Annotated in this window: 41 protein-coding genes, 1 tRNA gene and 2 pseudogenes; 12 read left to right on the top strand and 32 right to left on the bottom strand. The window is 65.8% G+C overall.

The window, feature by feature from the left end:
• The 5 genes from VH499_RS00755 to VH499_RS00735 form a co-directional block, all read right to left on the bottom strand.
• The coding region (locus VH499_RS00755; RefSeq protein WP_332050760.1) for a TetR/AcrR family transcriptional regulator at positions 1-369 on the bottom strand (369 nt) is incomplete at its 3' end.
• Between the two features lie 77 nt (positions 370-446).
• Complete coding sequence (locus VH499_RS00750) at positions 447-1,619, bottom strand: isovaleryl-CoA dehydrogenase (protein ID WP_332050759.1); 1,173 nt, start codon at positions 1,617-1,619, stop codon at positions 447-449.
• A gap of 45 nt (positions 1,620-1,664) precedes the next feature.
• Positions 1,665-2,066 (bottom strand): hypothetical protein, encoded by a 402-nt coding sequence (locus VH499_RS00745; RefSeq protein ID WP_332050758.1) that lies wholly within the window; start codon positions 2,064-2,066, stop codon positions 1,665-1,667.
• A 64-nt stretch (positions 2,067-2,130) separates the two neighbouring features.
• Entirely contained in the window at positions 2,131-4,416 is a 2,286-nt protein-coding gene (locus tag VH499_RS00740; RefSeq protein ID WP_332050757.1) for an NADP-dependent malic enzyme, read from the bottom strand.
• Between the two features lie 84 nt (positions 4,417-4,500).
• Positions 4,501-4,585, bottom strand: a tRNA-Leu gene (locus tag VH499_RS00735).
• A gap of 99 nt (positions 4,586-4,684) precedes the next feature.
• On the opposite strand from VH499_RS00735, the gene lipB reads away from it, so the two are divergent.
• The gene (gene lipB / locus VH499_RS00730; protein ID WP_332050756.1) at positions 4,685-5,362 is read left to right on the top strand and encodes a lipoyl(octanoyl) transferase LipB; all 678 of its coding nucleotides are present in this window, start codon (positions 4,685-4,687) and stop codon (positions 5,360-5,362) included.
• Here lipB and VH499_RS00725 read toward each other — a convergent pair.
• From VH499_RS00725 to VH499_RS00690, 8 genes are all read right to left on the bottom strand, one after another.
• On the bottom strand, positions 5,340-5,627 hold the full coding sequence (locus tag VH499_RS00725) for an acylphosphatase (protein WP_332050755.1): 288 nt from the start codon (positions 5,625-5,627) through the stop codon (positions 5,340-5,342). The genes lipB and VH499_RS00725 overlap by 23 nt on opposite strands.
• Before the next feature lies 1 nt (position 5,628).
• Complete coding sequence (locus VH499_RS00720) at positions 5,629-7,581, bottom strand: acetyl/propionyl/methylcrotonyl-CoA carboxylase subunit alpha (protein WP_332050761.1); 1,953 nt, start codon at positions 7,579-7,581, stop codon at positions 5,629-5,631.
• Positions 7,582-7,661: 80 nt separating this feature from the next.
• Positions 7,662-7,856 (bottom strand): hypothetical protein, encoded by a 195-nt coding sequence (locus tag VH499_RS00715; protein WP_332050754.1) that lies wholly within the window; start codon positions 7,854-7,856, stop codon positions 7,662-7,664.
• 20 nt (positions 7,857-7,876) lie between these two features.
• A complete protein-coding gene (locus VH499_RS00710) occupies positions 7,877-9,409 on the bottom strand; it encodes an acyl-CoA carboxylase subunit beta (RefSeq protein ID WP_332050753.1) in 1,533 nt (510 codons plus the stop codon).
• A 61-nt stretch (positions 9,410-9,470) separates the two neighbouring features.
• Positions 9,471-10,343 (bottom strand): phosphonopyruvate hydrolase, encoded by an 873-nt coding sequence (locus tag VH499_RS00705; protein ID WP_332050752.1) that lies wholly within the window; start codon positions 10,341-10,343, stop codon positions 9,471-9,473.
• Positions 10,343-11,065 (bottom strand): ATP12 family chaperone protein, encoded by a 723-nt coding sequence (locus VH499_RS00700; RefSeq protein WP_332050751.1) that lies wholly within the window; start codon positions 11,063-11,065, stop codon positions 10,343-10,345. The genes VH499_RS00705 and VH499_RS00700 overlap by 1 nt, the downstream gene beginning before the upstream one ends.
• Positions 11,066-11,109: 44 nt before the next feature.
• Complete coding sequence (locus tag VH499_RS00695; RefSeq protein ID WP_332050750.1) at positions 11,110-13,137, bottom strand: AsmA family protein; 2,028 nt, start codon at positions 13,135-13,137, stop codon at positions 11,110-11,112.
• An 8-nt stretch (positions 13,138-13,145) separates the two neighbouring features.
• Complete coding sequence (locus tag VH499_RS00690) at positions 13,146-14,162, bottom strand: RluA family pseudouridine synthase (protein WP_332050749.1); 1,017 nt, start codon at positions 14,160-14,162, stop codon at positions 13,146-13,148.
• A gap of 35 nt (positions 14,163-14,197) precedes the next feature.
• Between VH499_RS00690 and VH499_RS00685 the strand changes: the two genes are divergently transcribed.
• Positions 14,198-15,127 (top strand): dienelactone hydrolase family protein, encoded by a 930-nt coding sequence (locus tag VH499_RS00685; protein ID WP_332050748.1) that lies wholly within the window; start codon positions 14,198-14,200, stop codon positions 15,125-15,127.
• Positions 15,124-16,620, top strand: coding sequence for a L,D-transpeptidase family protein (locus tag VH499_RS00680; RefSeq protein WP_332050747.1), 1,497 nt, complete (start codon positions 15,124-15,126; stop codon positions 16,618-16,620). Before VH499_RS00685 ends, VH499_RS00680 begins: the two co-directional genes overlap by 4 nt.
• Positions 16,621-16,625: 5 nt before the next feature.
• Here the strand turns inward: VH499_RS00680 and VH499_RS00675 are convergent, their stop codons facing one another.
• The 4 genes from VH499_RS00675 to VH499_RS00660 are packed head-to-tail and all read right to left on the bottom strand — an operon-like array spanning position 16,626 to position 22,549.
• Positions 16,626-17,936, bottom strand: coding sequence for a replication-associated recombination protein A (locus tag VH499_RS00675; protein ID WP_414709725.1), 1,311 nt, complete (start codon positions 17,934-17,936; stop codon positions 16,626-16,628).
• Between the two features lie 36 nt (positions 17,937-17,972).
• Positions 17,973-19,331: a Do family serine endopeptidase gene (locus tag VH499_RS00670; RefSeq protein WP_332050745.1), complete on the bottom strand. Its 1,359-nt coding sequence runs from the start codon at positions 19,329-19,331 to the stop codon at positions 17,973-17,975.
• Positions 19,332-19,374: 43 nt separating this feature from the next.
• Positions 19,375-21,690 (bottom strand): adenosylcobalamin-dependent ribonucleoside-diphosphate reductase, encoded by a 2,316-nt coding sequence (locus VH499_RS00665; protein ID WP_332050744.1) that lies wholly within the window; start codon positions 21,688-21,690, stop codon positions 19,375-19,377.
• A gap of 31 nt (positions 21,691-21,721) precedes the next feature.
• Positions 21,722-22,549 carry a lysophospholipid acyltransferase family protein gene (locus VH499_RS00660; RefSeq protein WP_332050743.1) on the bottom strand — a complete coding sequence of 276 codons (828 nt, stop codon included), beginning with the start codon at positions 22,547-22,549 and terminating at the stop codon, positions 21,722-21,724.
• On the opposite strand from VH499_RS00660, the pseudogene VH499_RS26100 reads away from it, so the two are divergent.
• The 3 genes and pseudogenes from VH499_RS26100 to hpt all read left to right on the top strand — a co-directional run.
• Positions 22,548-22,607, top strand: a pseudogene (locus tag VH499_RS26100) (MJ0042-type zinc finger domain-containing protein); the annotation flags it as partial. The gene VH499_RS00660 and the pseudogene VH499_RS26100 sit on opposite strands and share 2 nt — an antisense overlap.
• A gap of 66 nt (positions 22,608-22,673) precedes the next feature.
• Positions 22,674-23,318, top strand: coding sequence for a hypothetical protein (locus VH499_RS00655; protein ID WP_332050742.1), 645 nt, complete (start codon positions 22,674-22,676; stop codon positions 23,316-23,318).
• Between the two features lie 23 nt (positions 23,319-23,341).
• Positions 23,342-23,881: a hypoxanthine phosphoribosyltransferase gene (hpt, locus tag VH499_RS00650; protein WP_332050741.1), complete on the top strand. Its 540-nt coding sequence runs from the start codon at positions 23,342-23,344 to the stop codon at positions 23,879-23,881.
• A gap of 120 nt (positions 23,882-24,001) precedes the next feature.
• On the opposite strand, the gene VH499_RS00645 is transcribed toward hpt, so the two are convergent.
• The 3 genes from VH499_RS00645 to argH are packed head-to-tail and all read right to left on the bottom strand — an operon-like array spanning position 24,002 to position 29,264.
• Positions 24,002-26,557, bottom strand: a complete 2,556-nt coding sequence (locus tag VH499_RS00645; protein WP_332050740.1) for a TIGR02302 family protein — start codon at positions 26,555-26,557, stop codon at positions 24,002-24,004.
• 14 nt (positions 26,558-26,571) lie between these two features.
• The gene (lysA, locus tag VH499_RS00640; protein WP_332050739.1) at positions 26,572-27,837 is read right to left on the bottom strand and encodes a diaminopimelate decarboxylase; all 1,266 of its coding nucleotides are present in this window, start codon (positions 27,835-27,837) and stop codon (positions 26,572-26,574) included.
• Positions 27,834-29,264 carry an argininosuccinate lyase gene (gene argH / locus VH499_RS00635; protein ID WP_332050738.1) on the bottom strand — a complete coding sequence of 477 codons (1,431 nt, stop codon included), beginning with the start codon at positions 29,262-29,264 and terminating at the stop codon, positions 27,834-27,836. Before argH ends, lysA begins: the two co-directional genes overlap by 4 nt.
• Before the next feature lie 143 nt (positions 29,265-29,407).
• On the opposite strand from argH, the gene VH499_RS00630 reads away from it, so the two are divergent.
• Genes VH499_RS00630 through VH499_RS00620 form a run of 3 tightly spaced genes read left to right on the top strand, consistent with a single transcriptional unit; the run spans position 29,408 to position 32,416 of the window.
• On the top strand, positions 29,408-30,376 hold the full coding sequence (locus VH499_RS00630) for a glycosyltransferase family 2 protein (RefSeq protein ID WP_414709724.1): 969 nt from the start codon (positions 29,408-29,410) through the stop codon (positions 30,374-30,376).
• Complete coding sequence (locus tag VH499_RS00625) at positions 30,373-31,839, top strand: flippase (protein WP_332050736.1); 1,467 nt, start codon at positions 30,373-30,375, stop codon at positions 31,837-31,839. Before VH499_RS00630 ends, VH499_RS00625 begins: the two co-directional genes overlap by 4 nt.
• A 10-nt stretch (positions 31,840-31,849) precedes the next feature.
• Positions 31,850-32,416, top strand: a complete 567-nt coding sequence (locus VH499_RS00620) for a TlpA disulfide reductase family protein (protein ID WP_332050735.1) — start codon at positions 31,850-31,852, stop codon at positions 32,414-32,416.
• On the opposite strand, the gene VH499_RS00615 is transcribed toward VH499_RS00620, so the two are convergent.
• Together VH499_RS00615 and VH499_RS00610 are read right to left on the bottom strand one after the other, a co-directional pair.
• Complete coding sequence (locus tag VH499_RS00615) at positions 32,413-33,960, bottom strand: NAD(P)/FAD-dependent oxidoreductase (protein WP_332050734.1); 1,548 nt, start codon at positions 33,958-33,960, stop codon at positions 32,413-32,415. The genes VH499_RS00620 and VH499_RS00615 overlap by 4 nt on opposite strands.
• A 12-nt stretch (positions 33,961-33,972) precedes the next feature.
• Positions 33,973-35,457 (bottom strand): M81 family metallopeptidase, encoded by a 1,485-nt coding sequence (locus tag VH499_RS00610; protein ID WP_332050733.1) that lies wholly within the window; start codon positions 35,455-35,457, stop codon positions 33,973-33,975.
• Positions 35,458-35,559: 102 nt separating this feature from the next.
• Between VH499_RS00610 and VH499_RS00605 the strand changes: the two genes are divergently transcribed.
• Positions 35,560-36,666 (top strand): amidohydrolase family protein, encoded by a 1,107-nt coding sequence (locus tag VH499_RS00605; RefSeq protein ID WP_332050732.1) that lies wholly within the window; start codon positions 35,560-35,562, stop codon positions 36,664-36,666.
• Positions 36,667-36,672: 6 nt separating this feature from the next.
• Here the strand turns inward: VH499_RS00605 and VH499_RS00600 are convergent, their stop codons facing one another.
• The 9 genes from VH499_RS00600 to VH499_RS00560 form a co-directional block, all read right to left on the bottom strand.
• Positions 36,673-37,143 carry a hypothetical protein gene (locus VH499_RS00600; protein ID WP_332050731.1) on the bottom strand — a complete coding sequence of 157 codons (471 nt, stop codon included), beginning with the start codon at positions 37,141-37,143 and terminating at the stop codon, positions 36,673-36,675.
• Between the two features lie 44 nt (positions 37,144-37,187).
• Positions 37,188-38,060 (bottom strand): 3-hydroxybutyryl-CoA dehydrogenase, encoded by an 873-nt coding sequence (locus VH499_RS00595; RefSeq protein ID WP_332050730.1) that lies wholly within the window; start codon positions 38,058-38,060, stop codon positions 37,188-37,190.
• Between the two features lie 17 nt (positions 38,061-38,077).
• Positions 38,078-39,013: an electron transfer flavoprotein subunit alpha/FixB family protein gene (locus tag VH499_RS00590; protein ID WP_332050729.1), complete on the bottom strand. Its 936-nt coding sequence runs from the start codon at positions 39,011-39,013 to the stop codon at positions 38,078-38,080.
• A 2-nt stretch (positions 39,014-39,015) separates the two neighbouring features.
• Complete coding sequence (locus tag VH499_RS00585; protein WP_332050728.1) at positions 39,016-39,765, bottom strand: electron transfer flavoprotein subunit beta/FixA family protein; 750 nt, start codon at positions 39,763-39,765, stop codon at positions 39,016-39,018.
• Positions 39,766-39,988: 223 nt separating this feature from the next.
• Positions 39,989-40,576 carry a cob(I)yrinic acid a,c-diamide adenosyltransferase gene (locus VH499_RS00580; RefSeq protein ID WP_332050727.1) on the bottom strand — a complete coding sequence of 196 codons (588 nt, stop codon included), beginning with the start codon at positions 40,574-40,576 and terminating at the stop codon, positions 39,989-39,991.
• Positions 40,577-40,580: 4 nt separating this feature from the next.
• A complete protein-coding gene (locus tag VH499_RS00575) occupies positions 40,581-40,793 on the bottom strand; it encodes an HIG1 domain-containing protein (RefSeq protein WP_332050726.1) in 213 nt (70 codons plus the stop codon).
• Between the two features lie 50 nt (positions 40,794-40,843).
• Complete coding sequence (locus tag VH499_RS00570; protein ID WP_332050725.1) at positions 40,844-42,262, bottom strand: NAD(P)/FAD-dependent oxidoreductase; 1,419 nt, start codon at positions 42,260-42,262, stop codon at positions 40,844-40,846.
• Positions 42,259-42,900, bottom strand: coding sequence for an HAD family phosphatase (locus VH499_RS00565; protein WP_332050724.1), 642 nt, complete (start codon positions 42,898-42,900; stop codon positions 42,259-42,261). The genes VH499_RS00570 and VH499_RS00565 overlap by 4 nt, the downstream gene beginning before the upstream one ends.
• 69 nt (positions 42,901-42,969) lie before the next feature.
• A complete protein-coding gene (locus tag VH499_RS00560; RefSeq protein WP_332050723.1) occupies positions 42,970-43,851 on the bottom strand; it encodes a TauD/TfdA dioxygenase family protein in 882 nt (293 codons plus the stop codon).
• A 96-nt stretch (positions 43,852-43,947) separates the two neighbouring features.
• On the opposite strand from VH499_RS00560, the gene VH499_RS00555 reads away from it, so the two are divergent.
• Positions 43,948-44,679 carry a helix-turn-helix domain-containing protein gene (locus VH499_RS00555; protein WP_332050722.1) on the top strand — a complete coding sequence of 244 codons (732 nt, stop codon included), beginning with the start codon at positions 43,948-43,950 and terminating at the stop codon, positions 44,677-44,679.
• A 126-nt stretch (positions 44,680-44,805) separates the two neighbouring features.
• Here VH499_RS00555 and VH499_RS00550 read toward each other — a convergent pair.
• Positions 44,806-45,135, bottom strand: a pseudogene (locus tag VH499_RS00550) (zinc-binding dehydrogenase); the annotation flags it as partial.
• Between VH499_RS00550 and VH499_RS00545 the strand changes: the two are divergent.
• Positions 45,058-45,472, top strand: a 415-nt coding sequence (locus VH499_RS00545) for a hypothetical protein (RefSeq protein ID WP_332050721.1), incomplete at its 3' end; no start/stop codon positions are given. The pseudogene VH499_RS00550 and the gene VH499_RS00545 sit on opposite strands and share 78 nt — an antisense overlap.

Genomic DNA, 45,472 nt, shown 5'->3' with positions numbered 1-45,472 from the left:
TCCGAGCTCGGGATGCTTCTCGTCGACCGGCGCGTCGATCTCGAACATGATGCGATAGGCGTGCGGGTTCTTGAGCGCGAAGGCGAGATAGGCCTCGCCGACTGCACGGCCGCGCTCGGCCGGGTCGGCGTTCGCCACCTTCTCGAGCGCGTCGGCGAACCGGGTGAAGGCCTGCGCCCGCACGGTGGCCAGGATGTCGGCCTTGTCCTTGAAGTAGCGATAGGGGGTCTTGGGGCTGCAGCCCAGCGCCTCGGCAAGCTGGCGCATGGTGACGCCCTCGTAGCCGAAGCGGGCGAAACGTTCGGTCGCGACCTTGCACAGCTCGGCGCGGAAGTCGGCGATGTCCTGGTCGGTGAGATAACGAGGCATGGTTTGCGTACACAGTGTGTACGTAAAGTTGGCTTAGGTCAAACCCTCCTCCCCAAGCTTCGCTTCGGGAAGAAGACTCAAGCCGTTTCCGCGAACAGCTCGCGGCCGATCAGCATGCGGCGGATCTCGCTGGTGCCGGCGCCGATCTCGTAGAGCTTGGCGTCGCGCAGCAGGCGGCCGGTCGGATAGTCGTTGATGTAGCCGTTGCCGCCCAGCAGCTGGATGGCGTCGAGCGCCACCAGCGTCGCCTTCTCGGCGGCGTAGAGGATGGCGCCGGCGGAATCCTTGCGCGTGGTCTGGCCGCGGTCGCAGGCCTTGGCGACGGCGTACACATAGGCCTTGCAGGCGTTCATGGTGGTGTACATGTCGGCGAGCTTGCCCTGCACCAGCTGGAACTCGCCGATCGCCTGCCCGAACTGCTTGCGCTCGTGGACATAGGGCACGACGACGTCCATCGCCGCCTGCATGATGCCGAGCGGCCCCGCCGCCAGCACGGCGCGCTCGTAGTCGAGCCCGCTCATCAGCACGTTCACGCCCTTGCCGACCTGGCCCAGCACGTTCTCGGCCGGAATCTCGCAATCCTCGAACACCAGCTCGCCGGTCGAGGAGCCGCGCATGCCCATCTTGTCGAGCTTCTGGGCGACCTTGAAGCCTTTGCGGTCGGTCTCGACGATGAAGGCTGTGATGCCGCGCGGGCCGGCCGCGGGATCGGTCTTGGCATAGACCACGATTACCTGCGCATCGGGGCTGTTGGTGATCCACATTTTCGTGCCGTTCAGCACATAGCGGTCGCCCTTCCTGTCGGCACGCAACTTCATCGAGACCACATCGGAGCCCGCTCCGGACTCGCTCATGGCGAGGCTCCCGACATGCTCGCCCGAGACCAGCTTGGGCAGAAAGCGCCTCTTCTGCTCGCCATTGCCGTTGCGGCGGATCTGGTTGACGCAGAGATTGGAGTGCGCACCGTAACTGAGGCCCACCGCCGCCGAGGCGCGGCTCAATTCCTCGACCGCGACCACGTGCTCGAGATAGCCGAGCCCGGCCCCGCCATATTCCTCCTCGACCGTGATGCCGTGCAGGCCGAGTTCGCCCATCCGGGGCCACAGTTCGCGCGGGAAGCGGTCGGTCTTGTCGATCTCCGCCGCGATCGGCGCCACCTCTTCCGCGGCAAAGCGCTGGACCTGGTCGCGCAGCGCGTCTGCAGTCTCGCCCAGGCCGAAATCGAACGGCGGCATGGCATTGGGGATCATGTTGTGGTTCCTACGATGGATTGTCGGTCTTGACGTTGATGCTGATCAGCTTCCGTCGGACGGGATGAATTCCAGCGCAAAGATCACACGCAATGGCTCGGTCGGGAAGTAACCGTTCACTACCAGCTTGCCGTCGCCGTCGACGGCCGGTGCGGGATCGTAGGTCGGCCTCATTGCCGCGACGACAGCGATATCGATGTCCTTGTCGGCAAACTTCTTGAAGATCTGCTTCAGCCGGTCGGGCGGGAACTGCTCGCGAAAGGGCTTGGACAGCTTGGCGTGGAAGACGGTGTAGTTGCCGGTCACGTTGGCATCGTTCCAGCTGAGCAGCGTCGCCTTCACCAGCGCCTCGAGCGAACGCTCGCCCGGGACCTTGTTCTGTGCGTGCACGCCGGACGCGGCGAGCAGCATCCCGAGGACTCCGACGACTGCGGCCATGGCGCGCATGGACGTTCCTCCCGTCGGAGACGATAGCGCGCCCTCCCCGCGAAGCGAAGGCGCGGTTGCAGGCTCAGTCGTGCGCCTCGGCGATGCGCTGCGCCTCGACCACGGACAGCGCGGTCATGTTGAGGATGCCGCGGGCTGTGACCGATGGCGTGAGCACATGCGCCGGCTGCGCCGTGCCGAGCAGCATCGGCCCGATATGCAGCCCGTCGGCCGCGGTCTTGAGCAGGTTGAACGCGATGTTCGCTGCATCCAGGGTGGGGCAGATCACCAGGTTCGCCGCGTCCTTCAGGCGCGAATTGGGAAAGACGTTGTGCCGGATATCGGGATCGAGCGCCGCATCGCCGTGCATCTCGCCGTCGACCTCGAGCGAGGGCACGCGCCGGTGCAGGATCTGCACCGCCTCCGCCATCTTGCGCGCCGACGGATGGTCGGAACTTCCGAACAGCGAGTGGGAGAGCAGCGCCACCTTGGGTTGGACGCCGAAGCGCAGCACCTCGTCGGCGGCCAGGAGCGTGATGTCGGCCAGGGTTTCGGGATCGGGATCGTCGTTCACGTAAGTGTCGGCAATGAACAGCGAGCGCGTCGGCATCACCAGCAGGCTGAGGCCGGCCATGTGGCGCACGCCCTCCCGGGTGCCAATCACCTGTCGCACGTGATTGAAGTGCGTGCGGAAGCGGCCGTAGGCACCCGCGATCATGGCATCGGCGTCGCCCAGACGCACCGCCAGAGCGGCGATCAGGGTCGGGCTCGACCGCACGAGGTTGCGCGCCGTGGGCTCGGTGACGCCCCGCCGTTGCATCAAAGCGTGATAGGCGCTCCAGTAGCGGTCGTAGCGCGGGTCGCTCGCGGGATCGATGAGCTCGACGTCGGTGCCGGGCTTGAAGCGCAAACCAAGCCGCTCGGCGCGACGATGAACAACCTCGGGCCGGCCGATCAGGACCGGCACCGCGATCCGTTCGTCGAGCATGATCTGCGTCGCCCGCAGGACGCGATCGTCCTCGCCGGCGCTGAAGATCACACGCTTGGGCGCGCTCCTCGCCTGCTCGAAGACGGGGCGCATGGCAAGGCCCGACTTGAAGACGAACTGGCTGAGCTGCTGGCGATAGACATCGAAATCGGCGATCGGCCGCGTGGCCACGCCCGACTCCATCGCGGCGCGCGCGACGGCGGGCGCCAGCTCCACGATCAGGCGCGGATCGAACGGTTTGGGAATGATCTGGTTCGGACCGAAGCCGCCGCCGCCCGCGTCGCCGAAGGCGCGCGCCACGACCTCCGACGGCTCCTTGCGCGCGAGCTCGGCCAGCGCGCGGACGCAGGCGATCTTCATCTCGTCGTTGACAGTCGTCGCACCGGCATCGAGCGCACCGCGGAAGATGTAGGGAAAGCAGAGGACGTTGTTGACCTGGTTCGGATAGTCGCTGCGGCCGGTCGCCATGATGGCATCGTCGCGTACTGCCGCCACCGCCTCGGGCCTGATCTCGGGGTTGGGATTGGCGAGCGCCAGGATCAGGGGCGCGGATGCCATGCGCGCCACCATCTCGCCCTTCAGCACGTTCGCCGCCGAGAGACCGAGGAAGATATCCGCACCTCCGATCACTTCGCCCAGCGTTCGCGCCTCCGTGTCGCGGGCATAGCGCTCCTTCCAGGGGTCCATCAGCTCGTTACGGCCCTTCCAGACAACGCCGGCGATGTCGGTCACCCACATGTTCTCGCGCGGCAGGCCGAGCTTCTCGAGGATGGCGAGGCAGGAGAGCGCGGCCGCGCCCGCGCCGGAGACGACGAGCTTCACCCTGGAGATGTCCTTGCCGACCAATGACAGCCCGTTCAGCACCGCGGCGCCGACGATGATCGCCGTACCGTGCTGGTCGTCGTGGAAGACCGGGATGGCCATGCGCTCACGCAGCTTCTGCTCGACGTAGAAGCATTCCGGCGCCTTGATGTCCTCGAGATTGATGCCGCCGAAGGTGGGTTCCAGCGCCGCAACGATATCGACCAGCTTTTCCTGGTCGAGCTCGGCGAGCTCGATGTCGAAGACGTCGATGCCGGCGAACTTCTTGAACAGCACGCCCTTGCCTTCCATGACCGGCTTGGCGGCAAGCGGCCCGATGGCTCCCAGACCGAGTACGGCGGTGCCGTTGGTGACGACCGCCACGAGGTTGCTGCGGGCCGTGAGCTCGGCGACGGTCGCAGGATCGCGCACGATCTCGTTGCAGGCGGCGGCGACGCCGGGCGAATAGGCCAACGACAGGTCGCGCTGGGTGGCCAGCGGCTTGGTCGGGACGACTTCGATTTTGCCCGGTCGGGGAAGGCGATGGTAACGGAGCGCGCCGTCGCTGAGTTCGTCCGCCAAGCTCGTCCCCTGCTCCCGCGCAACAAAAAGGGCCGCCGGAAGGCGGCGGCTCAAGAGCTACCTTTTCGATCGAACCGGCGAGTTTGGTGCGGCCAAGAAGACTCGAACTTCCACGCCTTTCGGCACTAGCACCTCAAGCTAGCGCGTCTACCAATTCCGCCATGGCCGCGCCGGGTCGATGCGGCGGGGGGATACCAAATAGCCCCCGCAGTGGCAAGACAGGTGCTGGCGGCTTGCATCGAGCGGCGTGAATGCCGATTCTTCCACAATGAACCAGCCCGAATGGCGCATATCGGACGGCCCCGTCGCCTACGCGGAGGCATTGGCTGCCATGGAGGCCCGCGTTGCCGACATTCGGGCCGGGCAGGCGCGCGAACTCTTGTGGCTGTTGGAGCACCCGCCCCTCTACACGGCCGGTACCAGCGCCAAGGCCGCCGACCTGCTCGAGCCGGGGCGTTTTCCGGTGCATGTCGCCGGCCGTGGCGGTCAGTACACCTATCACGGTCCCGGCCAGCGCGTCGTCTATACGATCCTCGATCTCAGGGCGCGACGGCAGGACGTGCGGCGGTTCGTATTCGGTCTCGAAGAATGGACCATTCGCAGCCTTGCCCGTTTCGGCGTCACGGCCGAACGGCGCGCCGGACGGGTCGGCGTCTGGGTCGTGCGGTCCGACAAGCCGCCCCTTCCCGACGGCAGCCTGCGCGAGGACAAGATCGCGGCGATTGGCATTCGCATCCGCCACTGGATCTCGTTCCACGGCCTCTCGATCAATGTCGAGCCGGACCTGTCGCACTACACCGGCATCGTGCCCTGCGGCATCGCGGGGCATGGTGTCACCTCACTGGTCGACCTCGGCCTGCCGGTAACGATGGCCGATCTCGATCTCGCCCTGGCCGAGACGTTCCACGAGGTCTTTGATACGGTCAGGTCGTCGGCCGCTGCGTGAAGCCTTCGGGCAGAATGTCGAGATCGACCGGGTCGATGTCGATCGCGTCCACACGTGCAAGCGGCGGACCATGCCGGCAGGCATCGATCATGACACCGACGGCGGTTTCCTCGCCCACGATCAGGGCCTCGACCGAGCCGTCGCCGCGATTGCGCACCCATCCGGTGAGGCCAAGCCGCCGGCCGGTGGCCACCACCCAGTCGCGATAGCCTACGCCCTGCACCCTTCCCGTGATGGTGAGCCGCGCCTGCAGCGCCATCGTCATCTCAAGCGAACTCGACGATCTTCTGGTCGACCTTCAGGCTGTCGCCAGGTTTGGCGTGCAGAGTCTTGACCATGCCGTCCTGTGCGGCGCGAAGCACATTCTCCATCTTCATGGCCTCGACGACTGCCAGCGCCTCGCCGGCCTTCACTTCCTGCCCTTCGGCAACGGCGACCGAGGCCAACAATCCGGGCATGGGCGAAAGCAGGAACTTCGAAGTGTCGGGCGCGGCCTTGAGCGGCATCAGAGCATAGAGTTCGGCCTGCCGCGGCGTGAGCACCAGGGCCTCTGCCTGGCCGCCGGCGTGGATCAACCGCCAGCCCGATCCCGCCGTATCGACCTGAACGACGACGGTCTGGCGATCGACGGTCGCGCGCAACAGCGGCTCGCCGGGAGACCACTGGGTCTCGACTTCGAGTCGCCGCTTGCCGGTCTCGACCACGAACTGTGGAACGTTGCCGGTGATCGCGACGTCCGTCGGTGCGCGATTGAGCATGACGACGCACTTGTCCTGTACGGAACCCGTGCGATGTGCCTGGATCCGGTCCGCAACTGCCGCCACGGCGGCGAGGATCACCGGGTCGCGCGGCGGCAGATGCGCCGTCGAAAAACCGCCCCTGAACTCCTCGGCGATGAAATTGGTGGTGAGCTTGCCAGCCGCAAAACGCGGATGCGCCATCAACGCCGCCAGAAACGGCACGTTGTGGGAGACTCCCCGGACATAGAATTCGTCGAGTGCCCGGCGCATGCGTTCGATCGCCTTGTCGCGCGTTTTGCCATAGGAGCAGAGCTTGGCAATCATCGGATCGTAGAACATCGAGATCTCGCCGCCCTCGTAGACACCGGTATCGACGCGTACGTCGGCGCCGGGCTGGGGCTCGCGATACTTCACCAGGCGGCCGGTCGAAGGCAGGAAGTTGCGGAACGGATCCTCGGCGTAAAGGCGCGCCTCCATGGCCCAGCCGTCGAGCTTCACGTCTTTCTGCTGCAAAGGCAGTTTCTCGCCTGCCGCGACCCGGATCATGAGCTCTACGAGATCGAGGCCCGTGATCAGCTCCGTCACCGGATGCTCGACCTGCAGGCGGGTGTTCATCTCGAGAAAATAGAAATTGCGGTTCTTGTCGACGATGAACTCGACCGTGCCGGCGCTCTTGTATTTCACCGCCTTGGCGAGTGCCACCGCCTGCTCGCCCATCGCCTTGCGCGTCCTGGTGTCGAGGAACGGGCTCGGCGCCTCCTCGATCACCTTCTGGTGGCGGCGCTGGATCGAACATTCGCGCTCCCACAAATAGAGACAGTTGCCGTGACCGTCGGCGATGAGCTGGATCTCGATGTGGCGCGGCTCCTCGACGTACTTTTCGACGAACACGCGATCGTCGGCGAACGACGACTTGGCTTCGTTGGTGGCCGAAACGAACCCTTCCTTGGCCTCGCCGTCGTTGTAGGCGATGCGCATGCCCTTGCCGCCGCCGCCAGCCGAAGCCTTGATCATCACCGGATAGCCGATCTTCCGGGCGATCTTCACCGCCTCGTCGGCGTTGGGGATCGCCGCGAGGTGGCCCGGCACAGTGCTGACACCCGCCGCCTGCGCCAGCTTCTTGGATTCGATCTTGTCGCCCATGGCGTAGATCGCATGCGCATCCGGACCGATGAAGGTGATGCCCGCTGTGACGAGCGCCTTCTGGAAGGCCTCTTTCTCCGACAGGAAGCCGTAGCCCGGATGCACGGCATCGGCGCCGGTCTGCTTGCAGGCTTCGACGATCCTGTCGATCAAAAGATAGGATTGCGTGGCCGGCGGCGGGCCGATGAAGACCTTTTCATCCGCCTCGCGCACATGCAGCGCGTCGGCGTCCGCCTCCGAATAGACGGCGACGGTCTTGATGCCGAGCCGCCGACAGGTGCGGATGACACGGCAGGCGATCTCGCCCCGGTTGGCGATCAGGATCTTGTCGAACAGCTTGCCCGCCGAGCGTGTGTCCGCAGCCGCCTTCCCCTCGCGCATCGGCTTCTTCGTCGCCCTCTTCCTGGCAGCCATGCTCACTTTCCTTCGCTATTTCGGTCGAACAGGCCCATGGCCCAGGCGGTGTGCCCGGCGATCAGCGGCATCCAGGCCATGAGGACCCACAGCCACCAAGGATAGCGGCTGCTGAAGAGCGCGTTGAGCGCGATCAGCACCAGGAGACCCAGCAGCGCGGCGATCACATGCAGCCGCACCGATCGCGTCCGCCGCATTCGTTCTTCCGGCGGCAGGCTCACAGCGGCGGGTTTCCGTGCTTGCGCCAGGGATTCTCCAGCATCTTGTGCTCGAGCGTGGCGAGCGCCCGGCAAATCCGCCGGCGCGTGCCGTGCGGCATGATCACGTCATCGATGAAGCCGCGATTCGCGGCGACGAACGGATTGGCGAACTTCTCGCGATACTCCTCGGTGCGGGCCGCAATCTTGTCGGCATCGCCGATATCGGAGCGGAAGATGATCTCGACCGCGCCTTTGGCCCCCATCACGGCGATCTCGGCGCCGGGCCAGGCGTAGTTGAGGTCGCCGCGCAGGTGCTTGGAGGCCATGACGTCATAGGCGCCGCCATAGGCTTTGCGGGTGATCACCGTGACCTTGGGCACCGTCGCCTCTGCATAGGCATAGAGCAGCTTGGCGCCGTGCTTGATGATGCCGCCGAACTCCTGCGTCGTACCCGGCAGGAAGCCCGGCACGTCGACGAAGGTCACGATCGGGATATTAAACGCGTCGCAGAAACGTACGAAGCGCGCGCCCTTGCGCGAGGAGTCGATGTCGAGGCAGCCGGCCAGAACCATCGGCTGGTTGGCGACGAAGCCCACCGTCCGCCCCGCCATGCGGCCGAAACCGACGACGAGATTGCCGGCCCATTCAGGAGAGAGCTCGAAGAAGTCGCCTTCGTCGGCCACCTTCAGGATCAGTTCCTTGATGTCGTAAGGCTTGTTGGGATTGTCCGGCACTAGCGTGTCGAGCGAGAAATCGTCACGATCGGACGGATCCTTCGTCGGCCTGATCGGTGGCTTCGCGCGATTGCTGGCTGGCAGGAAATCGACGAAGCGGCGCAACTGCAGCAGCGCCTCGACGTCGTTCTCGAAGGCGAGATCCGATACCCCTGACTTCTGTGTATGGGTGAGCGCCCCGCCCAGCTCCTCCTGGGTCACCGCCTCGTGGGTCACGGTCTTCACCACGTCAGGCCCGGTGACGAACATGTAGGAGCTGTCCTTCACCATGAAGATGAAGTCGGTCATCGCCGGCGAATAGACCGCGCCGCCGGCGCAGGGCCCCATCACCATCGAGATTTGCGGAATCACGCCCGAGGCGAGCACGTTCCGCTGAAACACGTCGGCATAGCCCGCGAGCGAATCGACACCCTCCTGGATGCGCGCGCCACCCGAGTCGTTGAGGCCGAGCACCGGCGCGCCGACCTTCATGGCCATATCCATGATCTTGCAGATCTTGGCGGCATGCATGCCCGACAACGCGCCGCCGAAAACCGTGAAGTCCTGGCTGAAGACGTACACCAGCCGGCCATTGATCGTGCCATGACCGGTGACCACGCCATCGCCCGGAATCTTCTGATCTTCCATGCCGAAGTCGATGGAGCGGTGCTCGACGAACATGTCGTATTCCTCGAACGAGCCGGGATCGAGCAGCACGTCGATGCGCTCGCGCGCGGTCAGCTTCCCTTTGGCATGCTGCGCCTCGACGCGCCGTTTCCCTCCGCCCAGCCGCGCCGCCGTCCGGCGCCGTTCGAGTTCTTCCAACATCTTCTGCATTCAGAAACTCCGGCCTTCTATGGCCCTCGTCGTTTCTTTTCGGCCAAAAAGACAGGCAGGTCTAGCGCAGGAATCGCTTCTCGTTGTCCTTCACCTTGCCCATGCCCTGCAATTCGAACACGTCCTCGACAGTGGCGATCTCCGCTTCCACGCCGTGGATGCCGCCATCTCGGCGGATCCGGGCGAAGGTCCGGCGCATCGCGCCGACAGAAGCGCGCACCGCATGGTTGCCCCAGATCAGTAGACCGATCTTTTTCAGCTCGCGCACGCGCGCCACCGTCATCTGTGGATAGGCGGTCGGCACGAGCGCGATCGGCGCCTTGCCGTCCCAGGCCTGCACGAAGGCCTCGATCTCGTCGGGTGTCTTCTGCTTGGAGTGGACGAGGATCATGTCGGCGCCGGCGGCCTCGTAGGCGCGCGCCCGCTTCAGTGCCTCATCCTGGCCCAGTCCTGCAATCAGCGATTCGGTGCGGGCCACGATCACGAAATCCCTGTCGCGCCGTGCCCCACGAGCGGCGTCGATCTTGCCCTGGAACTCCTCGATGCGGACCAGATCCTGACGGCCGTCCGCTATCAGACTCGTGACCTTGGGGAAGCTCTTGTCCTCCATCACGATCGCTGCCGCGCCAGCGCGCTCGTATTGCTCGACGGCATGGAGCACGTTGATGGCATTTCCGAAACCCGTGTCGATGTCGGCGACGACCGGAATGCCCGCGCGATCCGCCATGGCGCGGGTCATATCGAGATGCTGGGTCATCGACACGATGCTGACGTCGGGCACGCCGTACATCGCCGAGAGCTCGAAGCCCGACGCCCAGATGGCATCGAAGCCGGCCTCGGCCGCCAGCATCGCCGACAGCGGACTGTGCGCCGCCATGGCTTCGACCAACCCTTTGTCTGCCAGAACCTGGCGGAACGTCGTGCCAGCGCCCATCATCCTTCTCCTCCCAGACGTGTGTCTTCCAGCAGCGCCAGGAAGCGCGCCGCCGCGTCGATATCCTTCCTGATGCCGTTGAGGCGTTGGGTGGCGATCGGATCCTCGCCCCACCGCTCGATCTGGTAGAGCTCGTCCAGTTGGGCGGCCTCGAACGCCTGCCCGGCCGACAGATGTCGCTCAGCCACTGCCAGCGCAATGACGATCGAACCCGCGATGTGGGTGAGATTGTACAGCGCCGACAATGCCATATCGCTGTGCGCCGCGACCGCGGCCCGCAAGGCTGCCACGGCGTCGGCCGGCTGGGTCACGAAACTCGTGCCGGAACCCACGACGAGCCGGGCGCCGTAACGTCCGGCCGCCCAGTCGAGCAGAGGCTGCCAGGTATCGCGCTGGCGCTTGACCAGGGTCGCCGGATCGGTCGCTCGGTAGCAGAGGAGATCGGACTGCGCGTACTTGGCTGTGTCTTCTATCACGCGCGCGCGCTGGTTCGCGACGCGGTCAATGCCGGTGGCAGCGAGCCGCGTCAGCGGCAAGTGGGTGACGTTGATGTCGGCCTTCTCGGGCACCTCGCCCCATTCCTTTGCGATCGCCTCGGCGAGCACGCGCGTCGGCACCAGCAGGCCCATCTTCGCCGGCGTACGCATCGGCCGCCCATCCAGAAGGATGTGCCAGCCGTCTTCAGCCGGCTCGACGCCGGTCCGTTCGTAGAACCGCTTCATCGCGACGGGCTTATACGCAGCACGGGCCGGACGACAAGCGCTGCTCAGTGATGGCTTCGCCCGCGGTTGGCGGTCGGATGCGGCTTGCGATTGGCCCGTTCGCGCTGCTCGACCGTTGGCGTCGGCAGCTGCGCCCGGAGCCCGGGCCGCATGCCGTCGATGCGCGGAGCCATCAGCGCGCAGGCATTGACGTTCGGTTGCCGCGCGATCTGGGCGAGCGTACCGGAGAGGCTCGGCACGGGGCCGGCACCGATCAGCAACTTGGCAAGACCGGGCTCGAGTGCGCCCGTCGTCTCACGCGCCGTACCGCCCTTGATCCTGAGCGGCGAGGCGAGGCTCGCGCCGTGGGCATCGCGCGCCTCGGGCGCAAGAATGAATTCCCAACCCTCGTTGCGGAACGAGACGTAACCGCCGCCGATCATGATGGCGCGCGGCGTGTCGACCACGAGGCGACGGAGGTTGGCGACACCGGCTTTGACTTCGAAGCTGCCGGCCAGGCAATTGAAGGATACGCCACTGTCATTGGCACCGAGCAGGCGCTGCGTCTCGGGCGGCCAACCAGCCAGCGACTCGCGCGGCCAGCTTCCCTTGCCTGCCGAGATCTCGATCGTGCCGCTGGCGGCGTTCAACGCGTCGTGCGCCGCGCGCCCCGGGGCACGCAGCCGCAAGTCGATGTCGCCCACCATGTCCTTGAGGCCGAGATCGAGCCCCAGCAATGCCGCGAGATCGCCGAACGCCACGTGGCTGGCTGTTCCCGTGAGGGTTGTCAAACCGAGCCGCCCTGCCGGATCGTAGACCAGGTCGAACCCCGCGGAGCCGTTGCCGATCGAAGCCGCACCACGGAAGGTGAAGCGCTTCTCGCCGGAGCTGAGGGTGAGGGAGCCATTCTGGACCTTGCTGGAAAGCCCGGTGACCTCGCCGACCCGAGCGGCCACTGTCAACTGCGATCGGCCGAGCCAGCGTGCCGAGAACGCTCCGGTCGGGAAAAATTTGCGGCCGTGCGATGCCTGCCCCTCCGCCTGCGAGGCCTCCGGGGGCGGTGCATGCAGTCCGGCGAGGTCGATCTTGTTCGCGTCGACGTCGACCGTCAGATAGGGCGTCCCGCTGCGGGATACCCTGAACATGGCCTCGCCCGTCAGTTCGCTGTTGCCGATCTTCAGCGATGGAACCTCGACCTTGAAACTGCTGCGGAGTCTGAAGGTCTTGGCGGTGAAGGCATAGGGGCCGCCGCTCGGCAACGGCAGGCGAAGGTATGGCCCGAGGACGGCAAAATCATTGCCTTCTCCGGCGATCTCGAGGTTCGTGCCCTTCTGCGCGCCGACAGTTCCTTTGACGGCAATACGGCCGTCGCCGAGGCCGCCTTGCACGTCGATGTTGCCGGGCACGCCACGCATCCAGCCGTCGAACGTGCCGATCGTCCCGGAGATATCGAATGCGGCAGCTTGCGGCGCTCCAATCCGGGCCTGCATCTGCAGCGCCTGTCCCGGGCCCGAGGCCTTGAAGGTCGCGTCCGCGACGTTCAGAACCAGCGGCGAGCGCCCCGGGCTTTCGACGATGGTCAGCACCGAATCGCGCACCTCGATGGTTGCGATCCAGGGAAAGGCCGGATTCTGCTTGAGCTGCAACGAACGATTGTCATAGGGCCTCGGCCCCGACCCATCGGGAGGCGGCAGCATTTCGAGATTGGTGTCACCCACCTCGTTGTGCTCGACCAGAATATCCGCCCCCTCGAGCAGCACGCGCCCCACTCTGACCTCGCCCAGGAAGAGGGCGAAGGGATCGAGGTACATCGTTATCTTGCGGACCTGTGCGAGATCGGGTCGTGATCCCCACGGTGCGTTGCTGAGGGTCACTCCTTCGGCCACCAATGCCGGCTCCCGACCGATCCGGATCGAGAGCGGCGCCTTGGTCTTGATCTCGCGGCCGGTGACCCTGTGAATGCGCTCGGCCAGCCGCCCTTCATAGCGCGACAAGTCGCGCGTGCTGCCCCAAACGACAGCACCGAGGGCAGCAAGCGGCACGCTGATGATCGTAATCCAGGCGATCCGTCGCCAGGGAATGCGTATTGCCAAGTTCCCGCTCAATCGCCCGAGGTCGAGGACCCGGTCGAGAACCCAATTGCCTCGACGGTACGGCGGAAGTGAGGCGGCGGTTCGGCCTCGAGGACGAGCTCTCCCTTGCCGGAAGGATGCGGCAGGGTGATGCGCCGCGCATGCAGATGGAGGCGGCGCGAGTCGGCAACGGCGGACAACAGGGCTTCCTCGCCGCCGTACTTGCGATCGCCCAGGATGGGGCAGCCGATCGCCGCGCAATGAACCCGCAGCTGGTGAGTGCGGCCGGTGCGCGGCCAGAGCGCCAGCAGCGCCGCCCGTCTGCCGGCCCGATCGAGCACGCGGAACCGTGTCAAGGCCCTTTGCCCCTGGTCGTGGTCGACCTGCACCGTCTCGCGATCGCGCGCGCCGGGGCGCTTGGCGAGCGGCAGATCGATCGTCCCTTCGGCGCGCGGCGGAACGCCCACGACCACCGCCCAATAAAGCTTCTCCGCCCGGCGATCGCGAAAGGACTCGGCCAACCGCTTTGCCGCCTGCGCAGTACGCGCCACCAGCAGCAGGCCGGACGTATCCTTGTCCAGCCGATGGACCAGTCGCGGCCGCTCGTCATTGTCGAAACGCAAGGCATCAAGCATGCCATCCACATGCCGCCCGGTGCCGCTGCCGCCCTGAACAGCGAGGCCCGGTGGCTTATCGAGCGCGATCACGTCGGCATCGCGATGGATCACCATTCGCCGGACCTCCGCCGCGTCGCGTTCCGACATCTTGGGCGGTTCCTTGGGGGCAGTCGGCGAGGCGCTGACACCGGGCGGCAGGCGCACGGTCTGGCCGGGCTCGATCCGATCCTTCGCCTCGGCACGCTTGCCGTCGACCCGCACCTGGCCCGTGCGCAGCAGCTTCTGCAGGGCGCCGTGACCCAAGTCGGGAAAATGCCGCTGAAACCAGCGGTCCAGCCGCAAACCGGCCTCGTCAAGCGAGACGGCGCGCATCTGAACCTGGCGGTGCGGACTGGCCCAGGCTGCGCTGCGAGCAGGACTGTCGGTCATGGCGCGCAACCTACGGGACAAGCTAAACATGGTCCATGGAATCGATGGCCTTTGAGACGCTGACCTTCGACCATCCGACGGCCTGCCGGCCGGCCAGCGTGACGGCGACGCTCCATCTGCCGCCGAGCGGCGCAAGGCCCTTCCCCTGCATGGTCATTTTGACCAGCAGTGCGGGCGTTCAACGCCATCGCGAGCACCACTATGCCCAGGCCCTGAACGAGGCGGGCACTGCTGCCTTGATCATCGACAGCTTCACCGGCCGCGGCGTGCGCCGGACAGTCGCCGATCAAACGCTGGTGTCGGCGGCGCAGATGGAGGGCGACGCGCTGGCCGCGCTCGCCCTGCTGCGCTCCGACTCCCGGATCGATCCTGATCGGATTGGCGTGATGGGCGTCTCGAAGGGCGGCGGGGCTACGCTCAACACCGCGATCGCGGTACGTCAACGCTGGCGCAACGGTTTTGCCCATCTGTTCAACCTTCATATCGCCATTTGTCCCGGTGCCACCGCCCAGCATCGCGATCCGACGACCCATGGCCGGCCGATGTACCTCATGTTGGCCGGCCGCGATGATTATACGCCCGCGCCGCTCGCGATCGAATACGCCGAGCGCATGCGCGCAGCGGGCAATCGCCGCATCAAGGTAAAGGTCTATGGTGGTGCCCATCACGGCTGGGAGTCGGTTGGCGAGGTATTCGACATCAAGGATGCCGAGAACTGGTCGTGCTGCCGCAACTTCATCGAGGACGATGGGCGTCATTTCGTGCCGGCCGTCGGTCGCACCTTCAGCGAGCCGGAATATCAGGCCTGGGCGCGCCGTCACTGCGTCACGCGCGGCGCTCGGGCCGGCGGTGGCAGTGTTGCATTGAAGCAACGCGCAACCGCGGATTTGCTCGACTTTCTCGCGGCCGAAGGCTTTGCGCCTCAATGGACGACTCCGCGCGTCAAAGCTATAAATGGGTTGTGAGACGCGCTTTCGTTGTCATCGGTCTGCTGGCTCTTCTCGCCCCCCTTACGGCGGCGGCCAGCTTCGCCAGCGACCGCTTGTGGACGGGATCGCACGCCGCCGAAGCTCGCGCGCAGGCACTGCTCACGGCCATCCGCGCCGCCGGGGATCATGGGCTGAAGCCGGAATGGTACCGGATCGCCGATCTGGAAAAGGCACTCGAACCGGGTGCCGACAGGGACCGGGCCGAACAGCTTCTGAGCGATGCGTTCGTCACCTACGCCAGCGACATTTCCACAGGCCGTGTGCGCGCCAACAGTATCGACAGGGATATCGACATCCAGCAGCGCAGGATCGACCGCGCCGGGCTCCTGAAGGAAGCGGCGGATGCCGGCGATTTCCCGACGTGGCTCGCCTCGCTGCCGCCCAAGGGCGACTATCCGGCCCTCCAGAAGACGCTGGCGACGCTCCGCCAGAAGCGGGCCACCGCCGCCACCTTTACCTCGCTGCCGTACGGCGACGCGCTGAAACCGGGCATGATCGACCCCCGTGTGCCGATGCTGCGCCAACGCCTGGCCGAGCTTGAAATGACGGTGCCGGCGCCGAGTGCGGTCGCCGAGCTCTACGACGATGCGCTCGCCGTCGTCGTCAAGGACTATCAGGCGGCCAAGGGCTTGACGGTCGATGGCGTCATCGGCGCCAAGACGACGCGATCGCTCAACACGAGCCTCGATGACCGCATCGATCAGGTGGTCGCCAATCTGGAGCGCCGCCGCTGGCTGCCGGCGGATCTCGGCAACCGCTATGTATTGGTGAATGCCGCCGACTATTCCATGGTGTTCGTCGATGGCGGCCAGCCCGTGTTCCGCAGCCTGGTGATCGTCGGCACGCCCAAGAATCCCACACCCGAGATCGCGTCGACCATGTACGGTTTCCAGACCAACCCCTACTGGACGGTACCACAGTCGATCTCGGGCGAGGAATACCTGCCGATATTGCGCCGCGACCCGCACGCCCTCGCTGCTGGCGGCTTCAGGATCTTCGAAAGCTGGAGCGACGACGACAGCGAGATCGATCCGGACACGGTCGACTGGAACGCGGTCGATCCCAAAGCCTTCCCGTACCGCATCCGCCAGGACCCCGGCGTCGGCAACGCGCTGGGCTACATCTTCTTCCCGTTCTCGAACAGGTACGGGATCTACATGCACGACACCGCGACGCGCGCGCTGTTCGCGGAGGGCAGCCGCAACTTCAGCCACGGTTGTATCCGTCTGCAGAATCCGCTCGAGTTCGTCGAAAAGGTATTCGGCGGCCGGGGCGGCTTCGACAAGGAAAGGGTGCGAGCGGCCATCGATGGCGGCCAGCAGGTGAGCTACACCTTCCCCGAGCCGGTCAGGCTCTACGTCACCTATCGGACTGTGACCGCCAATGCCGATGGTGAGGTCACTTTCCGTGACGACATCTACGGTCGCGACCGGCGCGTCGTGCAGGCCATGGGCCAGCCGCGGAGCTGAAGCGGTCAGCGCTTCTTCTCGCGCAGCTTCTTCCAGTATTCGAGACGCTTCAGGATCTCGCGCTCGAAGCCGCGTTCGACCGGCTGATAGAACTCCTCGCGCGCCATGCCGTCGGGGAAATAGTTCTGGCCGGAGAAGCCGTCCTCGACATTGTGGTCGTACTCGTAACCTTTCCCGTACCCGATCTCCTTCATGAGACGCGTCGGGGCGTTGAGGATGTGCATCGGCGGTGTGAGCGAGCCATGTTCCTTGGCAGCCCGCTTGGCGGCGCCGAACGCGATGTAGCCGGAATTCGATTTGGGCGCCGTGCCGAGGTAGATCACCGCCTGGGCGATCGCGAGCTCGCCTTCGGGTGATCCGAGGCGATCATAGGTATCCCAGGCGGCGAGGGTGTGGGTGAGCGCATTGGGATCGGCCATGCCGACATCCTCGACCGCGAAGCGCACCAGCCGGCGGGCAATGTATTTCGGGTCCTCGCCGCCGTCGAGCATGCGCGCGAACCAATAGAGGGCGGCGTCGACATCCGAGCCACGCAACGACTTGTGGAGCGCGCTGATCAGGTTGTAGTGCGCCTCCTGCGCCTTGTCGTAGAGGGGCGCGCGCTTTTGCAGGAGCACCGCGAGCCGCTGCGCCGGAACGGGTCCCTCTTCCTCGAGGTCGCCGAGCTGTTCGGCGAGGGTAATCAGGTAGCGGCCATCGCCATCGGCCATCGCGAACAGCGCCTCCCGTCCCCTCTCGTCGATCGGCAGCTTGCGGCCGAGGGCGGTTTCCGTGCGCCCAAGCAGGACCGAAAGCGCCGTGTCGTCGAGACGGCGCAGCACCAGGACCTGGCAACGCGAGAGCAGCGCCGCATTGAGCTCAAAGGACGGATTCTCGGTCGTGGCGCCGACCAGCGTCACGGTGCCGTCCTCGACATAGGGAAGGAATCCATCCTGCTGGGCGCGATTGAAGCGATGGATCTCGTCGACGAACAGCAGCGTCCCCTTGCCATCGCGGCGCCGCTGTCGCGCCGCCTCGAAGACCTTGCGCAGGTCGGCGACGCCGGAGAAGACCGCCGACAGCGGCTCGAAGTGCAGATCGGTCGCCTCGGCGAGCAGCCGCGCGACGGTGGTCTTGCCGCAGCCCGGCGGCCCCCACAGGATCAGCGACGCGAGCTTGCGCGCCGCCAGCATGCGGCCGAGCGGTCCTTCGGGACCCAGCAGATGATCCTGGCCCAGGATGTCGCCAAGCTTCTTCGGCCGCAGGCGTTCCGCGAGCGGCGTCGGGGCGAGAGACGCGAACAGTTCGGGCATAGGTTTGGCGGGCATCTTGCCCATATGGGCATCGGCAGCGCCACTGCCGAGGTACCGGCGCTAACGGAACTGGATAGTCGAAACCATACCTTCACGGCCGAGACTGAGGCTCGCCACGCCGCTCGCGATCCGCCCCTTGAGCTCGGCGACGCTGTGCACTTCCTTGCCGTTGACCGCAATCACCATGTCGCCGGGCTTGATGAAGCGGGCGGCATAGGAGCCCTGCTGGACCTCTGTCACGGCAACGCCCGGCCGCCACTCGATCAAACCCATCTCCTCCGCGACGGCGGGCGACAGGTTGACAACGGTCGCTCCGCTCAGGGGCTGGCGACCGTCCAGCACGGAACGGTCGCGCGGCGGGTCCTCCGGCGGGGCCATCAACGGCACCTGCAGCGTCATCTCCTTGCCGCCGCGAATGATGTGCAGGGGCACAGTCTCACCGACGCTCAGCGTGGCGAGGCGGAACCGCAGGCTCGCCTCGTCGTCGATCGTCTGGTCACGCAAGCCGACGATGACGTCGTTGCGCTTGAGGCCGGCACGCTCGCCGGGTCCCTTGGGGAACACGTCCTTGACCACCAGACCCGCCGGCCTGGGCAGGTTGAGGCCGGCCGCGAGATCGGGCGTTACCCGCTGCATCGAAATGCCGAGCCAGGGGCGCACGATCCGCCCGCCTTTCTCGCCCGTCGCGATCACGCGCGCGACGATGTTCGAGGGCGTCGCAAAGCCGATGCCGACCGAGCCGCCGCTCTGCGAGTAGATCGCCGTATTGATGCCGATCAACCGCCCGTCGAGACTGACCAGCGCGCCGCCAGAGTTGCCGGGATTGATCGCGGCATCGGTCTGCAGGAAGAAGCTCGAATCGTTGACACCGCCCGCCGAGCGTGCCACGGCCGAGACGATGCCGCTGGTCACGGTCTGGTTGAGGCCGAACGGATTGCCGATTGCCAGCACGATATCGCCCACCTCGATCGAGTCGGAATCGCGCAGCTCAAGGAACGGGAACTTTTCGCCCTCGCCATGGATGCGAAGCAGGGCAAGATCATAGCGATCGTCCTGGGTCATCAGCTTCGCCTCGAACTCGCGCCGGTCTGCGAGAACCACCCGGATCTGGTCGGCGCCGCGCACCACATGGGCATTCGTGACGATCAGGCCGTCCGGCTTGACCAGCACGCCCGACCCCAGGGAATTCTGCACCCGCGAACCGTCCTGTGACATGCCGGGAAACGGAAACGGGAGGCGACGCTGCACGCGCATCGTCGTCGCGGTGTAGATGTTCACCACCGCCGGAGAGACGCGCTTCACGAGCGGCGCATAGGAAAATTCCAGGTCGCTTCGGCTGCCTGGCAGAGGCTGCGCCTCCGCAAACCCCGTCAAACATACGGCCACGCCCACCGCCGCCACCATCGTCCGCCGAAACATCCACCTTACCTCTTCACTTCACCTGCCGGGCATTCACCCGGACTTAGCCGCAGCGCGAATAGCCGCAATTGAGGCAGATGTCACAGCCTTCCTGATGGGTCAGTGCGGCCGCCCCGCAATTGGGGCACTGGCCCAGTCCTGGCGGCGCGCCTGCCGACCCTTCGCCCGGCTCGCGGACGCCGACAGCCAATGCCAGCCGAGGCTCCTCCGCCTGCGCCAGGCGCGGGGCGTCCGCTGCGCTCAGGAAGCCGATTTCGATCAGATGACGCTCGATCACCCCGCCGATGGCCGCCAGCAGGGACGGCACGTAGCGACCCTCCATCCATTGGCCGCCCCGCGGGTCGAACACGGCCTTCAGCTCCTCGACCACGAACGAGACATCGCCGCCGCGGCGGAACACGGCCGAGATCATGCGCGTCAGCGCGACCGTCCAGGCATAATGCTCCATGTTCTTGGAGTTGATGAAGATCTCGAACGGCCGGCGGCGGCCGTCCTGCATCACGTCGTTGATGGTGATGTAGATGGCGTGATCGCTGCCCGGCCATTTGATCTTGTAGGTTCTACCGGGCAGGTCCGCTGGCCGGTCGAGCGGCTGGGCAATATAGACCACCTCGCCCTCGCGCGCCGCCACCGCCGCCGGCGTAATCACGCCGCGCACCAGCTCGGCAACCGGCTTCACCTCGAGCACCGCGCCCGTAACGTCGTTGGGCCGGTAGGTCGTGCAGCCCTTGCAGCCTTGGGCATAGGCTTCCTCGTAGACGTGCTTGAAGGCCTCGAAGGAGATGTCGCGCGGCAGATTGATGGTCTTGGAGATCGAGCTGTCGACGAAGTCCTGTGCCGCCGCCTGCATCGCGAGATGATCGGCCGGCGACAGCGTCTGGGCATCGACGAAAATGTCGGCTGGCGGCTCGACTGCGCCCTTCAACGCGCGCCAGCGGCGATAGGCGTGATCCTCGACGCCCTCCTCGCGCCGGGATCCATCCGGCTGCAGCACATGGCGGACATGGCGGAACGCAAATACCGGCTCGATGCCGGAGGAAACATTGTCCGCCAAAAGCGAGATCGTGCCCGTCGGCGCGATCGAGTTCAGAAGCGCATTGCGAATGCCGTAGCGCCCGATTGCCGAGCGCACGTCCTCCGGCAGAGCCTTGGTCGTCTCTCCGCCGAGGTAGCGTGCACGGTCGAACAGCGGGAAGCTCCCCTTCTCCGCCGCAAGGTCGGCCGAAGCGAGGTAGGAGAGACGCTGCACCGCCGCCAGCCATTCGCGGCTCAGCTCGATCGCGCGCTTCGATCCGTAACGCACGCCACAGAAAATCAGCGCATCGGCCAGACCGGTGACGCCGAGGCCGATGCGCCGCTTGGCCTTGGCTTCGTTTTCCTGCTGGGGCAGCGGGAAGCGCGAGACGTCGATTACGTTGTCCAGCATGCGCACGGCAAGCGGAACCAGTTGTTCCAGCGCCTCGATGTCGAGCCGTGCGCCCGAGGCGAACGGGTCCTTCACCAGTGCGGCAAGATTGATCGAGCCCAGCAGGCAGGCACCGTAGGGCGGCAGCGGCTGCTCGCCGCAGGGATTGGTGGCCTGGATGGTTTCGCAATAGTGCAGGTTGTTGCGGCGATTGACGCGGTCGATGAAGATCACGCCCGGCTCGGCGCAGTCGTAGGTGGCGCGCATGATGCGCTCCCACAGCCCGCGCGCCTTGACCGTCCTGTAGACCTTGCCGCCGAAAACGAGATCCCAGTCGGCATCGTCTTTCACGGCCTTCATGAAGGCGTCGGTGACCAGCACCGAGACGTTGAACATCCGCAGCCGCGCCGGATCGCGCTTGGCATCGACGAAGGCTTCGACGTCCGGATGATCGCAGCGCAGCGTGGCCATCATGGCGCCGCGACGCGACCCTGCGCTCATGATGGTGCGGCACATCGCATCCCATACATCCATGAAGGACAGGGGACCCGAGGCGTCCGCGCCGACCCCCTTCACGGGCGCTCCCAAGGGGCGCAGGGTCGAGAAATCATGCCCGATGCCACCGCCCTGCTGCATCGTGAGGGCGGCCTCGCGAACGTTTTCGAAGATGCCCGACATGTCGTCGGGAATCGCGCCCATCACGAAGCAATTGAACAGCGTTACCGTGCGGCCCGTCCCGGCGCCCGCGATCACCCGTCCCGCCGGGAGGAACTTGAAGCCCGAGAGCGCTTCCTCGAAGCGGGCCGCCCATAGCTGCGATTCGCGCTCGGGTGCCGCCAAAGCTCGTGCTACGCGCCGCCAGGTTGCCTCCAGATCCGCGTCGGCCGCCCCCGAAGGATCGCGAAATCGATATTTCATGTCCCAGATGCGCTGGGAGACCGGAGCCCAATCCATTGTTGAAACGTAAGCGCCGCAAATGGCGATATCAATGTTCTTTTTTCGTTCCCGTCTTCTCGGCGTTATCCACCAGTCGTGCCGTTGCCGTCTCGATGTGCTCGCGCAGCAAGGCCATGAATGGCCCGCGACCGAGACCAGGCGGGATCGGCGGAAGCACCTCCATCGTAATGACGCCCGGCCGCTTGACGAACTCCCGCCGGCCCCAGAACACGCCGGAATCGAGCGCAACCGGCACCACCGGTAGACCGAGCTGCCGATAGAGCGCGGCGGTGCCTGCCTGGTACGGTTTCTGGCCGCCGGGAGCGACGCGCGTGCCTTCGGGAAAGATCACGATCGACCGGCCATCGGCGACGACGGCCTTGGCCTGGCGAACCAGTCGGCGCAGCGCGCTCGCGCCTTCACCGCGTGAGACGGCTATGTTTCCGGCGCGCGCCATCGCCCAGCCGATCACCGGAATGAACAGCAGTTCGCGTTTCAGCACGATTGCAATGTCGGAAAACAGCAGCGTGAAGGCGAGCGTCTCCCACGTGGATTGATGCTTGCAGGCGATGATGACCGGCCCCTCGGGCAAGTTTTCGCGTCCGAGGACCCGATGACTGAGCCGGCAGGTGACGCGCAGCCACCACAGGATGAAAGTAATCCACACCTGCGCCCAAACGACGACAGCGCGGCGCGGCAGAAGCAGGATCGGAGCACCGCCCAGCGCGATCAACACGCTGCCGGCATACCAGCCGACGTTGAAACAGAGCGAGCGTAACCAGAGAGCGGGGCCGGACATGCTTGTAAGGGCACTTTTAGTGGCATAGTGTCTGCTCGCAAGCACATCTTCTGGTGCGGAAAAGCCGCTCTCGTCCATGATCGTCACCTGTTCAAATTGCAGAGCGCGGTACGCCGTCGACCCCTTGGCGATCGGATCGACCGGCCGGACCGTCCAATGTGCGCGATGCAGCCATCGTTGGTTCCAGCGTGTCGAGGGGCCCATGCCGGCGCCCGACATGGTGATCCGGCCCCAAGCGACGACGGCCAGCCCGGCGGCCCTTCCCGTACCCGTCCCGACCCGGGCCGACCCGGGCTGGGGCCGCCGCCTTGCAGTCGCGGCCCTTGTCGTTCTGGTGGTTGCCGCCGCGGGGATTGCGACCTACCTGCACCGCGACCTGCTGTTGGGATATGCCGACAGGATCGCCGCCCGCTTGCCCAGCGAGCTTCGGTTCTCCGAATGGCGCATCGCCCGCGGCTCTGGCGCGGCGGACCAGGTCCCGAGCGCAAAATCGACCGATCCAGCTGTCCCGGGTACCGACGAGGCGTCCGCTTCGCCATCTCCAAAGGCCATCCCCAAGCTGGAGGCGCCCGTGGCACCGGCGCAGCTCAAAGTGGATCTTGCCATGAGCAAGATCGAGCTCGTCGATGGCCGGTACGTCGTGCGCGGGGAGATTGCAAACACCGGCGGCCGTGCTGGGTCCATCACCAAGCTGATTGTCACTTACAAGAAGGGCGACGAGGTACTGGGCACCCACACCTATCCGCTGGTGCTGGGGCCCATCGCGGCCGGTGATCGGCTGAGCTTCAGCCAGACGCTGGACAACCCGCCGGCCGGCGCAACCGACATCGTGCCGTCGGTTGAATAGTGCGGTCAGCCACCGAGCGCGGCATGGTTGATCGCCCACCGGTCAGCATCCGTTTCTCCGCAGCCGAGATTGCGGCCCGCGTCGAGACCATGGCGGCCGATCTGGCGCACAAGCTGCCGCCCGACACGCTCGTCGTTTCGGTGCTCAGGGGCAGTTTCGTCTTCGCCGCCGATCTCATCCGGGCGCTGAGCCATGCCGGGGCGGACTGGGCCATGGATTTCCTCACCCTGTCGAGCTACGGCAGCGGCACCGAGACGAGCGGCAAGGTGCGGGTCGTGCGTGACATCGTCGACGACGTGCGTGGACGCGACGTGCTCCTGATCGACGACATCCTGGAATCGGGCCTGACGCTGAGCTTTGCCCGCAACCTCCTGAAGGAGCGCGGTGCGCATCGTGTCTGGATCTGCACGCTGCTCGACAAGCCGCACAAGCGCCGCGCCGACCTCAATGCCGACTTTGTCGGCTTTGAAGCAGGCGACGAGTTCCTCGTCGGCTATGGCCTCGACTGGGCCCATCGCTTTCGCGGCCTTCCCTATATCGGCGTCGTGGAGAAGCCCAGATAGCGCCCCGGCGCGAGCGATCGACGTGACCGCGCGTCGCTCCGGAGCACCGTTCAGCAGCCGGACAGCCGGCAGCGAAGAGGAAGACGAAATGAGCCGGTGAAGTACGACGCCCGAACGTCGTCAGTAGATCTTCATCAGCCGTTCGATGTAGTCGAGTTCTTCCTTGGGGCGGCCCATATCGCCTGCCCGACGCCGTAGCTCGTCGAGGATTTCGCGGCTCTTCTGGCGATCCAGCTCAAGCGGCACCTTGTCCTGGCCGGTGTCGACGGAGTCGCCGTAGTTGCCATCGGAACGTCCCAGCGGGTCGCGATCCTCGCTCTTCTTCTCGCGATCCTCGATCTCGGCACGATCCTGACCGTTACCAGGGCCGCGTTGGCGAAGTTGCTCGGCGAGATCGCCCATGCCCTGCTGCAGGTTGTCGAGGGCGCGGCGCTGGGCACGCGAAGCATCGCGCGGATCACCGCGACGCAATGCTTCCTCCGCCTCGCGCATCGATCGCTCGGCGCGGCCGAGCGACTCGGGCATCGGCATGCCGTTCTCGTCGAGCCGGCGCATGTAGTCACCGAGCTGGTTGCGCAGGCCTTGCTGATCGCGGCCCTGCTGCTCGCCCCATTGACCCTGGCCCTGCTGACCCTGGCCTTGCTGGCCCTGCTGTCCCTGTTGACCGCGCTGGCCCTGCTGGCCGCGCTGCCCTTGCTGCTGCTGGCGGCCCTCACGCTCCGACTCTCCGAGAAGCTGATTCTGCCGGCGCGACAGGCGGTCGAGCTGGTTCATCATCTCGCGGCCCTGCTGACTGCCCTGCCCCTGCTGACCGCGCTGTTGGCCCGGCTGCCGCTGCTGGTTGGGATTGGCGAGCATGGGCGTCGCGTTCTGCATCATCTTGCGCAGCTCTTCGAGCAGGCGCTTGGCTTCCTCGCGCTGGCCGTTCTTGGCCATCTCGCGAATTCTGTCGAGCATGCGCTGCAGGTCGTCACCTGTAATTACGTTGTTGGGATCGGCCTTCTCGGCCTCCTCCATCATCTTCCGGCGCTCTTCCGGATCCTGCATCTTGTCGGCGAGCTCCTTCTGCCAGCGTGCCATCGAGTCGTAGAGCTGCTGGATCAGACGCTCGATCTCTTCATCACCGGCGTGGCGCTGGATCGCATCGCGCAAGTTCTGGCGTGCCTGCTCGAGCTGGCGCTGGGCGTCCGTCATGGAACCTTCTTCCAGCCTGAGCGCGAGGTCCCACAACAGCTTCTGCGTATCGACAATTACCGGCTTGTCGCCACTCTGTTCGAGCCGCGCCGCCCCCAACCGCAGGCCGAGCTGCACGATCGGATCCTGGCGATAAGTCTCCGGACGGTTCTGGATCATCCGCATGCCATCGGCCACATCCAGACGCAGCGCCTTGGGATCGCGCGTGAGCTGCTTGCGCAGCACGATCAGAGCGCGCGCTGTCGGATCATTGAAGACACGTTCGGGCAGCAGGAAGCTTTCAACCGAGCTTCGGCCCTTCTGGCCGAGCGCATCGGTCGCGAACAGCATGACACGGACCTTGAGCCCGGCCCACGGACTGCTCGTCAGATCGCGCACGAAGCTGTCGCTGACCTTCTTCGGGCTGCCGCCGACCGGCAGGTCGATGCGCATCACCTCCGGCTCGTCGTCATCGGTCAGCATGTCGGCGCCCAGCACGCTACCGTCGAGGCGGATCTGGAGCTGAACGCCCTTGATGCCGAAATCGTCCCCCGCAATGTAGTCGACCTTGGTCGACCATTTCTCGACGCCGATCGGGCGGCTGAATTCGACGGTCGGCGCGAGGTCGGGAATGACGTGCAGCTTCCAGCGCGCCTGCTCGTCGCCGCGCGCCTCGAGCACGATATCCTTGCCCGCCATGATCGTCTGCTCGATCTGGTACTTGCCTTGGCCGACAGTGTTGAACTCGGTGTCCTTGCCGTCGACTACGAGCTTGGGCGGATGGCGGCCGCGCACATCATCGACGAAGCCTGCGAGCTTGCTGCCCACCGGCACGCGCAGCAATTTGTCGTGGTCGGCCATGTCGAGATAGATCGGTGGCAGACCGGTGTATTGGGGCGGCGCAATCCAGAGATTGGCCACGACCGGCGGCGGCGGCGGAAAAGCCGGCGTCAGGGCGGCCGCTATCCGGTCAGCGCGCCAGCCGCCCGCGAACACGAGCGCGACGATCATGGCCAGCACCGGCACCAGACGTAGCGCCCAGAGATCGATACGAGCGACGCCGGGATGGGCCGGCTTGTTGTGCAGACCGGCCAGACGCGCAGCCTCGCGGCGGCGATGGGCCTGCCAGAGGGCGGACGCCATCGGGTCGCTGCTGCCGGCGGCGAGCTGGTCCTGGACCGCCACCAGCGGCCGGTGCAGCACCTCGCTGTCGAGCTCCAGCCGTCGGATGGCGGCATCACGCGCCGGCCATTGGAATCGACGGAACTGCCACCAACCGACGCCCAACAGGACAGCGGCGACGAGGGCGAGGATGCCGGTATGGATCCAGGGATCGAGACCGCCGAACAGGTCAAGATGCGCCGCCGCGACGAACAGCACGACCAAGGCAGCCAACGGCATCAACCGCGGCCACAGCCTTTCCCACGCGAGCGCCGCCCAAGCCAAGCCGAGCTTTCGGCCGAGGCCCGGCGCGTCGAACGGGGTGGTCTGGCTTGCGTCCATCGCTTCCTTTCGGTTCAGTTCTCCATCCAGGGCGGGAAGCGCTCTGCGGAGATCATCTCCTCGATTGTCGGCCTCGGCCGGGTGACCGCAAATCGCGCACCATCCACCATCACCTCGGGCGTCAGCGGCCGGCTGTTGTAGCTCGACGCCATCACCGCGCCGTATGCACCGACCGAGCGTACCATGATGAGCTCGCCGGCAGAAAGCGCGGGCAGATCACGGTTTTGTGCCAGGTAATCGCCCGACTCGCAGATTGGCCCGACAATGTCGCAACGGATCGTGGCGGCATCGGGGCGCGGCTGGCGGATCGGCAGGATGTCGTGCCAGGCGTCGTACAGCGTCGGCCGGATCAGATCGTTCATCGCCGCGTCGACAATCACGAAGGTCTTGGAAATGCCGGGCTTCACCAGGATCACCTCGCTCACCAGCACGCCAGCTTCGCCGACCAGCCGCCGGCCCGGTTCGAACGTGAGTTCGCAGCCAAGACCTGCCGTTTCCTTGCCGACCATCTGCATAAAGGCCTCGATCGACGGAGGTTGCTCGTCGGCGTAAACAATCCCCAGTCCACCGCCGATGTCGAAACGGTCGATGCGATGGCCGTCGGCCCTGAGCTGCCGGATCAGGTCGCGCACACGGACGATGGCCTCCCGATACGGATCGAGCGTGATGAGCTGGGAGCCGATATGCATGGCAACGCCCGTCACCCGCAGATTTGCCAGCTCACGCGCCTTGGCGAAGGCGGCATGCGCGAGGTCGATGTCGACACCGAACTTGTTCTCCTTGCGCCCGGTCGTGATCTTCTCGTGCGTGCCGGCATCGATATCGGGATTGACACGGATCGTGATGTCGGTCCTGACGCCGAGCTGGCCTGCAACCGCATTCAACGTCTCGAGTTCGGCAGTGCTCTCTACGTTGATCTGACCGACGCCCGCCTGCAGCGCCGCCATCAACTCGCTCGCCTTCTTGCCGACGCCGGAATAGACAATGCGGCGGGCGGGAATCCCCGCGGCCAGGGCGCGCTGCATCTCACCCACCGACACGATATCGGCGCCGGCGCCGAGGTCGCCGAGGAGCTTGATGACACTCAGGTTGCTGTTGGCCTTGAGCGCATAACAAAGATTGGCGTTCAGCCCCTTCATGCCGTCGGCGAATTCCTGCCATGCCTGGCGCAGTGCGCTGGCCGAATAGCAGTAGAAGGGCGTACCGACCTGCCGGGCGATCGCCTTGAGCGCCACGCCCTCGGCATGCATCTCGCCTCCCTTGTAGGCAAAGAAGCTCATCGTGGACGCCCCAGGAAACGACGCCGCGCTTCCTTCACGGCGCGCGCGACCCTGGCAGGCGACGTGCCGCCAAGGCCCCTGCGCGCGGCCACGGACGCCTCGACCGTCAGCACGCGATAGGCGGCGCGTGTGATGCGCGGCTCGACCGCCCGCATCTCCGCAAGCGACAGCTTGTCGAGCCCGACGCCCTTGGCCGCGGCCTTGCCGACCAGCGTGCCGGTCACGTGATGGGCCTGGCGGAACGGCAGGCCGATCTCCCGCACCAGCCAGTCTGCAAGGTCGGTCGCAACCGAATAGTCGGCGGCGGCCACCGCGCGCATGCGCCCGGGGTTGGCCTTGAGGTCGCGCACCATGCCGGTCATGGCCGCGACGCAGAGTTCGAGCGCATCGGCGGCGTCGAACAAAGGTTCCTTGTCCTCCTGCATATCCTTGCCGTAGGTGAGCGGCAGGCCCTTCATGACCGTGCAGAGGGCGACGAACGCGCCGACGATTCGGCCGACCTTACCGCGCACCAGCTCGGCGGCATCCGGATTGCGCTTCTGCGGCATGATCGAGCTGCCCGTCGTGAAGGCATCCGAGAGCGTGATGAATCGAAACGGGGCCGAGCACCAGAGGACGATCTCCTCGGCGAGCCGCGACAGATGCACGGCGGCCAGCGCGGCGATGCCGAGGAACTCCACGACATAGTCGCGGTCGGACACGGCATCGAGCGAGTTGGCCATCGACCGGTCGAATTCCAGCGCCTTCGCCGTCTTGCGCGGATCGATAGGATGCGGCGAGCCGGCGAGCGCTGCGGCGCCGAGTGGCGATTCGTTCATCCGCACGCGGCAGTCGTGAAGCCGGCTGCGGTCCCGGCCCACCATCTCGACATAGGCCAGCAGATGGTGCCCGAAGGTGATCGGCTGCGCGGTCTGCAGGTGCGTAAAGCCGGGCATGATGGTCGCGGCATATTCTTCCGCGCGGTCGATCAGCGCGGCCTGTAGATCGCGCAGCATGGCGTCGAGCCGGTCGATCGCATCACGCACCCATAGCCGGACGTCGAGCGCGACCTGGTCGTTCCGCGAACGCGCGGTGTGCAACCGGCCGCCGGCCGGGCCAACCAGCTCGGTGAGCCGCGCCTCGATGTTGAAATGAATATCTTCGAGCTTGGTCGAGAACTTGAACCTGCCACCCTCGATTTCGGCGCGGATTTGGGCCAGGCCACGCCTGATGTCGCGTCCGTCTCTCGCCGTCAGGATGCCTTGGGCCACCAGCATATCGGCATGGGCCATCGATCCCCGGATATCCTGGGCATAAAGCCTTCTGTCGAAATCGATGGAGGCATTGATCTTCTCCATGATTTCTGCCGGCCCGAGCGAATAGCGGCCGCCCCACATCGCATTGGGGTTGGCCCTTGCCTTCCGGGTCTTCGTCTTCTGCCGTGCCATGAACAATCGCCAAACCGTCTCTCGGAACGGGCGCTTATGGCACATCCAATGCGCGATTTCCTCCCGACAATGGCTAATCGTGCGCCATATCAGGCGTTTTTCGAGTGCAAACCACTTTTTGAACACTGGCGCCGCCTTGCCGGATGATCACGATGACGGGCCGCCATATGTCCGCGAGCAACATGGAACCGAATGCCGAGGCGAGAGAGCCCGCCCCTCTTCCCACCCTTTCCGTGATGATCCCGACGCGGAATCGACCCGACAAGGTCAAACGCGCGGTCGAGAGCATCCTTGCCAATTCCTTCCGCGACTTCGAGCTGATCGTGGTCGATCAGAGCACCGACCGGTCGACCGAGCGCGCGCTCACGGCGATCGACGATCCCCGCTTGCGCTACATTGCGACCGACACCGTGGGTGCGGCCGTCTCGCGCAACATCGGCATCCGTGCAAGCCGCGCCGAAACCCTGGTGTTCACCGATGACGACTGCGTTTGCGACCACGGATGGCTGTCGTCCATCCTCGCCGAATACGCCGCCGAGCCAGCCGCGCTCGGCGTCTATGGCCGTGTGATCCCCTACGGCGACCCGCCTCGCGCGGGCATGATCTGCCCCTGCATCAACGAATCGACAGAGCGGCTCGTGCTCGACAGCCCCGCGATTCCGGCGCAAACGGTGGGCAACGGCAACAACATGTCGTTCAAGAGGGAGATCTTTCGCACCGTCGGTCTTTTCATGGAGACGCTGGGGCCGGGAACTCCGATCGGCCAGGGTGAGGACACCGAGTTCGCCTATCGCGTCCTCTGGTCGCGCTGCAAGCTGGTCTATTCTCCGAAGCCGGTGGTCCAGCACGACAAGTGGCTGGACGAGGCGGGATTCGCGAAGCTGATGAAGGAGTCCGTGCGCGGGCTTGCAGTCGTATTCCTGTCGTATTCACTGCGCTGCGACAGGCTCGCCTTTACTCAACTCATGCGAACCTTCTATTACCTCCTTCGCGATCGATTGGCGATCGGATCGGTTCGCGCGGGCCTCGCCTATTTCGTGACCGGCCTGGTGAAGGCGCCGAATTGCCGCCTCCTGCGACCGCCAAGGTTCGAGCCGTCGGCCGTCGAATGAGCGCCCGCGATGCGACCTTCGACCTGACTCCGGACGTGGCGCACGACCGGCGACGCATCGCGACCAATTTTCTGGCCATGGCCGGCACCAGCGGCCTGGGCTTCATCGTCACCCTCTTGACGACCATCTATGTCCGCCGCGTACTGGGGCCCGAGGCGATTGGGCAGGTGAGCTGGTCGCTGGCGCTGGTCGGCTACCTCGCGGTCCTCGTCAATCCGGGCCTGACGACGGTCGGGCAGCGCGATCTCGCGAAGGTGCCCGGGCGCGCCTCGGAGCTGATGTCCGTCATCATGACGCTGCAAACCCTGCTTGCGGTAGCGGTGTACGCCTTGGTCGTCGCGGTCGCTGCCCTCGGCCTGCGCGGCAAGGCCGTCAGCATCCTGCTTCTGATCCAGAGCCTTTCCTTCGTGCTGTCGGCCGTCAATGTCGGCTGGGTCCTGCAGGCCAACGAACGCATGGCGGCGCCGAGCATCGCGACGCTCGTTCTGAACGTCCTGCAGCTCCCTGTCCTGGTCTGGCTCGTCCACGGGCCGCAGGATGTCTACCTCTACGCGATCCTGACGCTTCCCTTCATGCTCGCCGCCGCCGTCCATAATCTCTGGTACGTACGCCGGCATCGGCTGGCCAACATTGCCGCGTTGCGGCCCACGCTTGCGGGAGCGCGTAACCTGCTGCGCGAAGCCTGGCCGCTCGCGCTGTCGCAGGGCGCCATCCTGATCTACTTCAACTCGGACACCATCATCCTCGGCTTCACCGACGGCGACGCCACGGTCGGCCAGTACGCGACCGCCTACAGGTTGATGCTGGTGGCAACTGTCGTGACCGCAGCGCTATGGAATGCCTACTTTCCCGCACTGGCGCGCGCCGGCGGTTCGGACCGGGCACCAGCGCTGTCGCGCGAGTACATGACGTTGCTGGCCTGGATGGGCATTCCGATCGCGGCACTCGGTTGGGCCTGCGGCCGGCACGTCGTCGAGTTGATGTACGGTACTGCCTACGCGCCATCGGGCCCGTACTTCGAATGGCTCTGCCTCAACATCGCGGTCATGTTCGTGAACTACGGCGTCGTGTCCGTGCTGGTGCCGTGGGGTCACAGCAGGCTGCAGTTCAAGATAAGCGCCGCTGCCGCGTTGGCGAACCTGCTCCTGAACGCCATCGCCATCCCGCTCTACGGGCCTTGGGGCGCGGTGGCGACGACCATCGCGGCGGAGGTCGTGGTGCTGTGCCTCGGACTCGCCTATCGCCATCGGCTCGGCATCCATTGGCATCCGGTGCTGCCAGTCGTCACGCCACCGCTGCTGTGCTCCGTTGCCGTGGCGCTCGCCATTGCGGCCTTGCCGCGCGCACTTGACCATTGGTGGTGGATCGAGCTTGCCGTCGGCATCGTCGTGCTGGTTGGCTGCATGTTTGCCTTCGAGAGCCGCTTTCGCCACGCCTTCCGGGCTGCCATCCGCCGGTGGTAGAAAGCGGGGCATGACCGTGGCTCGTCTCTCTCTCCGTTTCGGCCGCCGCATGCTGCTCGCCAGCTTGCCCGCGCTGCTCGCCCTACCGGCCCGGGCCAATATCGGATCCGGCCTGATCACGGGCGCAGTGAGAAGATTCGAGCGTACCGAGCCGCCCAAGCCGCTGCCGGACGTCGCCTTTATCGGCGGCGACGACACGCCACTGACGCTTACCGACTACAAGGGCAAGGTCGTTCTCGTGAACTTCTGGGCGACCTGGTGCGCGCCCTGCGTCAGCGAGATGCCGAGCCTCGATCAGCTCCAGAAGAAGATGGGCAAGGACAGATTCGTGGTCCTGCCGCTCTCGCTCGACGGCCCCACGCGCGCCAAAGTGGCGCCCTTCTACCAAAACAAGAAGCTCGCCCATCTAGGCATCTTTTTCGACAAGGGCCGCAAGGCCATGCAGGCGCTGGGCGTCAGCGTGCTCCCGACCTCGATCTTGATCGACGCCACCGGCCGCGAGCTCGGCCGCATCGAAGGCGAGGCCGACTGGTCGGCGCCCGAGGCATTCGCCCTGATGAAGGCCGCGGAAGGTTAAGCAGCTGCCAGGCCGTCCGCCACCTCGGCGGCGGTGATCTTGCCGCCATAGACGAACGCGGCGCCATCGAGGTCGATGGCGGGGAACTCGTTTTTCTCGCGCCAATAGTCCTGAGTGTGCTGCCATTCGCGCTTGGTGCCGCGCTTGGGCAGGAGGTGGAGGCCACGCATCACGTAGCCGGGATTGAAGTTGTCGGTATCGATCCAGGGGAGCAACGGCATGTCCTTGTCCTCTGGCCGCAAGGCGACCTCGACCCGGCGCGCACCCTTCTCCTTCATGTACGTCAGCAGGCGACAGACGAAGTCGCCCACGAGGTCGGCGCGCAGGGTCCAGCTCGCGCGGAAGTAACCGAACACCCAGACCATGTTGGGCACGCCGGTGAACATCATGCCGCGATAGGTGACGGTCTGGGAGAAGTCGAGCGGCTTGCCGTCGATCTCGAAGGCGATGTCTCCGAGCACGTTGAGATGGAAGCCGGTCGCGGTGACGATGATGTCGGCTTCGAGGACCTTGCCCGACTTCAGCATGATGCCGGTCTCGGTGAAGCGCTCGATCTCGTCGGTCACGACCGACGCCTTGCCGGCGCGGATGCCCTGGAACAGATCACCGTTCGGCACAAAGGCGATGCGCTGACGCCACGGCCGGTAGCGCGGCGTGAAGTGGGTTGCGATGTCGTAGTCGGGTCCGACATAGGCGCGCACGCCGGCCAGCAGCTCGTCTCTCACCTTCTCGGGCTCCTCGAAGGAGCGGCGGGTAAAAACGGCCTGATCGTGCAGGATCTTGCGTCGCACGATCTCGTGGATCCAGCTCTCGTCGACTTCGAGTTGGCGCAGCGTGTCGGCGAGGTCGTTGGCGTTGCGCGCCGGGATGAAGTAGGTAGGCGAGCGCTGCAGCATGGTCACATGCTCGCAATCATCGGCAACTGCCGGTACCACCGTCGCCGCCGTGGCGCCCGAGCCGATCACGACCATCTTCTTACCCTTGTAGTCGAGATCGCCGGGCCAGCTCTGGGGATGGACGATGCGACCCTTGTAGTCGGCCATGCCAGGCCACTCCGGCGTGTAGCCCTCGGAGTGGCGATAGTAACCTTGGCACATCCACAGGAAGTTCGCGGTGAAGCGGAAGCCTTCGCCGATATCAGTGCGCGTGCCTTCGATCGTCCAGAGATTGTCCTTGCTCGACCAGCGCGCCGACTCGATGGCGTGGCGATAGCGGATGTGGCGCGTAAGGTCGTTGTCCTCGATCACCTCGCCCATGTAGTGCAGGATCTCCTCCGCTGTGGCGATGGGCGCGCCGGTCCACGGCTTGAAGCGATAGCCGAAGGTGTAGAGATCGCTGTCGGAGCGGATGCCCGGATAGCGATGCGTGATCCACGTACCGCCAAAGCTCTCCTGCGACTCCAGCACCACGAAGCTCGTGCCGGGGCACTGGGTGCGGAGGTGATAGGCGCCGCCGACGCCGGAAATGCCGGCGCCCACGATCAGGACGTCGAAATGCTCGGTGGTCTGGGCAGCCGATTTGGCGGGCGGGAGCGTGTCGGGCATGGGATACCGTGCTTACGGAAACTGCGGGGCGCCATAGGGATAGAACCGTTTCAGGTCTACGTGCTCATAGGGCAATCCGTCCAGTCTCACAGTTCCGAGATACGGCGGGTCAGGTTCGACCAGCAAAATCGTCCTGGCGAAACCGCTGTCGTCGAAGCCGCGGCGGAAGTGCACCCGGGACTTGATCGCGATCACCTTGAACTGCGCGAGGTCGAAGTCCGGTCCCTTGAGCTGCGACGGCTCCATGATCTGGGTGAGATAGCGGCTGAGGAGCAGCACATTGCCGCGGCCGAAGCCGACGCTGACCCACAGCATGCCGAAGGCGTTGGTCACGCCCACGACCTTGCCCGTGAGGCGCACCGGAGGACCGGCCGACTCGTCGACCCGGCCGCCGACCTCCATGTCGAACGGATCGCCCGCCCTCACGTCCTTGGCCGCGAGCGCGTCGATCGCCCTGGCGTCGGCGATGGTCGCGATCAGCACGTCCGAGAGATCCTGCGCGATCACTTCCTTCAGCACCCAGGTCGCGTAGCCCGAGCGGTCGCTGTGATCGGCCAGCACGACCGGAGTCTCACCGCGCCCCACCGCCTCCTTCGCGCGCCTTACGCCCTCGACGATGGGATAGACGGTCGTCGATTGGAGCAGCGCCTCGCGCCGCCGCCAGGCCCAGGCCGCCAGGTCGTCCGCCACGGTGCGGGCAAGCGGCGGTTTGCCGTTGGTCATGACCTGGATGGTCATTCCCACATCCGGTACATCGGCGAAGGGAAAGCCGAAGAAGACATTCACATAGACGTCGGGCTCGCGTGCCTCCCAGACGAGCGCGCGCTGCACCAGGTCCATCCATGGCGAGGCGCCCGTCCATTGCAGCACGGTGGGCGAGATGATCGGCACCTTCACCGTGACGGTGCTGGGCCTGTAGTCGCCGCGGATGGCGCGGATCAGCATGCGCGCCGCACGCTCGCCCTGCAGGTGGCTGTCGTAGTGCGGGAAATACTTCACCGTGAAGGCCATGTCGGCCTCGCGCAGGAATTCCTCGTCCTCGTTGCCGTGCGGATCGAAGGTGCCGACGATGAAGACCTTGCGGCCCACGACCTCGCGCGTCCGTCGCGCGATATCGGCCTCCGGCCGCGCCACGCCACGAACAGCCATGGCGCCGTGCAGGCTGAGATAGACGCCGTCGAACGGCCCCTCCTCATCGAGGCCTGCAATCATCTTGCCGAGAAAGGTCTCGTAGGCCTCGGTCGTGATCCAGCCCGAGCCGGTGCCGGTGCGCGGCCACAGCGGCGACTCGACTCCCACCAGCTCGACTCCCTCATGTTCGCGCGCCACCTTCACGAAACCGCCCATGTAGGACTTGGGGTCGTAGGCGAGCAGGGCCTCGCCCATGGCGGGCGAGCCCGGGTAGGTGAAATCCTCGAGCGTCGTGTCGTTCTTCAGGAAGGTCACCGTCTCGTGGGCGAAATGCAGGACAGCGATCCGAATCGGCTTGCGGGTCATGCCGGCGAGTTTGGTGCAGATTGGAACCGGGATGAAGCGTCGACTGGCGGCAGAAGCGTCGCCCAGCTTATCCTCGCCTCAAGAACGAGAAAGGGACATGCCATGGCAAACCGCGTCATCGACGCCGATGGCCATATCTGCGAACCGGCGGCAGTGTGGAACGAATATGTCGACAAGCGTTACCGCGATCGCACGATCCGTGTCGAGCGCGACAAAGACGGGCGCGACTGGGTCTCGATCAACGGCGTCGTGCGGCGCAATCTGCGGCCCGCGGCGGCGTGCGTGCCCTGGGGCATGGACGATCCGAACAACGTGCCGACCTGGGACGACATCCTGCCCGGCTCCTATGACGGCGGCGCGCGAGTGAAGGTGCTGGAGGAGGAAGGTATCGAGCGCAGCCTGCTTTATCCGTCCCTCTACCTGATCCAGGGCGACGTCGACGATCCGGCGGTCGCCGCCGCCACCTGCTACGGCTACAACGAGTGGATCGCCGACATGTGCCGCGACGGGCGCGGCAAGCTCGATGCCGTCGGCATCGTGCCCTTGCAGGACGCCGTGTCGGCGGCGCGCGAGGTCGAGCATATCGTGCAGCTCGGCCTGAAGGGCGCCTGCTTCCGGCCCGAACGCTATAAGGGGCTGGCGCTGTACGACGAATCGCTGAAGCCGTTCTGGGAGCGGATCGCGAGCAATGGTCTATTTGCCGCCGTCCACGGCAGCTTTGGCGCGCTGATGCCGAGCTTCGCGACCGGCCGCTACGACAATCTCTTCTTCAGCCACATGATCTGCCATCCGTTCGAGCAGATGGCGGCATTGCTCGACATCGTGGCGGGGGGCGTGCTCGAGCGCCATCCCAGGCTACGGGTGGCATTTCTCGAATCGGGCCTCGGTTGGCTGGAATACTGGCTCGACCGGCTCGACGGTCATTTCGAGTCGATGCACCAGCATGTGCCGTGGATGAAGCGCAAGCCGAGCGAGCTGTTCCGCGAGCAATGCTTCATCTCGATCGAATCGGACGAGGCGCATCGCCTGCCGCGGCTCAAGGAGCTCGGACTGGATGGCTGCGTGTTCTGGGGTGCTGACTATCCGCACTATGATTGTACCTACCCCGGGGCCGTTGCCGACCTCGAGGAGCAGCTGGCGCTGCTCGACCCGGCACTCGCCGAGGGCGTGCGGTGGCGGACGGCGGAGCGCTTCCTCAGCCTCGCTTGATCGCGCTCAGTTGCCGACGGAACAGGTCTTCTTCATCTCGGCGCAGACCCGCATCACCGCCGCAACGACGCGCGAACTCGTCGGATCCTCGCCGCGGCCGGCAGTGCCGGCGATCATGAGTTGCGAGACCTGGTCGCTGAGCGCGATCACGTTCAGCGTCGCCGTGCGGTCGCCTTCCGCCGCCTGCAGGCGCATCCCGCTCGGGTCGACCATCATGAGCCGGAGCGCCTTGTTGTTGCGCGCGTGATCCAGCGCCACGGCGAACACCTTGTCGGCCGGCGCCTCGAGGATCACCGTGGCGAAGTCGTAGCCTGGATGGCCATTCTGGCCCTGCTCCGCCATGTGGTGAATGCGTTGCGCCGCCTTGCGCGCGACGAACACCCATTGCGCCTCGGCCGGCGCCAACGGCAGGACCGTGAGCAGCGCGCCGGCGGCCAGCGACAGGGCGGCAGAGAGCCGCGCAGATCTTCTCTTCACGATGGCATCCCCCTCGGCTCGTACCGGAAGAGGATACAGGATTCTCAGCGCGTGGGGACCGGGCGCTCGCCCGAATAGTCGTAGAAGCCGCGCTTGACCTTGCGGCCGACCCAGCCGGCCTCGACGTACTTCACCAGCAGCGGGCAGGGCCGGTACTTCGAATCGGCCAGCCCCTCGTGGAGCACCTGCATCACCGACAGGCAGGTGTCGAGCCCGATGAAGTCGGCGAGCTCGAGCGGGCCCATGGGATGATTGGCGCCGAGCTTCATGCCCGTGTCGATCGCCTCGACATTGCCTACTCCCTCATAGAGGGCGTAGACCGCCTCGTTGATCATCGGCAACAGGATGCGGTTGACGATGAAGGCGGGAAAATCTTCGGCATTGACCGGTTTCTTTTCGAGCTTGATCACCACGTCGCGCACGGTGCGGAAGGTCTCTTCTTCCGTGGCAATGCCGCGGATCAGCTCGACCAGGCCCATCATCGGCACCGGGTTCATGAAGTGCATGCCCATGAACTTGCCCGGCCGATCGGTCACCGAGGCGAGGCGCGTGACCGAAATCGACGAAGTGTTGGTGGCGAGCAACACGTTCGGAGGCAGGCCGACACAGACCTTCTTGAAGATCTCGCGCTTGATCGCCTCATTCTCGGTCGCCGCCTCGACGATCAGGTCGCAGTCTGCCAGCACCTTGTAGTCGGTGGCGACCGCGATGCGCCGGAGGCCCGAGTCCTTGTCTTCCGGCCGGATCATGCCGCGACCGATCTGCCGGTCCATGTTACGGCTGATATTCTCGACGCCGGTGTCGAGATGCGGCTGATCGATATCGATCAGCCGGATGTCGAAACCCTTGAGCGCGCACACATGGGCGATGCCGCTGCCCATCTGTCCGGCACCGATGACGCCGATGCGCTTGATCATGACCGATACCCCTGCGGCTATTTCTTCTCGACCGCGGCTGTGAGCTCGGGGACGATCTGGAACAGGTCGCCGACGATGCCGTAGTCCGCCACCTGAAAGATCGGCGCTTCCTCGTCCTTGTTGATTGCGACGATCGTCTTGCTGTCCTTCATGCCGGCGAGATGCTGGATCGCGCCGGAGATGCCGATGGCAATGTAGAGATCGGGCGCCACGACCTTGCCGGTTTGGCCGACCTGGTAGTCGTTGGGCACGTAACCCGCATCGACCGCCGCGCGGCTGGCGCCCAGGCCCGCACCGAGCTTGTCGGCAAGCGTCTCCAGCATCTTGAAGTTTTCGCCGCTGGCAAGCCCGCGTCCGCCCGATACGACGATTTTGGCCGAAGTGAGCTCGGGCCGCTCGCTTTTGGAAAGCTCGGCCCCGACATACGAGGACAAGCCCTTGGCGCCCTCGCCGCCGACCTGCTCGACCGGAGCCGAACCGCCGCCTGCCACCGCCTTGAAGTTGGTCGGACGAATGGTGACGACCTTGATCTTGTCGGCGGTCTGCACGGTCGCCATCGCATTGCCGGCATAGATCGGCCGCACGAAAGTGTCGGGCGAGACGACCTGGATCGCTTCGGAAACCTGCGCCACGTCGAGCAGCGCCGCCACGCGCGGCGCCAGGTTCTTGCCGACGGAGTCGGCCGCCATGACGATATGGCTGTAGTTCGGCGCGAGCTTCACGACCAGCGGCGCGATGTCCTCGGCCACCCAGTTGGCGTAGGCGGCATCCTCCGCCTGCAGCACCTTGGCAACGCCTTGCAGCGCCGCCGCGGACTTGGCCGCCTCGCCGCAGTTGCTGCCCGCCACCAGCACAGTGACATCGGACCCCATCTGGCCGGCGGCGGCCACCGCGTTGGCAACGTTGGCGCGGACCGTTTTGCCGTCGTGCGCGGCAACGACGAGAATTGCCATGATCAGATCACTCCCGCTTCGTTGCGCAGCTTGTCGACCAGTTCGGCCACCGTCTTCACCTTGATGCCGGCCTTGCGCTTGGGTGGCTCCTCGACCTTGAGGACCTTGAGCCGAGGGCTGATATCGACCCCCAGCGCATCGGGCTGGAGCGTCTCGATCGGCTTCTTCTTGGCCTTCATGATGTTGGGCAGCGAGGCATAGCGCGGCTCGTTGAGGCGCAGGTCGGTGGTGACCACCGCCGGCAGCTTGATCTTGATGTTCTCGAGGCCGCCGTCGACCTCGCGTTTCACCTCGGCCGTGCCATCCGCGACATTCAGCTTGTTGGCGAACGTGCCCTGCGACCACCCGAGCAGGGCAGCCAGCATCTGGCCAGTCTGGTTGGAGTCGTCGTCGATCGCTTGCTTGCCCACGATCACGAGGCCCGGCTGCTCCTTCTCGACCACGGCCTTCAGGAGCTTGGCGACGGCAAGCGGCTGCAGCTCGGCATCGGTCTGCACCAGGACGCCGCGATCGGCGCCCATGGCGAGCGCGGTACGGATGGTCTCCTGGCATTGTGCAGGGCCGGCGGAGAAGGCGATGATCTCGGTCGCTGCCCCCTTCTCCTTCATGCGAATCGCCTCTTCCACGGCGATCTCGTCGAAGGGATTCATCGACATCTTGACGTTCGCCGTCTCGACGCCCGTGTTGTCGGCCTTGACGCGGATCTTGACGTTGTAATCGATGACCCGCTTGACAGCGACCAGCACTTTCATCGCGTTGCGCCTATTGGTGAGTTGTGGCCGGGCAACCTGTCCGGCGAAGGGGTTTTCGTGTAGGGGCGTTCAGCCGATCATGTCAAGGCTATGGCGCGCTGCACAAAATCGCACGACGGAAGAAATTAGAACGCGCTATCAATATGTTAGAAGCCGTCCTCAATGCAACTGCAGCACCTGTGGGGCTTTGAAAGATCGCGCGATGTGCTCGGTCTGACATTCATCAACCGCCCTTGCCCGGTATCCAAAGGATATCGGCCGCGCCGTTGTCATTCAGCCGGCGCGCGAGCACGAACAGGTGATCGGACAACCGGTTGACGTACTTGACGGCCTCGGGATTTACCGCCTGCTCGGCGGCAAGCGCCGTCATGCGCCGCTCGGCGCGACGCGCCACGGTGCGCGCGAGATGGAGCCATGCCGAGGCCTCGCTGCCACCCGGCAGGATGAACGACGTGAGCGGCGCCAGTTCGGCGTTCATCGCATCGATCTCGCCTTCCAGGCGCTTGGTCTGGGTCGCGACGATGCGGAGCACCCCTTCTCCACGCTTGGCATCGATGGTGCAGAGATCGGCGCCGAGATCGAAAAGATCGTTCTGGATGCGTTTCAGCATGTCGTCGACATGCGCTCGATGAGCGTCGTTCCTGAGAGTGCGATCGACCGCAGCACGTGCCAGGCCAATCACCGCATTGGCTTCGTCGACAGTTCCATAGGCTTCCACGCGTGGATCATGCTTGGCCACGCGCTCGCCGCGGCCAAGCGAGGTCTCGCCCGTGTCGCCGCCCCTGGTATAGATGCGGGTCAGCTTGACCATCGTGTCAGCTCTTGGTCATCCACCAGAACACGATCAGGATCAGCGTCAGCATCTGCAGCCGCACGCGCCACCACATGAGCTTGTTGCTGCCCCGGGCCCTGTCGATGCTGTCGGCCGGACCGCGCGCCATGCCGACGAGGCCGGCGAACAGCACGCCGAGCGTCGACAAGCCCGAAACGATCACCAGGACGAAGAAGATCTCATTTGCGAGCTTCATGTGGATACCCAAAAGTTTGTGGTCCAGGCGACGCGAGGGCTGGCGCAGGATCAACGATTGTGACGCCCTGCGCCAGTGCGGGCCCCGGCCCAGGGCCGGTTTTCCCGCGACGGAGTTTGGCCGGTGGCCTTTTGAAATAACGCCTCCGCGGTCTGCTCGGCCGACCACAAGGCGGCGTGCACGGTACCGTACTCGACCGGCTCCGTCGCCTCGCCGGCGAAGAAGACCCGATCGCCCAGGGGTCGCGCATGGACCTCGCGGTCCTCGGCCGCGCTGCCGACCGCGGGGTAGCTGTAGCCGCCGCGCGACCAAGGGTCGCTGAGCCAGCGCGGATAGGCCACGGCGTCCGGCTCGGGGACATCATGGCCAAACATCTCGCGCAGCGAGTTCATCGCCAGGCCAACGACTTCCGGCTCCGCCTCCGACCGGTCGAGCCGCGCCGCCGTCGCACCGTTGGCGAAGCTCAGCAAGATGGGCAGGCCCGTTTCATAATGGTGGCTTACCCAGGTATTGAAGGTGCCGCGCCGGTCCGGCGCATCGGGCAGCCGGCCGAACCATTTCGGCCGGTCAGGCCAGAAGCGGCGCGGGAAGCGAAGGTAGATCTTGCCCAGAACGCCCGCACCATAGCCCAGTCGACCGATCGCCTGCTGCTGATTGTCGGGTGGTGGCGGATCGAGCACCGGCAGGCCGGCACGCAACAAGCCGATCGGCACCGTGATCACGGCGCGTTTCGCCTCGACCTTCTCGCCGCTCAGCAGAAGCGCTGTCACACCCGAGTCGCTCCACGCGATGCGCTGGACCGGCGCGCTCAGTCGCACCTCGAGGCCGCGTGCGGCGTCCTCGAGCAGAGGCAGGAAGCCGCCCCTGGGCTGCGCGTTCCGATCCAGTCCTTCGACCGGCCACCATTCTTCGGCGGAAATGGCCTCGTAGGGCGCACCCTGCACGCCTTCGCTGCCTTCGATGAAGGTCGCGATCATCAGCTTGTCGATCTGCGGCAGCCATGAAGCGTGCAGCAGCGGATCGACGGCGTCCTTCACCGAGACCGAGCGCGGACCCTTCACGCCAGCCATCGCCTTGCTCTTCCAGCTCGCCCATTCCATCGCGGTCCTGAAGGCCGCACGGCCCAACGGCACGCGCCGTCGCTGCCCCTCGCGCGTGGGAGCGGTGGCACGCTTGTCGATCAGTAGGCGATCGCCCTGCGATTCGACCAGTTCGATGCCCACCTTCTCGCACCACAGCGCCAGCGGATTGCCGTCGAGGCCATGCACCCACGAGCCGCCGAGATCGAGCGGCGCGCCGAGCGAGCTGTCGGTCCAGACGCGGCCGCCGAGCCGGGCCCGCGCCTCGAGTACCGTCACGGCAAAGCCGCTGTCGTGCAGCAGCCGCGCCGCCACAAGCCCCGCCATGCCGGCGCCGACCACGACCACGCGCTCGGCCTTGCCCGTTCCCATCGACCACGAGGCGGTCATGCGAGGACGAGCTTGGGCAGTTGCGCCATGTCCGTGAACAGGCATCCTCCGGCCGCCGCGAGTCCTTCGCGGTCCGCATGTGGTGCGCCAGCATAGGCGAGTGCCTTCATGCCGGCGGCGCAGGCGGCTTCGATGCCCGGCACCGAATCCTCGACGACCACGCTCTTCCCCGGCGCCTCCTTCATCGACCGCGCGGCGTGCAGGAAGAGATCGGGGAACGGCTTGCCGCGCGGCACCTCGCTGGTGCTGTACACCCGGCCGCCGAACAGATCCCACAGGTCCGTGAGCCCGAGCGTGAAGCGCATCTTCTCGACCGAGCCCGAGCTTGCCACGCAGGTCTCAAGGCCCGCCCCCTGGAGGGCGAGCACCGCGTCCTTGACGCCGGGCACGGGCTGCAGCGGTGCGTCACGAAAGCTTTGATAGGTGACCGCCTGCATCTTCTCGACGAAGTCGTGCGGCAACTTGCGGCCGAGCTCGGCCTCGACGATCTCCACGCACGACTTCAGCGAGCGGCCCATCAGCCGGCGCATCGTCTCCTCGACGCTCCAGTCGAGGCCATGCGCCTTGAGCGCGCGGGAAAAACTCGCGTTGGAAAGCGGCTCGCTGTCGACCAGCACGCCGTCGCAATCGAAGATCACCAGCAACCGTCATCGCCCCGGGGCAAAGAACCGTCCATACACGGAACGGTCTCGGGACGACAACTGCGCTTAGTAGGGCTTGTCGCCCGCGACGGTCACCCGGTTGCCGCTGCGGGTATGGGGCCAGTAGTCCCACATGGCGCGGTGCTGCACACAGCGATTGTCCCAGAAGGCGATGGAATTCTCGCGCCAGCGGAAGCGGCACTGGAACAATGGATTCTCCATGTGCTCGTAGAGATAGCGCAGGATGCCCTCGCTTTCGTCGCGCGGCACGCCGACCAGGTGGCGCGTGAAGCCACGGTTGACGTAGAGCGCCTTCCTGCCGGTCACCGGATGGGTGCGGATCACCGGATGCTCGGCGCGCGGATAGCTGGGCTTGTCGGCGACGCCGTAGTTGACATAGAGGCCGCGATAGACCTGCTCGCCGTCATGCACCGCGGTCATGCCCTCGAGATACGTCTTCATGCGGTCCGACAGCGCGTCGTAGGCGGCGTACATCGAGGCGAACAGCGTGTCGCCGCCGCGCGGCGGGCACTGCTTGATGTAGAGGATGCTGCCCATCGGCGGCTCGACGTCGCAACTCACGTCGGTGTGCCAGCCTTCGCCATTCGCGCGCGGGCTGTCCTTGTCGGCATGTATGATCATCAGCTCCGGATGGCCGGCCTCGTGCGGTGCCGCCGGATGGACATGCAGGTTGCCGAACAGCCGCCCGAAGGCCAGGTGCTGGTCGGGCGTGATGCGCTGGTCGCGGAAGAAGATCACGAGGTTCTCGGCAAGCGCCCGGTGCAGCTCGTCCTGCTGGCGGTTGCCGAGCTTGCCGAGATCGATGCCGCCGATCTCGGCCCCGATGATCGGCGTCAGCTTGTCGACGGTGAGGGTCTCGTAGGGCGCGCCCTCGTCCGCCGCCTGGCGAATCCGCGGGCCGGCGTTGCCGCGCAGCGATCCTTGCATGATGTCCTCCTGCTCTTGCATGAAGACTACGCCCGATCGCCACGACAGGCTGCCCGTCCGTCGACAAAGTCCGTATTACGGAATAACCTCTACCGCATGACCGCCGTCGTCGAGCCGGTGCGCCGCAGCCTCGCGATCCTGGAAGCGCTGAGCCGCCGTCCGCACGCCACGATCTCGATGCTCGGCGCCGAGACCGGCCTGCCACGGCCCACTGTGGTGCGATTGCTGCAGACGCTCGTGACGCTGGGCTACGCCACCCAGGTCTCGCGCACGCTGGGCTACCGCCTCACCGATCGCGTGCTGGGGCTCGCCCAGGGCATCCGCTTCGTCGACCATTTCGTCGATGTCGCGGCACCACACATGCGGCGCTTCACGCAGGAGCACGGCTGGCCCCTCTACCTCGGCACCATCAGTCACCGCGCCATAACCATCCGCTATTCGACGGCGCCCGAGAGTCCGATGTCGTTCGAGCGCGCCGCCCTGCAGCGGCGCAGTCCGATCCTCTCGAGCGCATTGGGCCGTGCCTGGCTCGCCTTCTGCTCGACCGAGGAGCGCCGCACCGCGCTGCGCGATCTCGGCGTCGCCTACGATGGCAAGCTCGCCGCCGCCTTCGCCCGCATCCGGCGCGACGGATATGCCTTCACGATCGTGCCGCGCCAGAGCCGCCTGCAGGGCATCGCCGTCGCCATTCGCCAGGACAGGCGCGTGCTGGGCTCTGTTTCCATGCGTTTCCTGCGCTCGGCGATGAGCGAGGCAGAGGCCGGCGCCCGCTACGGAGCGGCGCTCAACGACACGGCCGCCGCCATCGCCGCCGCTGCGGGCGACTAGGCGGGAGTGCGACCCAGGTTGCCGCTGAGGAGATACCCGATCGTGTCGTGACGGAAGGTCCGGGCACAAGACGAGCTTGCCCTCGAGGCCGCCCGCCTCGAGACGGCAGTGTGCTTCGGCGACCTCGTCGAAGGAGATCCGCTTGGCAACGCGCGGCCGGATGGCACGGGCTGCCAGCATGGCGAAGAGCCGTCCCAGGTCCTCGCGGAACCAAGTAGGATGTTGCACTCGCATCGCATTGATCGAGTAGAAACGGACACGCCTCGCTCCCGGCAACCACTTCGAGAGATAGAGGCGTGCCATCCCCATCAGGATGGGGAACATGCGCCGCTGCGCCTGCACACTCGCGGTGTAGCCGTAGGCGCAAAGCAGGCCGCCGTGTTTAAGCGCGGCCAAGGAGCGGCGACAGTCGTCTTCACCGATGCCGTCGAAGACGACGTCGAACCCACCCGGCAGGATGTGTGTGAAGTCCTCGCGCTGGTAGTCGACCGGCGTCGCGCCCAGCTCGCGAACCAGAGCAGCGTGGTCGCCGCGCGCGGTGCCCCACAGCTCGAGCCCGGCCATCCTGCCGAGCGTGAGCAGCGCCTGACCGACGGCGCCGGCGGCTCCCTGCACGAGCACGCGATCGCCGCGCCGCACCCGGGCGGTGCGGTGAAGGAGCTGGTACGCGGTCGTCCAGCTCAAGATCAGCGTCGCCGCTTCTGCCGCGTCGATGCCCGCCGGCAGGCGAGTCAGATGGTCTGCCCGGAGCGTGCGATAGGCGGCATTCGACCCGACGACCGTCATGTCGGCT

Origin of the sequence: Reyranella sp. (assembly GCF_036558665.1) — a bacterium.
In the GTDB taxonomy this organism is placed as follows: Bacteria; Pseudomonadota; Alphaproteobacteria; order Reyranellales; family Reyranellaceae; genus Reyranella.
This window is presented reverse-complemented; position numbering and strand designations above follow the sequence as displayed.

What these genes read in the sequence shown, in the direction of transcription:
- VH499_RS00655 (WP_332050742.1), top strand. Translation starts at nt 22,674, where the DNA reads ATGCCGGCGCCCGACATGGTGATCCGGCCCCAAGCGACGACGGCCAGC.
- VH499_RS00615 (WP_332050734.1), bottom strand. Translation starts at nt 33,960, where the DNA reads ATGCCCGACACGCTCCCGCCCGCCAAATCGGCTGCCCAGACCACCGAG.
- VH499_RS00570 (WP_332050725.1), bottom strand. Translation starts at nt 42,262, where the DNA reads ATGACCGCCTCGTGGTCGATGGGAACGGGCAAGGCCGAGCGCGTGGTC.
- VH499_RS00705 (WP_332050752.1), bottom strand. Translation starts at nt 10,343, where the DNA reads ATGGGCGCTGGCACGACGTTCCGCCAGGTTCTGGCAGACAAAGGGTTG.
- VH499_RS00555 (WP_332050722.1), top strand. Translation starts at nt 43,948, where the DNA reads ATGACCGCCGTCGTCGAGCCGGTGCGCCGCAGCCTCGCGATCCTGGAA.
- VH499_RS00625 (WP_332050736.1), top strand. Translation starts at nt 30,373, where the DNA reads ATGAGCGCCCGCGATGCGACCTTCGACCTGACTCCGGACGTGGCGCAC.
- lipB (WP_332050756.1), top strand. Translation starts at nt 4,685, where the DNA reads ATGAACCAGCCCGAATGGCGCATATCGGACGGCCCCGTCGCCTACGCG.
- VH499_RS00715 (WP_332050754.1), bottom strand. Translation starts at nt 7,856, where the DNA reads ATGCGGCGGACGCGATCGGTGCGGCTGCATGTGATCGCCGCGCTGCTG.
- VH499_RS00575 (WP_332050726.1), bottom strand. Translation starts at nt 40,793, where the DNA reads ATGAAGCTCGCAAATGAGATCTTCTTCGTCCTGGTGATCGTTTCGGGC.
- VH499_RS00710 (WP_332050753.1), bottom strand. Translation starts at nt 9,409, where the DNA reads ATGCAGAAGATGTTGGAAGAACTCGAACGGCGCCGGACGGCGGCGCGG.
- hpt (WP_332050741.1), top strand. Translation starts at nt 23,342, where the DNA reads ATGGTTGATCGCCCACCGGTCAGCATCCGTTTCTCCGCAGCCGAGATT.
- VH499_RS00750 (WP_332050759.1), bottom strand. Translation starts at nt 1,619, where the DNA reads ATGATCCCCAATGCCATGCCGCCGTTCGATTTCGGCCTGGGCGAGACT.
- VH499_RS00595 (WP_332050730.1), bottom strand. Translation starts at nt 38,060, where the DNA reads ATGATCAAGCGCATCGGCGTCATCGGTGCCGGACAGATGGGCAGCGGC.
- VH499_RS00605 (WP_332050732.1), top strand. Translation starts at nt 35,560, where the DNA reads ATGGCAAACCGCGTCATCGACGCCGATGGCCATATCTGCGAACCGGCG.
- lysA (WP_332050739.1), bottom strand. Translation starts at nt 27,837, where the DNA reads ATGAGCTTCTTTGCCTACAAGGGAGGCGAGATGCATGCCGAGGGCGTG.
- VH499_RS00725 (WP_332050755.1), bottom strand. Translation starts at nt 5,627, where the DNA reads ATGACGATGGCGCTGCAGGCGCGGCTCACCATCACGGGAAGGGTGCAG.
- VH499_RS00660 (WP_332050743.1), bottom strand. Translation starts at nt 22,549, where the DNA reads ATGGACGAGAGCGGCTTTTCCGCACCAGAAGATGTGCTTGCGAGCAGA.
- VH499_RS00630 (WP_414709724.1), top strand. Translation starts at nt 29,408, where the DNA reads ATGATCACGATGACGGGCCGCCATATGTCCGCGAGCAACATGGAACCG.
- VH499_RS00560 (WP_332050723.1), bottom strand. Translation starts at nt 43,851, where the DNA reads ATGCAAGGATCGCTGCGCGGCAACGCCGGCCCGCGGATTCGCCAGGCG.
- VH499_RS00690 (WP_332050749.1), bottom strand. Translation starts at nt 14,162, where the DNA reads ATGACCGACAGTCCTGCTCGCAGCGCAGCCTGGGCCAGTCCGCACCGC.
- VH499_RS00620 (WP_332050735.1), top strand. Translation starts at nt 31,850, where the DNA reads ATGACCGTGGCTCGTCTCTCTCTCCGTTTCGGCCGCCGCATGCTGCTC.
- VH499_RS00685 (WP_332050748.1), top strand. Translation starts at nt 14,198, where the DNA reads ATGGAATCGATGGCCTTTGAGACGCTGACCTTCGACCATCCGACGGCC.
- VH499_RS00610 (WP_332050733.1), bottom strand. Translation starts at nt 35,457, where the DNA reads ATGACCCGCAAGCCGATTCGGATCGCTGTCCTGCATTTCGCCCACGAG.
- VH499_RS00580 (WP_332050727.1), bottom strand. Translation starts at nt 40,576, where the DNA reads ATGGTCAAGCTGACCCGCATCTATACCAGGGGCGGCGACACGGGCGAG.
- VH499_RS00700 (WP_332050751.1), bottom strand. Translation starts at nt 11,065, where the DNA reads ATGAAGCGGTTCTACGAACGGACCGGCGTCGAGCCGGCTGAAGACGGC.
- VH499_RS00675 (WP_414709725.1), bottom strand. Translation starts at nt 17,936, where the DNA reads ATGGGCAAGATGCCCGCCAAACCTATGCCCGAACTGTTCGCGTCTCTC.
- VH499_RS00670 (WP_332050745.1), bottom strand. Translation starts at nt 19,331, where the DNA reads ATGTTTCGGCGGACGATGGTGGCGGCGGTGGGCGTGGCCGTATGTTTG.
- VH499_RS00590 (WP_332050729.1), bottom strand. Translation starts at nt 39,013, where the DNA reads ATGGCAATTCTCGTCGTTGCCGCGCACGACGGCAAAACGGTCCGCGCC.
- VH499_RS00745 (WP_332050758.1), bottom strand. Translation starts at nt 2,066, where the DNA reads ATGCGCGCCATGGCCGCAGTCGTCGGAGTCCTCGGGATGCTGCTCGCC.
- VH499_RS00645 (WP_332050740.1), bottom strand. Translation starts at nt 26,557, where the DNA reads ATGGACGCAAGCCAGACCACCCCGTTCGACGCGCCGGGCCTCGGCCGA.
- argH (WP_332050738.1), bottom strand. Translation starts at nt 29,264, where the DNA reads ATGGCACGGCAGAAGACGAAGACCCGGAAGGCAAGGGCCAACCCCAAT.
- VH499_RS00665 (WP_332050744.1), bottom strand. Translation starts at nt 21,690, where the DNA reads ATGGATTGGGCTCCGGTCTCCCAGCGCATCTGGGACATGAAATATCGA.
- VH499_RS00585 (WP_332050728.1), bottom strand. Translation starts at nt 39,765, where the DNA reads ATGAAAGTGCTGGTCGCTGTCAAGCGGGTCATCGATTACAACGTCAAG.